We start from the raw sequence: 56054 nt of genomic DNA, 5'->3' as shown, positions 1-56054 counted from the left end.
CGGTAAGGGCGACCGTGCGCGGATCGGGTAGGCCGCCTGCGAGCAGCAGCCGCAAATTCTTCCTTGCGCCGATGATCGCGATGGCCTCCTCAGTGGCGTCGGGCGCGATGATCACTTCGGTGAAGATGCCGATGATGGCGCGCGCAGCTTCTGCATCGAGCGTGCGATTGACCGCGATGATGCCGCCATAGGCCGAGGTCGAGTCGCAGGCCAGCGCGCGACGATAGGCGGTGACGAGATCAGGTCCCTCCGCAACGCCACAGGGGTTGGCATGCTTGACGATGACGCAGGCGGCGGTGCGCTTCGGATCGAACTCGCCGACACATTCATAGGCCGCATCGGTGTCGTTGATGTTGTTGTAGGAGAGCTCCTTGCCCTGCAACTGCCGCGCGGTGGAAACGCCGGGCCGCTTGTCGGGCGTGGCGTAGAACGCTGCGGTCTGATGCGGGTTCTCGCCATAGCGCAGGGACTGGATCAGCCGGCCGCCAAAGGCGCGGAAATCCGGCACATTGTCCTTGAGCTGCACGGCGAACCAGTTCGAGATCGCCGCGTCATAGGCGGCGGTGCGGGCATAGGCTTTTGCAGCGAGACGGCGGCGCAGCGCCAGCGTCGTTGCGCACTTGTTAGCGGCAAGTTCGTCGAGCACGGCCTGATAATCCTGCGCCTCGACAACGACCGCGACATCGTCATGGTTCTTCGCGGCGGCGCGGATCATCGCGGGTCCGCCGATATCGATATTCTCGATGCAGTCCTCATAGCTCGCGCCTTTGTCGACGGTCGCTTCGAACGGATAGAGGTTGACGACCAGCAGATCGATCGGTGCGATGCCGTGCGCCGTCATCGCCTCGGCATGCTCCTTGTTGTCGCGGATCGCGAGCAGGCCGCCATGCACCTTCGGATGCAGCGTCTTGACCCGGCCGTCCATCATCTCGGGGAAGCCGGTCAGCTCGGAGACATCCCTGACCTTCAGCCCGGCTGCGGCGATCGCCTTCGCGGTGCCGCCGGTCGAGATCAGCTCGACGCCATGCCCGGCAAGTGCCTTGGCAAATTCAATCAGGCCGGTCTTGTCGGAGACGGACAATAAAGCGCGGGTTACGCGACGGGTCGTGTCAGTCATGGGCAACGTCCTTTGTCAGGGGATGCTTATGCCCAGGCGCGCGGCTTTGTTCCTCGCGCTTCCCGATGGTGCTCCATCCAAAGTCGCCAGTCGCGCGAGCGCGGGCTGGTTAGCAGCTTTTGGCGCGGTTCACAATGGGGGCTTAGAGCGGCAATTCAGGCTCGCGTCGCGCAGTACGGCGGGCGACCGTCGCGCCCGCCGATGTGCTCGAGCGGATAAAGCTCCAGCGGATCGACGAGGCGTGCCGGGAGTCCTGCCGGATCACGATCTGGGCGGTGCGGCGCGGGCCGTCATTGCCGGCCAGAAACACACTGTCCTCGAGGTCGACCTTGTCGTCGAGCGCCTCGAAGGTCCAGACGTCGCGGTTGGGCAATACCAGCATGACGCCGCGCGCATCGCTGAGGCGACTCGCCTTCACCGCAGGATGCAGATGAAACCGCAGCGCAAAATCGTTATCGCTGCCCTTGATGCGGCCGCCCGGCGCCGGCGTTACGGTGTCCTCCCCGTCGAGCCTGCCGCCGTCTTGCGAGATCATCAGCACCCGGCGATGCAGGACGCCGAAGCGTGCGAGATAGCCGTCATGCGACGTCGTCAGCAGATCGCCGTCGGCCGCCGCCTCGCGGTAGCTTTCGACATTGCCCGGTCCGCTGATGATCGGTGAACCCTGCAAGAGGCGCTTCATCGCCGACAGTTCGACGAACTGGCACGAGGACGTGTCGTGATAGGTCAGCGTCGAATGCGCCATGGTGCTGCGCGCAAAAGTGCGCCAGTTGTCGCGGCCGGTCGAAGGCATGCCGCAATTGACGACGATCCGGCTCGGCCCCGACGACAGTTCGAACGAGAGGCAGCCGGCGTGCGCTTCCTGGCTGACATTCGGCGGCGGCGGTGGGCCGGTATCCATGATGACCGTCGTGGTGCCGGCATCGAGGCGCTGGAAGCCGGTATGCGGCATGTTGGCCATCGGCACGCCATGGGTATCGTCATAGGCGAGCAGCGTCGCGACCAGATCCGAAGGTGCGTTGCTCATGCCGTTGAACAGCGCAAAGCTGCCGTCGCCGTGACGGAAGAAGCGCAGCATCGGCATCATGCGGTCGATCGCGTTCAACAGCGCCGGCGGCGGCGCGATGTTGCGAGCGGCAAAGGTCTGACGCAGCGGCAGCAAATCGCTGAGCAGCTCGACCAGCGCGCCGGGATTGCGCGAGATGTGCCCGCCGTCGGGCAGGATCTGGCGCTGCAACTCGTCTGACAGCCGCCGCGTGGCGGCGCGGATGTGCCGCGCCTGATTGGCAAGGCATAGCGAGGCGTAACACAGCGCGATCAGCACCTGCAGCCGCGACACGCCGTCAGCGATATCGAGCATCGCGTAGCGCAGATAGCGAATCTCGCGGGTCAGCCCGCGCAGATATTTGCGATAGAATTTGCCGTCGGTATCGCCGAGCACCAGCGGCGCCTGCGACAACAGCGAGATCACGCGCCGCGCCAGCACGTCGGGCCGGCGCTCGAGCGGCCGCTTGCGCGCCGGATTGGAGATCCAGTCGTCGACCAGCGAGCGCGCATTGGCGCGGGTCAGCGCGGTGTCGGCGGCGCGCAGGTGCCGCAGCCAGCCGAAGCCGAGCAGCGCCACTTCCCAGTCTTCCGACGGCGGTTCGAGATCGAAGATCGAGCGGCCGTGGCAGGTCACGATCTTTCCGGCGAACACGAAGCGGCCGGCATAGATTTCGGCGGCGCGGGTGGCGTCGGCGGTGCGCAGGTCGTGCGGGGCGATGATCAACCGGTCGGCGCGGCCGGGCCACAGCCGCGATACCGCCACGGTGGCGCCGGTCGCGCGCGCGATCACGGTCCGCGCCGAGCGGCTCATGATAAGCGTCGAGATGCGTCTGCGTTGAGCGACCGACACGCTGTGCCTTGGCGTAGGAAGGGAGGGGTAGTCTGACGAATCCTTTTAATCCGGAAACGCCGCCGTGACACCATCTTGAAAGGGCGCGAATCACCCGAAGGTTGCCCAAATTCCGGTTTAAAATCAGGATTTAATCAGCCGCGCAGCGTAAAATCCATCCAGCCCGCCGAGCCGGGGGTCAGAATGGGGCAAATGGCAGGGCAGGGTCCGCAAATCGCCGTTCGCAGTCAGGATTTCGCTGAGGCCCGCGACCTCGCTTACCTGGATCGGAGCCCGTCGCATGCCGGATTCGGTGGCCAGCAGGGCTGCGACTGCCTGCTCACCTTCCTCCGGCTCCAGCGAACAGGTGCAATAGACCAGCATTCCGCCAGGCTTGAGCAGGGCGACCGCATTTTGCAGCAATCGTTTTTGCAGCGCCGACAGCGCCGCAATGTCAGCTTCCTGACGCAGCCAGGCGACATCAGGGTGACGGCGGATGGTGCCGGTGGAGGTGCAGGGCGCATCCATCAGCACGCCGTCATAACCCCCATCGCCGCCGGGCCACTCGGCGGCGTCGGCCACCACGTCATCTGCCTGCAGCGAAAGCCTGGCTAAATTGTCGCGCAGCCGCGCCATGCGCGCCGGCGAGCGATCAACCGCGGTCACGCGCGCCCCGGCGTGCGCCAGTTGTGCGGTCTTGCCGCCGGGGGCGGCGCAGAGATCGACAATGGTCTTGCCTGCGACGTCGCCGAACAATCGCGCCGGCAGCGCGGCGGCGGCGTCCTGCACCCACCATTGGCCCTCGGTGAAGCCGGGCAGCATGGTCACCGAGCCCTGCAGCAGCGTGCGCACCGTCCCGGTCGGCAGCGTCTCGCCGTGAAGGCGGCTCGCCCATTGCGGCGCGTCCGACTTCACGGTGATGTCGAGCGACGGCTCATGGCCGATGGCGCGCGCCATCTCGCGCGCGGTGGTCTCGCCATAGGCGCCGATCCAGCGCGCTAGCAGCCAGGGCGGAATGTCCAGCGTCTGCGATTTGACTTCCTCGATCAGCGGCTGTCCCTCGCGAGCACAACGGCGCAGCACGGCGTTGACGAGGCCGGCATATTTCGCCGCGCGCCGGTCCGATTGCACCAGACGCACCGAAAGATCAACGGCGGCATGATCCGGCACGTCCATCCAGAGAATCTGTGCGGCGCCGATCAGCAGCGCGCTCTGCGCGCGCGGCGCATCCGTCGGGATGCCACGATCGAGCAGGCGCGATAGTAAATGGCCGAGCGTGCCGAGCCGCCGCAGGATGGTCGCCACCAGCCGCCGCATCAACGCGCGGTCGCGGTCGGCGAGCGTCTTCAGTCCGGGATGGGCGCCCGCGCCGTCGAGCTGATCGTCAAGGGTGCGATGCTTGTGCAGCACGCCGTCGAGAATATCGGCCGCGATACGCCGCGCGGCGAGGCCAGGCACTTCTGAAGGTACTGCGAATCTCGAAGGGGGCATGAAGCAGCAATGTCTCGGAAGGCGGAAAGGTTTCGGCTCATGCCATTGAAATGAGAAGCCCGTTTGGCATGCGAATATGCCAAATGTAAGAATCGCCACAGACAATTTCACGAATGTGATGTCATCTGCGGGCCTATTCCCGTGTTATGGGAGAGTTGCGATGACCGACTATTCTTCATCTCCCGCGCTCGTCGCGGAACGCAAGAAGCTGACGCCGGCGGCCGAGCGCGCGCTCGCCGAAGCCGAGGCGCGCCGCAAGGCCGCGGCGGCCAACGTCACCACGCTGCAGAGGGAATTTCAGGGTCCAAAGGGACCGGAACCGACCCGCTACGGCGATTGGGAGCGCAACGGGATCGCTTCGGATTTTTGAGGCCCAAGGATTTTTTGAGGTCAAAGGAACGGCAACGGGCTCTTGCCGGATGACCCGACTCAGCCCTTAGTCGGGCACATGCCTTCCTATGAGCGAATAAACACATATCGGCGCCGGAGTTCAGGGCGCCGGTGGTTTTCTGCGGCGCTGCCGTGGATGTTCGTGGTTTGCGTGGCGGCGGGAACGATGCTGCCGGTGCGGGACTGGGTACGCCGGTCGTTGCCGGGTTTCGCCGACAGCCAGGCGGCGCGCGATGCCGAGATGGTGTGGAAGCGTGCCGGAAGCCCGGACACCCGTCACGCCGTCGACGTGATCCGCACGATCGACGGCGACACGTTCGAGGCGCGGGTTCACATGGAGCCCGGCCTCGATCTCAACACAAGGGTTCGGCTTCGCGGCATCGACGCGCCTGAATTGAAAGCGGCGTGCGCACAGGAATTGCAGATGGCGGAGGCGGCGACGGGCGCGTTGCGCGCCTTGCTAGGCGAAGGCGACGTGCGAATCTTCAACATAGGGCCGGACAAGTATGCCGGCCGCGTCGTTGCTGACGTCGCAACGCGGCGCACTGGAAATGTGTCAACGGCGATGATTACCGCAGGTTATGCCCGCAGTTATGGCGGCGGGCATCATAACGGTTGGTGCGCGAACGCAGGTCAAGCACTGCCGAAATGAAAAGAGCCGCACGATCGCGCGGCTCTTTTGTTCAATCTGATTCGAAGATCAGTGCGTGACTGTCACGGTCGTTCCCACCGAGACGCGTTGATAGAGGTCAGAAATATCGTCGTTGAGCATGCGGATACAACCGTAGGATACAAAGCCGCCAACCGAGTTCGGCACGTTGGTGCCGTGAATGGCGTATTCGCCGCCGGCCAGTGTCATCGCAGCGACGCCCATCGGGTTGCGGGGCGAGCCGCCGGGAATGACGTCGGGCATGTCGGGCTTGTCGCGCTTGACCTCGCTCGGCGGCGACCAGGCCGGATTGAGATACTTGCCGTCGATCTTGGTGGTGCCCGACCATTGCTTGCCGGCCTTGCCGACGCCGACCGGATAGCGCATGGCGCGGCCCGCTTCGAGAACGAGATAGAGACGTCGCTCATGGGTCTTCACCACGATGGTGCCCGGCGCGTAATCGCCGCTGATGCCCACCAGTTCCGGCCGCGCCTCTGCCGCCGACGGCATCATAATGCCCACGCCCAAGGTGGCGGCTAACGCCACCGCAATCCTCATCGACATTCCCAGCTCCCGCTCTGCCCAGCCCGTTCAGGGCCCTCAAATGTCCTTTCAAGCCGTGGCGGTCGAAGCCTTGGCGGCCCGCCGTCTCGCCGGCGCTATTGTTAGTCGCACGAATTCACGGGCCGGTTTCGCCACCGGCTCTCGAAACTGGTTTCGCTGAGCGGAACAAAGAAAATGTTTGAAATAAAGTAAATGACCGGAAAACAACACATGGCCGCGAAATCGCCACAGAGGCGGGCCGGCCACTGACAACTGCGTGACCGATGGGATTTCGCGTCAGATTCTGCGGGTTTGGTACCGGATCGGCCGCAGGCTCGTCATGCCCGGGACAAGCCCGGCCATGACGATGCGGAAAACGGGGCGCTCGCGAGCGTAGTGCGCGCAATATGGCGCCCTTTTGCCCCGAGGGCAAAGCGAGAATAGCCCCTCTGGCCGCGGCCGCTACGCTGGCGCGCTCTTCTTGTTCTGCCGGTTCTTCACGAGATCATCGACCACGGCGGGATCGGCAAGCGTCGAGGTATCACCAAGGCTGGAGGGCTCGTCCTCGGCGATCTTGCGCAGGATGCGGCGCATGATCTTGCCGGAGCGGGTTTTGGGCAGGCCCGGCGCGAACTGGATCTGGTCCGGGGAAGCGATCGGGCCGATGTCCTTGCGCACCCAGGCGACCAGCTCTTTTCGCAACTCTTCCGTCGGCTCGGTGCCGGCCATCAGCGTCACATAGGCGTAGATGCCCTGGCCCTTGATGTCGTGGGGATAGCCGACCACGGCGGCTTCCGACACCTTGGCATGCGCGACCAGCGAACTCTCGACCTCTGCGGTGCCCATGCGATGGCCCGAGACGTTGATGACGTCGTCGACGCGGCCGGTGATCCAGTAATAGCCGTCGGCATCGCGGCGGCAGCCATCGCCGGTGAAATACTTGCCCTTGTAGGTCGAGAAATAGGTCTGCTCGAAACGCGGATGGTCGCCATAAACGGTGCGCATCTGGCCAGGCCAGGACTTGGCGAGGCAGAGATTGCCGGTGCATTCGCCCTGCAACACGTTGCCGTCGGCGTCGACGATCTCGGGTACGACGCCAAAGAACGGCCGCGTCGCCGAGCCGGGCTTGAGCTTGGTTGCGCCCGGCAGCGGCGTGATCAGGATGCCGCCGGTCTCGGTCTGCCACCAGGTATCGACGATCGGGCAGCGTCCGTCGCCGACCACGCGATGATACCATTCCCAGGCTTCCGGATTAATCGGCTCTCCGACGGAGCCGAGCAGGCGCAAACTCTTGCGCGAGGTTTTCTTGACCGGCTCGTCGCCCGCCTGCATCAGCGCGCGGATCGCGGTCGGCGCCGTGTAGAAGATATTGACACTGTGCTTGTCAATGACGTTCCAGAAGCGCGAATTATCCGGATAGTTGGGCACGCCCTCGAACATCAGCGTGGTGGCGCCGTTCGCCAGCGGCCCATAGATAATATAGCTGTGGCCGGTGACCCAGCCGACGTCGGCGGTGCACCAGTAGACGTCGCCGTCGTGATAGTCGAAGACATATTGATGCGTCATCGACGCGAACACGAGATAGCCACCGGTGGTGTGCAGCACGCCCTTGGGCTGGCCAGTGGAGCCCGACGTATAGAGGATGAACAGCGGATCTTCCGCATGCATGTGCTCGACCGGGCATTCCGTGGTCACCATCGCGGCCGCTTCGTGGTACCAGAAATCGCGCGACGGATTCATGTCGACGGCAGCACCCGTGCGCTTGACGACGACGACCCAATCGACGCCGCCGGTTTTTGCGATCGCGGCATCGACATTGGCCTTCAGCGGCACCTTCTTGCCGCCGCGCAGGCCCTCGTCGGCGGTGATGATGACCTTGGACTGGCAGTCGGTGATGCGCTGGGCGAGGCTGTCGGGCGAGAAGCCGGCGAACACCACGGAATGAATCGCGCCGATCCGCGCGCAGGCCAGGATCGCATAGGCCGCTTCCGGGATCATCGGCAGATAGATGGTGACGCGGTCGCCTTTCTTGACGTTCCTCGTGCGCAGGATGTTGGCCATCTTGCAGACTTCGTCATGCAGTTGGCGGTAGGTGATGTGCTTGGACTGCGAGGGGTCGTCACCCTCCCAGATGATCGCGGTCTGGTGGCCGCGCTTGTCGAGATGGCGGTCGATGCAGTTCCACGCCGCGTTCAGGACGCCGTCCTCGAACCATTTGATCGAGATGTTGCCGGGTGCAAAGGAGACGTTTTCGATTCGATGGGGCGGCTTGATCCAGTCGATGCGCTTGGCCTGTTCGGCCCAGAAGCCGTTGGGGTCCGAGACCGAGCGAGCGTACATTTCACGGTACTTGGCGTCGTTGACGTAGGCGCGTTTTGCCCAATCGGCGGATACGTCATAAATCTTCTCGGACATATTTATCCTCCCACTCACGCGGCTGGATGCTGAGCAGCCGCAAGTAGTTCCTGATTGTTGCAGCGATTATGCGTCGCGGGATGATGCCCGGACAAGGCGGAACGTCTGCGACCTTGGTCGGTCAGCCGTTTCCCGGCCTTGTCGCGGATCAAAGTCATGTCATTTTCGCAGGTCGCCTCAGGGCGAAATCAACGTTATCGGCGGAATGGCTCCCATGAAAGGTACCCAGTAACCGACAATGACGGAATCGGGACTCGCAAAGTGGTTCATTACCCCCTAAATGGCCACCCCGGGCAGCGGCCCTCCGGAACGAACCCACAATAAGCGGCATTACCGGCGAAACAGGCGGAGCAAGGCGACAACGGTTATGATGGATCAGCAGAATTTCGAGGCTACGCGGCCCGTTTCCGCCGATCCCGCTGTTGCATTGGCACAAGCGCTCGGGCAACTGCCGAAGGAACCGGTCAGGGCGCCGTTCAGGTCTCCCGCGACAAAGCCGCACATCTCCGCTAGGACCTCCATCGCAGAGCTGGCCCAGGAACTTGGCCTCAAGCTCGGCGACCAGAACGGACTAACTATCCGCCGCGTCAAGCGCGGCAAAGGCTATTCATTCCACCGCGCCAACGGCACGCAGATCCGTCACGCCGGCACCATCCGCCGCCTGCACTCGATGGCGGTGCCGCCGGCCTATCGCGAGGTCCGTTATTCGGCCGACCCGAACTCCCATCTCCAGGCGGTCGGCATCGATGCGGCAGGAAGGCTGCAATACCGCTACCACGCCGATTGGGAAAAGGTTCGCGAGCACCGCAAGGCGCATCGCCTGGCCAAGCTGGTGGCGGCGCTGCCGAAGATCCGGCGCAAGGTCTCGGCGTTTCTGTCCGGTGACGAGCCGACGCGCGAGTTCGCGCTCTCGGCCGTGATCGAATTGATCGCGCGCACCGCGATCCGCCCGGGCAACGAATCCTATGCCCGGCTCAACGGCACCCGCGGCGCCACCACGCTGTTGAAATCGAACGTCATGTTGGAAGACGATTGCCTCGTCCTGACCTTCAAGGCCAAGGGCGGCAAGGCCGTGCGCAAGGAATGCGACGCCGCCAAGCTGGTGCGCGCCATTGGCATTCTGCGCACCGTGCCGGGCAAGCGCATGTTCCAGTACCGCGACAGGTCCGGCGTCGTGCGCGCAGCCTCGACCACGGCCGTGAACGCGTTCCTGCGCGAGATCGCCGGCATCAAGATTTCGCTGAAGGATTTCCGCACGCTGATGGCTTCCGCCGTGGTGCTGGAATCGCTGTCGCGGATTTCGCCGGCGGCGAGCGCCCGCGGCCGCAAGAAGCAGGTGCTGGACGCGGTGCGCGCCGCAGCCGACGAACTGTCGAACACGCCCGCGATCTGCCGCAAGAGCTACGTCCACGACACCATCGTCACAGCGTTCGAGGACGGCATCCTCGAGCGCTTCGCCGCGACGATGAAGGGCTACCGCACGCAAGCCAAGCGCGAGGCGCTATTGGCGCAGGTGGTGACGGCGGCGGCGGCGTAAGCCCCGGCACTCAACTCCTCGTCGTCCCGGCCAAGCGAAGCGCGAGCCGGGACCCATAACCACCGATGTTGAATTACGAGCGAGCTGGAGTCGCAGCGTGCCTCTACAATGCGCGCCTGTGGTTATGGGTCCCGGCGTCTGCCGGGACGACGACGTCAAAGCCCGCCCATCTTGCAGACCAGCTTCCACTCTTCCGCCGTCACGGGTTGCACTGATAGCCGCGAATATTTCACCAGCGCCATGTCGGCGAGCTTCTTGTCGGCCTTGATCGCGGCCATTGTCACCGGCGTCTTCAACGGCTTGTCGGCCTTGATGTCGACGCAGACGAATTTGCCGGTCTTGTCGGTCGGATCGGGATAGGCTTCCTTGATCACCTCGGCGATGCCGACGATCTCCTTGCCCTCGTTGGAGTGATAGAAGAACGCCTTGTCGCCCTTCTTCATGTTCACGAGATTTTGCCGCGCGGTGAAATTGCGCACACCGGTCCAGGCTTCGCCCTTGGCTCCCTTTGCGACTTGCTGGTCCCAGGACCAGGTTGAAGGTTCGGATTTCACCAGCCAGTACGCCATCGTCATTCCTCCGCCTTGAACGGCCGCGTGAGCAGACCTTCGATCGCGGCGTCGATCGTGATTTTTCCGCTCAGGATCGCTGCGACCGCATTTGATACCGGCATATCGACATTTTGCGAAGCGGCCAGTTCGATCAGGACCGGCGCGGTGAATTCGCCTTCGGCGAGCTTGTCGCGGTTCGGCGGTTCGCCGCGTCCCAGTGCGATGCCGAATGCGAGATTGCGCGATTGCGGGCTGGAGCAGCTCAGGATCAGATCGCCGAGTCCCGAGAGGCCGGCCAGGGTTTCGCTGCGCGCGCCGCAGGCGCGGCCGAGGCGGGCAAGCTCGCTGAAGCCGCGCGTGGTGAGTGCGGCCAGCGCGGAGGCACCAAGCTCGCGGCCGATGACGATGCCGGCGGCGATCGCCAGCACGTTCTTGGCCGCGCCGCCGATCTCGACGCCGCGAACGTCCGTGGTGTGATAGGGCCGGAAGGTAGCCGAGCCCAGCACCTGGACCAGATCGCTCGCCAGCCTTTCATCCCGTGCCGCGAGCGTCACGGCGGTCGGCAGGCCGCGCGCGACGTCGTCGGCGAAATTTGGTCCGGACAGGATGGCGGGGAATACGTGCGGCATGGCCTCGGCAATCACCTCGGTCATGAAGCGGTGCGTGCCACGCTCGATGCCCTTGGCGCAGGCGACAACGGGCGTAGACGGCTTCAGAAGCGGCGCAAGTGCATTCGCTGCGTTGCGCGCATTTTGCGCGGGCGTTGCCAGCAGAAGGATGTCCGCGCGCGCGGCCTCGGCCAGGTCGGCGGTGATGTCGATGCGTGTGTCGAGGCTGACGCCGGGCAGCTTTGGATTTTGCCGTGTCGCCTTCATCTGTGCGGCGGTCCCGGCGCTCCGCGCATAGAGCATAACGTCGCGCCCGGCGCGTCTGGCGGCGCAGGCGAGCGCGGTGCCATAGGCGCCCGCGCCGATCACCGCGACGGTGTTAAAGAGCGTCATGTCAGAATCCTGCGCGCGTGTTGGCGAAGCCGGCCGGCGCGGTCGCGTTGGCATCCAACCGCCAGCGCGCCCGCGGCGGCGCATCCAACGCATCGGTCAGGCCGAGCGCCATCCGCTCCGCGCCGGCCCAGGCGATCATCGCGCCGTTATCGGTGCAGAGCGCGGGCGGCGGAATGATCAGCGTGGTCTGCGCCTTGGCGGCAACGTCCTGCAACGCGCCGCGGATGGCGTGATTGGCGGCGACGCCGCCGGCGGCGACCAGCGCGCGCGGCGGGCCGAACCGTTCGTGAAACAGCCGCAAGCCGACGCTCAAGCGGTCCGCGGTCGATTCCAGCACCGCGGCCTGAAAACTGGCGCAGAGATCGCTGACATCCTCGGGTTCCAGCGGCATCAGGCGGCTGGCTTCGTTGCGCACCGCCGTCTTCAATCCTGACAGCGAGAAATTCGCATCGGGACGTCCGAGCATCGGCCGCGGAAAGGCGAAACGTCTGGCGTCGCCGCTCACCGCCGCACGCTCGACCTCCGGGCCACCCGGATAGGGCAGCGACAGCATTTTTGCGACCTTGTCGAAGGCTTCGCCCATCGCGTCGTCAACAGTGGTGCCGAGCCGCACATATTGACCGACGCCAACCACGGCGACGATCTGGGTATGACCGCCGGAGGCGAGGAACAGGCAATAGGGAAAAGCGAGCGCGCAGGTGAGCCGCGGCGTCAGCGCGTGGGCTTCGAGATGATTGACCGCAATCAGCGGCGTATCGTGCACCATCGCGATCGCTTTCGCAGTGGTGAGGCCGACGATCACGCCGCCGATCAGGCCGGGGCCGGCGGCGGCCGCCACCGCGGACAATTGCGCGAAGGCGACGTTGGCGTCCTTCATCGCTTGCCCGACGATGCCGTCGAGCAGGTCGACATGCGCGCGTGCCGCGATCTCCGGCACCACGCCGCCGAAACGGGCGTGTTCCGATGTCTGAGAGCGGACGATATTCGACAGGATCTTGCCGCTGCCGTCGCGCTGGCGCTCGACCACAGCGGCTGCGGTTTCATCGCAGGTGGTCTCGATACCCAGCACCAGCATCGGCTTGTCGTTGTCCAATTTCAGCCCTTGCGCTATCGCCAAAAACAACGCTTCCGTAACCGGGTAGCACTACGAGGTCGCAAGGTGCAATCGCCGGGTGTGGCGAAAGCGTTTCGGCGGAGATCTGAAATATGGCCGTTCTCGTGACGCGACCAAGCCCGGACGACGAGGCCACGGCCGAGGCCCTCCGCGCGCGGGGATTCGAGGTCCTGCGCGCGCCGATGCTGCGGTTCGAGGCTGTGCCGTTCCAGGACGATGTAGACGCAACCTACGGCGCCGTCATGGTCACCAGCGCCAACGCGCTGCGTGCGGTCGCGCCCCACCTTGCCGGCAGCCGGCTCCTTAAGCTGCCCTTGCTTGCGGTCGGTGAAAATACCGCGGCCGCAGCCCGCGATGCCGGGTTTGGCGACGTGATCGTGTCCAAGGGTGATGCCGGCGCGTTGCGCGATCTAGTGCTGGCCAGCGCGAAATCAAAGCAACTGAAGAAGACCGCTCCGCTACTGTACCTTGCAGGCGCCGATCTCGCGCGCGATCTTGCCGGCGAAATCGGCGAGAAGGGCTTTGCCGTGGTGACGCAGACCACTTACCGCATGGTGCCTGTGCCCAGCCTGCCACGCGAAATATGTGACGCTTTCGTGGCGCATGAGATCGAGGCTGTGCTGCATTACTCGCGGCGCAGTGCGCGTGCATTTCTGGAGGCGGCGCGGTCCGGTGGCGTCGAAGTCTCGGCGCTGGCGCTGCCACAATGCTGCATTTCGGCCGGCGTCGCCACGGTATTGCGGGACGCCGGCGCGAGTCAGGTCACGGCGGCGGCATCTCCGGAGGAAGAGGCTCTGTTCGAGGCGCTGGAACGGGCGTTGCAACCCCGGCCCGGACTCTAATCTTTAAGTCTGACCATGGTCTGATCGGAAAACCGGTGCCGCCATCGCCGGATCATGCTCTAAGACGTCCAGATTCTGCTAAGTTCCGGCATGTAACAATCAAAGGGAACCGCTGTGATGGTCGAGAACAGGCCCGAAAACACTGGATCGCTGCCCGAAACGGGCCGGCCGACGCGCGAGCCACCGACCATCGACCTCGAAGCGGTATCGAGTGAGACGAAGCGCACGGCCGAGGCGTCATCTGAGCCACTCGTGCAGCCCGCGTCTGAGGTCGCCAACGCTGCGGCTGAGGAAGCGGCCGCCGAGACGCCACGTGTTGAGGAAACGCCAGCCGCGGAGCCGCCGTCGCGGCCGGTCTCACCCTGGATCGTCGCGCCGGTTTCCGGCGCGGTTGCGGCGGCGCTGGTGATTGGCGTCGGCTGGATGCTGGGCTGGCCCGCGATTGAGCCCGCCTCGGTGTCGCAAACGGCGCAGCTCAATGCCGCTGCCATCGATGGCTTGATCGCGCGCGTGGCCAGCCTCGAAGCAAAGGCGGGCAAAGTCGTCGCCGATCCTGCTGCGGCCGCGCGCACTGAGGTGCTGGAAAAATCGGTTGCCACGCTGCGCGGCGAGGTCGCGACTGCCCGCGCGCAAAGCGAGAAGCTGGCATCCGCCATCAACGAGGCGAGGTCGGCGCCGCGCGCGGACGGCGCAGTGTCGCCGGATCTGACCGCCTTTGCCGAGCGCATCGCCAAGGTCGAGAACCAGATGCGGGCGCAGAGTGCCGAGATCGCGCAACAAAGCAGCCAGATCGCCGACACCAGAAGCGCCGATGCCAAGGCGGCTGCCGATATGCCCTGGCGCCGGGTGCTGGCGGCGGCGCTGCTCGATGTGCTGGTCCGGATCGGCGATCCCTATCCGACGGCGCTCGCGACCGCGAAATCGTTGGCGCCGAATCCCGATGCCCTGAAGCCACTCGAACAATTTGCGGACAAGGGCGTGCCGAACGCCATCAAGCTGAGCACCGAATTGCTGACCTTGGTGCCGAAGCTGATGCCGGCCCAGCAGAGCCCTTCCACCGCCGGAACCGGCATCGTGGATCGCCTGCAGGCGGGCGCGGCAAAGCTGGTGAAGATCGAACGCACCGACACCGCCGGCAACGACCGCGGCGCCGTGGTGGCGCGGATCACGGCGGCTGCGCTGCGCAACGATTTCAACGAGGCGCGGCGAGAATTGAAGACGTTGCCGCCGGAAGACCGCGCCGCAGCGCAAGACTGGCTCGACAGGGCCGATGCGCGCGACGCGGCGCTCGCCGCATCCCGTCAATTTGCCGCCGAGGCCATGGCTGTGCTCGCCAAACCGGCGGAATGAGAATTTCGTAAATCAAGGATTTCAATGATCCGGATCATTCTGTTTCTGTTGTTGATTGCGCTCGGCGCCGCGGGCGCGGCCTGGATTGCCGAACAGACCGGCGATGTCGTGCTGTCATGGGGCGGCTATCGCGTGCAGACCGCGCTGCCGGTCTTTGTGCTGGCGCTCGGCATCGTCATCGTCGCGGCGATGATGCTGTGGGCGATCCTGCGCGGCCTGTGGCGAACGCCGGAACGCATCAGGCGCAACCGCCGCGAACGGCGCCAGGCCCGCGGCCGTCACGCCATCACGCAGGGGCTGCTCGCGATCGGCCATGGCGATTCCACCGCCGCCCGGATGCATGCCGAAGCCGCGCGAAAGCATGCGGCGCACGATCCGCTGGCGCTATTGCTGCACGCGCAATCGGCGCAGCTCGACGGTGATCGCGAAGCGGCGCAGCGCGCCTTCCGCGCCATGGCCGAGCGCGAGGATACGCGGCTACTCGGCCTGCGCGGCCTGTTCATCGAGGCGCAGCGCGCCGACGATCCAGTCGCCGCCGTCATGGTCGCCGAGGAAGCACTGCGGCTGTCGCCGTCATCGTCATGGGCCTCGCATGCCGTGCTCGGCTTCTGCTGTGCCAAGGGCGACTGGGCCGGCGCGCTGAAAATCCTCGACAACAATCAATCGGCCGGGTTGATCGACAAGGCGACCTATCGCCGGCAGCGCGGCGTGCTGCTCACCGCGCGCGCGCTTGAACTGGAAAAGGTCGATCGCGACCTGTCGCGCGAGAGCGTGATGGAGGCGGTCAAGCTGGCGCCGACGCTGGTGCCGGCCGCGGTCCTTGCCAGCAAGTTCGAGAGCGAGGCGCACCAGGTGCGGCGAGCGATGCGCCTCGTCGAGACGGCGTGGCTGGCGCAGCCGCATCCTGACCTGGCGGATGCCTACGCCCATGTGAAGCTAGGGGATTCCGCGCGGCAGCGGCTGGTGCGGGTCGAGACGCTCGCGGCGAAGACGCCCGGCCATATCGAGGGCGCGCTGGCGATTGCGCGTGCTGCGATCGACGCTTCCGAATTTGCCAAGGCACGCGACGCGCTGGCACCGTTCATCGCCCAGCCGACGCAGCGCGTCGCGCTTCTGATGGCGGAGCTCGAGCGCACCGAGCATGGCGATTCGGGCCGGGCGCGGGCGTGGACCTTGCGTGCGGTGCGCGCGCTGCACGATCCGGCCTGGACCGCGGATGGCTATGTCTCAGACCGATGGCGGCCGGTCTCGCCGGTCAGCGGGCGGCTCGACGCCTTCCAGTGGCAGACGCCGGTTGCAGCATTGCCGTCCGACAAGGCGCCAGCGATCGAATCCTCGCCGTTCGAGGAGGCCATGCTGGCGACGCCGCGCCGCGCTGTTGTAATCGCGCCACCCGAGCCCGTGGACGAGCAGGCCACCGAGCCCGCCGCCGCGGCCAATCCCGAACCGCCCGCCGCGCAGGACAATACGCCGCCGCCTGCTGCCACCTCCGCGCCGGCCGCCGCCGAACCGGCGTCGCCTGAGCCGTCCCGTTCCGACCCAGCCCCGGCAGTGGCGCCCGCCCCGCCGAAGCCGGCCGAGGCGGCGCCAAGCCAGCCGGCCCCCTTGTTCCGCTCGCGGCGCGACATTCCGAAGGCCGTTCCAGCCCCTATTCCGGCCGTCATCCCGCTGGTCCGGGCGCCGGATGACCCCGGCATCGACGAGGACGGCCCGCCGGACGAATTTGCGGAACAAATCGGCCCGCCCAAGGCGCAGGCCGGCGGCTGGCGGGGATTTTTGTCACGCTGGGGCAGCAGCTAGGGTTCAGGCAAGCGTTTTTCTTGCCAATCGGAGCCGTCCCCGATATCAGGTGCGGGCGTTCGCGGGCTTAACCCCGAACGCCGCTTCGGTCCGCCGCAATAGCTCAGTTGGTAGAGCACGTCATTCGTAATGACGGGGTCACAGGTTCGAGTCCTGTTTGCGGCACCGCGCTTATCCAGCTTCGCATTTCCTCGATCGGCGCCTTCAGCTTGCGCGACCAAGAGAAGCACGCTCGCATGCCTGCAATCTCTTGTTAACTCGCCCCTTCTAGCGTGCCTGAACCCCTCTACCGCAGGATTTTGCATGTCGCTCGATGTCGGGCTGAGTCTTCCCGGGAGCAAGGCCGCCCGCCGGGGCATCTGGACCGTGACTCCCCTGCATGCCGTCGTCGCCGTCTTCCTGGTGGCGATCATGCTGCGAGGGGTTCTGCCCTTCAATGTCGATGTTAGCTGGTGGCTGACCATCTGTGAGCGCATGCTCGACGGCCAGCGTTTGTATGTCGACATCCTCGAGACCAATCCGCCGATGGCGGGATCGGTCTATATGCTCGGCGTCGTCGTTGCACGCGCGATTCAGGTGCGGCCCGAGGTCGTGACCAATGGGCTGATCTTTCTATTGATCGCGGCATCGCTCGCGCTGACATGGCGGGCCTTGCGTCTCTCCTCGTTGCACGAGCGTGCCGGTGGCGCGGCTGCCATATGGGCGGTCGTGCTGCTGACCGTTTTGCCGATGTATGATTTCGGCCAGCGGGAACATCTCGCGCTGGTGGCCATGCTGCCGGCGCTTGCGGTTTACATCCTGCGCGCCAATCGCGAGCGGGTTGCGCCGTGGGCGATCCTGATCGCCGGCCTGTGCGCCGCGACAACCATGAGCTTCAAGCCGTATTTCGTCTTTGCGGCCGGCTTTTGCATTCTGTCCGCCGCCGCGCAAGCGCGAGACTGGCGGGTGCTGTTCGCGCCGGAGAACTGGATCGCCGCAGCCTTGGTCGTGATCCACGCGCTCTGCATCGTCGCGTTCTATCCAGAGTATTTTACGCTCATCTATCCGCTGGCGCGCGACGTCTATCTGCTGGCGAACTTGCCGCTCCTCGTCATTCTGCCGACCTCAGCAACAATGCTATGGCTGCTGGCGATCATGGTTACGCTGGCATTGCAAAGCCGGCGGCAGAAAGCGGACGCCGCGACGCTGGTGATGATGGCCGGATCGCTCGGCTTTGCGGTCTCGTTTTTCATGCAGGCCAAGGGATGGGGGTATCACGCCTATCCGATGGTCGCCCTCGGATTGCTGGCGGCAGGTTGGGCGCTCGCGGCCGGCGGCGATGGGCAAGCGGGATCGCGCCCGCTTCGCGCTGGCGCGATGTTGCTCGTCGCGCTTATTTTCGCAAACGGATGCTTCCGGTTCGCCACGAGCATCGATACGCGGCTCGTCCGGGAGGAGATTACCCTGATAGGCCCGCGGCCGAAGATCCTGATGCTGAGTGCGGCGAACGACATCGGTCATCCGACGGTTCGCGAGCTTGGGGGGACATGGGTCTCGCGTCAGCAGGCGCTTTGGGTTCGGGAAGTCGTTCGTCGGGCGCTCCGGGACGGGACCATCGATCAGGCGACGGCGGACCGCCTCGCGACCTACGTGGCGCGCGAGCGCGCCGGCCTGATCGACGATTTCAGGAAGCAACCGCCCGACGTTCTTGTGATCGACAACCAGAACAGCGACTGGGGGAGTTGGGCCGCTGCCGATCCAGAGCTCTCCGTGCTGCTGAAGCCTTACGTTCTCGTCAAGAATATCAACGGAATAGAGATTCTGCGGCGCGCCGATCAGGCCCGGTCCTAGCTGGCGTTCGCCCGCAGAGCCGCGATCCGGCGCGGTGATCGCATGTGCGTGACCTGGCTCACGTAAGAAACCGCCTGCTCGGCCTAGTCTTCCCCTCAAGCACAAGGGGAGATTTCACATGCGCAAATTCATTCTGATCGCAGGATTTGTTCTGGCTTCCGCCACCGCGCAAGGTGCCGACAGAAGCCTTTCACTGGGCGGAAGCGAGACCCAGCGCGCGCCAGCCGCGAAGACCATGGATGTTCCGAAAACGGCAGAAGCGCCGCAGGCCGTGGAAGCGCCGCGATATGTGGAGCGACCGGCGATCGAGCCCAAGGTCGAAAGCAAGGCGGAAACACCTAAGGCTGAGACACCGAAGGCCGAGACATCCAGGGCGGCGGCGAGGGCTGAGCAGCCCGCCGTTGAACGCTCGAGAGCCGCGCCGGCGAGGCCCGCTTTCCGGAGAACGGCATCGATATCCAGGAGCATGAAGCCGCGCCGCAGGCATCACTGGATCGAAGCGCGCATCATTCATGCGCTGCATCGGCACGGGATTTACTGGTAAGGCGGAAGTATCCATTCCAACAGCGCCGTCATGGCCGGGCGCGCAAGCCCGGCCGTGACGCGTGTGGATCAGGCGACGCCTCAAGCGCGGCCAATTGCTACTGCGAAATGGTCTGCACCACGCTGCTGATCGGGCGGCTGGCGACCGCCGGCATCTTTTGGTCCTTCACCAGCATCGCGTCATATTCGGGCAGAGTTTCGAGCTGCTCCTTGGCCTTCATCTGCACGACCTTGTAGCCGCCGGCTTTCAGGCGGCGCAGCAGCGTCGGCAAGGCTATTGCCGTGTGCTTCTGCAGGTCATGCATCAGGATGACGCCCTTGCCCTGCTTGTCGAGCTTGGTCATGACGTTCTGGATCACCTGATCGGGACCCGACGATTTGAAGTCGTTGGAATCGACATCAACTGAAAACATCGAGATGTTGCGCGAGGCAAGATAGCCGAGGGCGCCCTGCGTGTGCGCGAGCCCCGGGAAACGGAAGAACGGCGCGGGCGCCGTTCCCAGCGCCATCTTCACGGCGCTAAAGCCCTTCTCGATCTCTTCTCTGACCTGCGCTTCGGTCAGCTTCTTGCTGTCGAGATGGGCATGCGACCAGGTGTGCGAGCCGATGGTGTGGCCGGCGGCCGCGACCTGCTTGAGAATTTCCGGATGATAGGTGGTGTGCTTGCCGACCGGGAAGAACACGGCCTTCGTGCATTCGTCCGCGAGCGCCTTCAGCACCGCAGGCGTGGTCGGCCACGGACCGTCGTCGAAGGTCAGCACCACCTCTTTCTCGGTCAGGAAATCAAACTGCTTATATTGCAGGAAGCCGAAGCCGGGGCCTCCCGTGGTGTCGATCACCACCGTGCGGCTGACGCCGAGCGCGTCCGCGTTGGCGCAGGCCGAGCGCATCGGCTGCGGCGCCGGGATCGGCGCAGGGGCGGGGGCCGGCTTCGAGAGCGAAGCGGTGATCTCGACGTCGTCCCTTGGGGCGGGCCTGACGGCAGCGGGCGCCGGCAGCGGCTCGGCCGCGCGGGCGGCGACGGTTTGAGGCGGGGCCGCGTCGGCGCGCGGCGAGGAAGTCCAGAACCAAACGCCGGTGATGAGAACCGCCGTTACCAAACTGGCCAGCATCAGGCCCAACGCATTACGCATCGCTACTCTTTCCACATACTCGGGGGACACACACGCAATGCGCCACTAATGCCAACAATGTCTTAACGTCTGGCGAACAAGCGCCGGTTAGGCGTAGATGATGAGGGGCTTATAGCCGAGTGAGGTCAGTCACAGTCGAAGCGCCCGGTTCCGCGCATGGTGGCCGCTATCAACAGCCGGTCCATGTAGCTGGACCAAAGGGAGCCAAAAATGACCGCACGTCCTACCACCACCGTTCGCAAGATCAATCTGTCGCTGGCGTTTGCTGCCTCGTTCTGCGCCATTTCTTCAACCGCGAGCTTCGCCTTCAGCTCTGAGGCGCAGCAGATGTGCACCGGCGACGCGTTCCGCCTCTGCAGCTCGGAAATCCCGAATATTCCGAAGATCACCGCCTGCATGATCAAGCATCGTGCCGATCTGAGCTCGGGCTGCCGCGCCGTGATGGATCGCGATCTCGCCGCGCAGAAAGGCAAGCTCGCCGCGAAGTAAATCGGCGCTGGCTTTGGCTCTCAGGGAACGCTTGCGTCGATGCGACGCAGGCGTTTTCTGTGTTTCGGAGGCGGCCACAATCACGCCGGCGGGCGCGATTGTGCTTGCCGTGGAGCCGTTGCCGGCCGGATTTGCGTAGCTGGATGACTATTTTGCCAGGTTTTCTTGCCGCGAGCTGGTACCCAGGCCGCTCGAAAGCGTTATAGAGACGTCCTGATTGCGGTTCCAGTACGAAGGCATAGCAAAATGACCAAGATCCTTTTCGTCATTCCCCTGGTTCTGATCACGTCAGCCGCCTCGGCTCAGACGCCGCAGGACCGGCAGAAGGGGCACGATGCCTGCTCGCGTGACGTCTCGCGCTACTGCCGGGCACATATGCAGGATGGCGACCAGATCGTGCTGGCCTGCCTGAAGCAGAACCGCGCGAAGATCAGCAAGGGCTGCCAGCAGATGCTGGCGAGCCATGGGCAGTGACAGAGTCAGTAACTTGGCGTTTTCGAGCGAAGCGGATACCGGTTCGCGTCAAGAAAACGGGTCAAACAGGAAACTGGCCCGGATCTGATTTCAATCAGATCCGGGAAGGCTCTAGCCTCCGTAGAGATAGTTCGGCAGCCACAGCGTCATGCCGGGCCACAGATACATGATCACCATGCACAGGATCACGATCAGCATGTAGGGCATCATGCCCGCGAAGATCTGGTTCAGCGTGACATGCTTCGGCGCGACGCCCTTGAGGTAGAACGCCGACATCGCCACCGGCGGAGACAGGAACGCCGCCTGCAGGTTCACGAACACCAGCGTGCCCCACAGGATCGGGTCGATGCCGAAATGCTTCAGCATCGGCAGGAAGATCGGCACAAAGATGATGATGATCTCGGTCCACTCCAGTGGCCAGCCGAGCACGAAGATGATCGCCTGCGACAGGATCATGAACTGCACCGGCGACATGTTGAGCGAGAGCACCCAGCTTTCCAGAAGTGCCTGGCCGCCGAGGATGGCGAACACCGCCGAGAACAGCGCGCTTCCGACGAACAGCCAGCACACCATCGCGGTCGTCTTGGCGGTCAGGAACACCGCCTCCTTGGTGCGCTTCCAGTCGAGCGTGCGGGCGTGGAAGGCGAGAATGAAGGCGCCGGCGGCGCCAACGCCGGCGGATTCGGTCGCCGTGGTGATACCGAACAGGATCACCGCCAGCACGACGACGGTGAGGATGCCGAGCGGCATAACCGAGGACGTCAGCAGCTTGAGTACCTCGAAGCGCTCGCCGTTCATGCGCAAATAAGAGCGCGCCGTCCATGCTGCGAGCACCACAGCCGATACCGCGAACCAGATATAGAACTGGGTGTCCGGTCCCTTTTCGGCCGGAGACAATTCCTTGGCCTCTTGCGCGCTGCCGAGCTGTTGCAGGCCTTCGATGGCTTCGCCCGCAGCGCCGGCCTGCTGGTGAATAACTACGTACCACCAGACCGTGGCGAGCGTGATCGTGGGCAGCAGGAACGGCACCAGCGATATGGTGAAGTTCTGCACGATCGCGCCATAGCCCATCGGCTTGCCATCGATCTGAAGCGTCTTCGCCTTGGCGGGCGATAACAGCGCCCTGAACAGGCCGACGAACAGATTCGGCGAATAGAGGGTGGAGAATTTCGTGATCCATTCAGGGACGGGAACGCGCGTCTGTTCCTCCGGCAGCGGCGGGGCAACCCTCGGATTGATCATCGCCCAGCCGACGACATAGACGAGATAGAGGAACGCCAGGAAGAAGCCGGGGAACATCGCCGCGGCATAGAGCTTCACCACCGACTGGCCGGCGACTGCGGCATAGACGATGATCATCACCGACGGCGGGATCAGGATGCCGAGCGTGCCGCCCGCGGTGATGACGCCGGAGGCGAGCCTCACGTCATAGCCGGCGCGCAGCATCGGGTTGAAGGCGATCACGCCCATCAGCACCACCACCGCGCCGACGAGGCCGGAGGCGATGCCCCAGAAGGTGCAGACGATCAGGGTCGCGACCGCAAGCGAAGCGGGCAGGCGGCGGAAGGCGAGCTGGATCGAATAGAACATCTTGTCGACCAGCGCGCCGCGCTCCATCACATAGCCCATCAGCACGAATAGCGGGATGGATATCAAGACGTCGTTGGTCATCGCGCCGTAGGTGCGCTGGACCATCAGCTCGAACACCTTGTTGTGCGTCCAGTTCTGCGACGGATCGTAGAAGGCGATGAAGCCGAAGAACATGCCGAGGCCCATCAGCGTGAAGGCCGTGGCGAAGCCCATCATGATGACGACGACGATGAGCGTCAGCATCAACAGGCCGAGTGCTGGATCGCTCATGTGTTCAGGTCCCCGCCCATGCCCCGCTGCCGCGCCATTTCGTCGATGCGCTGCGCGCCCGCGATGGCGAGCTTGCGCGATTCCTCGTCCACGAATTCAGAGTGCGCGAGCTGCTCCTCGATGACGTCGGTCTCGGCGACGTCGGCGAGCCGGCTCGGCCATTCGCCGGTCTTCAGGCAGACGATGCAGCGGATGATCTCGGCGATCCCCTGCAGCATGATCAGCGCGCCGGCGATCGGGATCACCGTCTTGAAATGGTAGACCGGCGGTCCCTCGGCCGTGACGTTGGAATGCTCGTTGATGTGCCAGGAATCCGCGGCGTAGAAGTAGCCGGCATAGATCAGCGCTGCGATGCCCGGGATGAAGAACACGAAATAGAGAACGAGGTCGAGCGCGGCCTGGGTGCGTGGGCGCATCGAGGAATACAGGAAATCGCCCCGGACATGGGCGTTCTGCGCCAGCGTATAGGCGCCGGCCAGCATGAACAGCGACCCATACATCATGTTCTCGGCGTCGAAGATCCAAGCCGTCGGCATGTTCACGGCATAACGCTTGAACACTTCGATGCAGACGACGCTCATCAGCAGGATCATCAGCCAGGCGGTTGCCTTGCCCACCCAGGTCGAGATGCCGTCGATCGTGTGCAGTAAACGCTGGACATTCATGTGATACGCTTCTGCAAAAGAAATGGTCCCAAACATAGCACAAGGCACCGTCCGGGAGGTGGTCCGGGCGGCGCCTTGCGTGTTTATTTCGTTATCAGAGTTTCTTCGCCGCGGCGTTCGGCCCGAAATAGTGGTCGTAGGCCATGCGGCGGTTCACCACGGTATCCTGCTCCCACTGGGTCGCGCGCTTGGCGAACTCGATCTGAGACTGGATGATCTCCTTGAATAGCGGGTTCTCCGACGCCTTTTTCTTGGCTACCTCGTCATAGATCTCGAGTTGCCGCTTCAGGATCGCGTCGGGTGTCTTGTAGAACTTCACGTTGTCCTTGCTCTGCAGCTCGACATAGTCCTTCGAGTAGCGGTCGATCGCCTTCCAGGACATGTCTGCCGAGGCCGCGTCCACCGCGTTGGCGATGATCGCCTTCATCTTGTCGGGCAGCGCGTTGTACTTGTCCTTGTTGAACATGATCTCGAACTGCTCGGCGTTCTGGTGATAGCTCTGCAGCATGCAGACCTTGGAGACGTCGGGGAAGCCGAGCACGCGGTCGGAGGTTGCGTTGTTGAACTCGGCCGCGTCGAGCAGCCCGCGGTCCATGGCAGCTACGATTTCACCGCCGGGCAGCGCGTTCACGGCCGCGCCCATGCCCGAATACACGTCAATGGAGATGCCGACGGTGCGGAACTTGAGGCCCTTGACGTCATCGATCTTCGAGATCGGCTTCTTGAACCAGCCGAACGGCTGGGTCGGCATCGGCCCGTAGGGGAAGGAAACCACGTTGGCGTTGATCGAGGCGTAGAGCTTTTCGAGCAGCTCCTTGCCGCCGCCATAGCGGTGCCAGGCCAGCAGCATGTTGGCGTCCATCGCAAAGCCCGGCCCCGAGCCCCACAGTGCCAGCGCGGTTTGCTTGCCGTAGTGATAGACCAGCACGCCATGGCCACCGTCGAGCACGCCCTTCGACACCGCATCGAGCAAGCCGAACGCCGGCACCACGGCGCCTGCGGGCAGCACCTCGATCTTCAACTCGCCGCCGGTCATATCATTGACCTTCTTGGCGTAGTCGAGGGCGTATTCGTGGAAAATGTCCTTTGACGGCCAGGTGCTCTGCCAGCGCATGCTGATCGGCCCCTGGGCGCTGACGACGCTCGGCGCGGCAACTGCCGTCGCAGCCCCTGCGGCAGCCACTTTCAGGAAGCGGCGGCGCGTCGAAGTTTTGTCCCTGGTTGGTTTGGTCATGAGGGTCCTCCCGGTTAGACCGGTCCTTGGTCGGCCGGTCATCATTGATTGGGGGAACTCTAGAGGCCGCTACCAAGCTTTGGCAAGGAATACGTTATGCCAATGCGATGAGGTTAACGGCGCGGCTGAGCGCACCACGCCATCCGGCGCTTCCGTAAAATTACGTGCTGCTGCCGGCCGCGGTTGCGACCACCGGCAAGACCTCATTGGCAGCGCGGTCGGGGGTATCTTCCTTCCAGCGCACCGAGCCGAACGGCCGCTCCAGCATGCGGCGGACGCGGATCGGCTCCGGTCCGAGGTGAAAGTCGATCGCGCGCTGGTGCAGGGCTCGCTCGGACTGCGTCGCCCGGCTGCGCTGGCGCAGATAATCGAGCCAGGTCGGGCAGTGGTAGCGCTCGGTCCACAATTCGGGATCGGCGATGTCGCGCGCGATCGACCAGCCATAGGCGCCGTTGCGCTGCCGGCTGAGTTGCACCTCCTGCATCACATTGTGGAACGCGCGCGCATTGTCCTGCGCGACACGGTACTCGATCTCCACCACCAGCGGGCCGCTGCGTCCCGTCAGCGACAGTCGTACCTCGGGATCGGCCAGCGCCTCGGCGGGCGGCTCATAGCGCGCGCCGACCGGCGGCATGCGCAGCCAGATGCCGAGTAGCGGGGAGAGCAGCATCAATCCGGCGGAGACCAGGAGCGCCACCTCGACGCCGGCGATGTCGGTGAGGTGGCCCCAGCCCCAGCTTCCGATCGCGATGCCGCCGGCAATCGCGGCCTGGAATGCCGCCAGCGAGCGCCCCGCCACCCAGCGCGGCGCCGAGAGCTGCACGCCGATATTGAACAGCGCAACTGCCAGCATCCACACCGCGCCGGCGAGCACCAGCGCAATTGCGGTCAGAATGGCGCTCTTGCTCAGCGCAACAGCGGCGAGCGCGCCGGCCAACGATATCGTGCAGGCACGCACCGCGGCCTCACCGCTCAATTGCCTGCGCACCGCACCGATGTTCAACGCGCCGAACACGGCGCCCATGCCGAAGGCGCCCAGCATGACGCCATAGGTCTGCGCGCCGCCATGCAGGAGGTCGCGCGCGACCAGCGGCATCAGAGCCGAGATCGAGCCGCCGATGATGCCGGTGACGAGCGTGCGGGTCAGCACGATCTTGATCGACGGCGAATTGGTGATGTAGCGCACGCCGGAGACCATCGCGCGGTTGAGCCGCTCGCGCGGCAGCCGCGACGGCTCATGGACCCGCTGCCAGAGAAACAGCACGATCAGCAGCGGCAGATACAGCACTGCGTTGATGGCGAAGGCGGCAACCGCGCCCGCGGTTGCGACGATGATGCCGCCGACCGCGGGGCCAAAACTGCGCGCGATGTTGTAGCTGATGCCGTTGAGCGCGACCGCCGCCGGCAAGGTCTCGGGCGGTACCTGCTCGCTGACCGAAGACTGCCAGGCCGGTCCCATCAACGCCATGCCGGTGCCGACGATGAAACAGAACAGCAAGAGCACATTGGGCGTGACGAGGCTGAACCACGACAGCACGGTCAGGGCGGTCGCGCCGGTCAGTGCGATCAGCAGCGACACCATCGCGACGACGCGGCGGTCGTGCATGTCGGCGATGGCGCCGGCCGGCATCGAGATCAGCATGATCGGCAGCATCAGCGCGGTCTGCACCAGCGCGACCTTGTCGGCGGATGACGTCATCTGCGTCATCGCCCAGGCTGCACCCACGCCCTGGATCAGGATGCCCAGGTTCGACAGCAGGCTCGCCAGCCAGATGCGCCGGAACACCGAATGCCGCAGCGGTGCGGTGATACTATCGGAGCGCTTCGGCGGTTCGGTCATGTCCGGTTCCGGTTGGGCTGCTAAATGGCCCGACGATGATTCCTGCAGCCCTCAAGAGATGCCTGCGAAAACCTTGTTCTGTCCAGTAGTTAGGTCGTTATACTGGCCGTTGTTTGACCCGGCGCCTTTGCGCCGCCCGGATCGGAGACTTAGATACGATTGTAGCCCGCATGAGCGCAGCGATATGCGGGGCTTGGCAAGATCCCGGATATCGCCTCGCTCATCCGGGTCACGGGGTAGGCACCCATGAGTATCGCCGAAGCCTACGACATACCGGTGGCGCGCTCGCCGCTGGTGCCGCCGAGTCCGCCGCGGGCGCCCGAGGACATGACGCTGTTCGGGCGAATGAAGGCGATCCGCGAAAGCCCGATCGAAATGTGGGGCCAGCGGGCCTACGAGGAAGATATCGTCCAGGGCCGCTTCTTCGGGCGCAGCAGCTTCATCCTCAACGCACCTGATGCGATCAAGCATGTGCTGGTCGACAATTATGAAAACTATACGCGCACGCCGGTCAGCTTCCGGGTGTTGCGACCGATATTGGGCCAAGGTCTTCTGATCGCCGAAGGGCGCGCGTGGAAGTACCAGCGCCGGACGCTCGCGCCGGCGTTCACGCCGCGCGCGGTGATGACGCTCGTGCCGCACATGGTGACCGCGACAGACGAGACCGTCGCCAAGCTCAGAGCCGCCAGCAACGCGCCCGTCGATCTGCGGCAGGCGATGCAGCGGATGACGCTCGAAATCGCCGGACGCACGATGTTCTCGTTCGGGATGGACCGCCACGGCGCCGCCTTGCGCGATTTTGTGATGGAGTATGGCGCGCGGCTGGCACGACCGAATTTTCTCGATCTGTTGCTGCCGCTGAATTGGCCGAGCCCGCAGGATTTGTCCCGCGCGCGCTTCCGCAAGCGCTGGACGGCTTTCGTCGGCATGCTGATGGCCGAACGCCGCGCCGCCGGCAAGAACGAGGGCGCGCCGGCGCGCGATCTGTTCGACCTGATCGGCGAGGCGCGCGATCCGGAAACCGGTGAGGCCTTTACCGACGACCAGCTCGGCGATCAGGTCGCGACCATGATTCTGGCCGGCCACGAGACCACCGCGACCGCGCTGTTCTGGGCGCTCTATCTGCTGGCGCTCGATCCCGCCACGCAGGAGGAGGTGGCGAAGGAAGTGCAGGGCGTGACCGCCAGCGGCGCGCTCGATGTCGAGCGGCTGAAATTCACTCGCGCCGTGCTGGACGAAACGATGCGGCTCTATCCGCCGGCGTTTCTGATCGCACGTGCGGCGTCCGGACCCGATACGGTCGCTGGCCTGCCCGTCAAGAAAAAGGACGTGATCCTGATCGCGCCGTGGCTGTTGCACCGGCACGAAAAGCTCTGGCGCGATCCGAACGCCTTTACCCCGGCTCGCTTCATGACCGGCACGCCGCCCGACCGCTTCGCCTATCTGCCGTTCGGCGTCGGCCCGCGCGTCTGCATCGGGGCGCATTTCGCACTGGTCGAAGCGACGCTGGCGCTGGCCAGGATGATCGGCGCGTTTCGCGTCACGCTGGTCGACAAGGAGCCGGTGAAGCCGATTGGCGTGGTAACCACCCAGCCCGACCGTTCGCCGATGTTTGCCATCACCCCGCGGTAGCATTTTGTTGATTGAGCGGATTGCCGGGTCGCGCGAGGAAAATGCGTCAAACAACCAAGCTCACCTTGCGCAGCCGCCTCAGCAGCGTCATCTAGGTTGTCACCATGAGCGATACCCGGGCCCAGTTCTCCGTTCTGCGGCAGACCGCCGATCCCGCGGTCGTCGACGCCATCTCGCGGCTGATCGCCAATGGCGAGGATCGCGATCTCAACCGGATCAACCTTCTCGATTTTGCCGCGCGCTACGGGCTGGACGAGGAAAAAGTCATTTCGGCCTTTCTGCATTCGGCGCGGCTCGGGCTGTTCGACCTCACATGGAATGTGCTGTGCCCCGGCTGTGGCGGCGTGCTCGGCGCGCACAACACGCTGAAATCGCTGCGTCACGACGATTACAATTGCGCGCTATGCGCCCAAGGCTATGAGGCATCGGTCGACGACCGCGTCGAGGTCGCGTTTACGGTCAGCCCGCGCGTCCGGCGCATCGCAGCGCATGATCCCAATACGCTGCCGATCTGGGAATATAACCGCCAGATGTTCTGGAGCTCGGGGATGGACCTCAGCGAGGAGTCGATCCAGCGGCTGATCGATGAGGTCTCGCTCGAGGCCATCGAGTTGCCGCCGGGTGAGAAGGCGGTACTGTCGCTGCAACTGCCCAATCAGTTCGTGATCGTGTTCGAGCCGGTGACGCATTCTGCTCATTTCTTCGATATTCAGGGCGAGCCGAGCCGCGAGCGGCAGCAGTTTTCGATCGTCTTCAACAAGCTGCACGCGCCGACCGGCTCGACGGTAATGCGCCCGGGACCGCTGCGCCTGTCACTGGAGAACCAGACCGATACCCGGGTACTTCCTGCAGTCTGGGTCGCCAACGACACGCTCCATGAGCTGCTCGGCAAGCGCAAGCCGATCCTGACCGCCAAGCGAATGCTGTCGAACCAGACCTTCCGCGACGTGTTCAAGGCGGACAATCTCAACGTCGATCAGCGCCTGAAAATCACCTCGCTGACCTTCCTGTTCACGGATCTGAAGGGCTCCACCGCGCTCTATGAACGGGTCGGCGATCTCGCCGCCTTCGATCTGGTGCGGGCGCATTTCCATGCGCTGCTCGAAATCATCGCCTCCGAGAAGGGGGCGGTGGTGAAGACAATCGGCGATGCCGTGATGGCGACGTTCATCCGGCCGGAGCACGCGATCGTCGCAGGCCTGCGCATGCGCGCGGCGATGGCGACGCTCAATGCCGAGCGCGGCCGGGAGGATTTGATCGTCAAGATCGGCATTCACGAAGGCCCGTGCCTGGCGGTGATGCTGAACGAGCGGCAGGATTATTTCGGCCAGACCGTCAACATCGCATCGCGGGTGCAGAGCCTGTCGACCTCGCAGGAAATCCACATCACCGGACCTGTGATCGAGTCGCCCGGGGTCGCCACGATCCTGGCGAAGGAGGCGATCAGGCCGATCCAGAAGGAAGCCGCGCTGCGCGGCATCGCCGACAAGATGGTGGTGTACGAGATACCTTAACTCTGCTGCGTCACAGCCGTTCAAGACCTCATCCTGAGGAGCCCGCGAGAAGCGGGCGTCTCGAAGGATGTAGGCCACAGACGGGGCCTCATGGTTCGAGACGCGCTTCGCGCTCCTCACCATGAGGTGTTATGACGAGTAGAACCAAACCGCGCTATTCGATCACGATCTCGCCGACCATGCCGAGCTCGGCGTGGGTCTTGCCGTCGCTGGCCTTGATGTCGCAGCGGAGATCGCTGGCGCGGCCGGCTGCGATCGGCACCAGCCACCATTCGGCAGATTGTCCTGGATAGACCTCGATCTCGCGGATCGCGCCCTTGAATTCGGCAAGCGTGACCGTCTTGCCGTTCTGCTGCTGCGTCACCTGCGCCTTGCGCGTGAACACCATCTGCGAGAACGCGTGCGAGGTGAAGTAATGCGGATCGTTGCTGGCATTGCGCAGGATCAGTTTGTAGAGCTTGCCGGTTTCCAATTTCAGTTGCTTCGGCGCGAATTCGTGTTTGCCCGGCGATCCCAGATCGATCGTCACCTCGATCGGCGTCTGTTTCGACAGATCGCCCGCCGCCAGCGCGGCGCCTGTGGCGAATCCCAACAGAACGGCAGCACCAAGGGCGAAGCGGAAGGAGACCATGATCGTTTCCTCTGAAAAATCGTTTTTGGACAATGGCTTCATCCCTAATGCAAATGCGAATGACTTGCAATTGGAGATCCGCCCGTAGCCTGCGGCGAATCGCGCGGGTCGGCCCCATCGGTCGACAGGCCATATCTTCCGACCGCGGCGGGCTTGCGCCTCGAACTGACGGCTGCGGGCTGCCAACCGGCAGAACGCGCGGTGCTTGCTGCGACGATAGGGCGCTGCTTCAAGTTTCGCGCAGACGTTCCGCCACGCGCAACGTGACGCCGATTTAATCCGCCTGCGGCACTCGGTGCTCATCGTGTGGATTGCGCGCGCCAAATCTTCGACCCATATTCGACGAACAGGCTTTCCAGAATTTTGCAGGTGGATGGATGCTCGACGGACTGCGCCAATTTATTGCCGACATCGTTGCGCCCAGCGCGGATCCGGACCTGTCGTTCGACGATACCGGCTATCTTCTCGCCGCGACCGCGCTATTGGTTCATGTCGTCTCGCTCGATGGCGAGCCGAGCGCGGCCGAGAAGCGCAAATTGCACAGTCTGATCGAGAGCCGATTCAAGCTCGATTCAGGAAAGGCCGATCATTTGATCGCACAGGCGACGCGCGCCGAGGGCGAGGCGGTCGATCTCTATCATTTCACCAGCGTCATCATGCGTTCGGTCAACGAGGAGGGCCGGCTTCGCATCATCGAAATGATGTGGGAGCTGGTATACGCCGATGGCGATGTCAGCGAATTCGAAGACAACGTCGTCTGGCGCGCGGCCGATCTGCTCGGCATTTCCTCGCGCGATCGGCTCGAGCTCAAGCACAAGGTGGCGGAGCAGCGGCCATCAACTTCGTCCGCAAGCGTGCCGAAGGCCGAAGACGCGGCGCTGTGACGATGTGTGATGAAGCCGTGCGGCATTGCAGATGACGAAACTTTAATGTGCGCCGTCATCGGCCGCCATCGCGCGAGATAAGCCTGAAAATATAGAGACTTCAACGCATGGCGCGCGCGAGTCTGCATGGCGCCATGTTTGGGGGATGGCTTGCGTCGCACCACGCGCCTATGCTCTCGTTGCGGCGCCGGCGTAATCCTGAACTGATCCTTAAGAGCATTCGATCGTGACTGAGCGTGTGACGCTGATTACCGGTGCATCGGCGGGCATAGGCACCGAGTTGGCGCGCGTTTTCGCATCTCATGGCCATCGTCTGGCGCTGGTGGCACGGCGCGCCGAACGCCTGACGGCGCTGGCCGCCGAAATCACCGCCGCGGGCGGCGCGGCTCCGATCGTCATTCCCTGCGACCTCGCGCAGCCCGATTGCGGCGACAGGATTGCCGACACGTTGTCAGCTTCCGGTGTGGAGGTCGAATACGTCGTCAACAATGCGGGCTTCGGACTGTTCGGCAAGGCGATCCAGCGTGACCGCGCCGATCAGCTCGATATCATCGCGGTCAACATCCGCGCGCTGACCGACCTGTCGCTACGCTTCTCGGATCAATTGATCCGTAATCGCGGCGGGCTTCTGAATGTCGGTTCGATCGCGGGCTTTCTGCCGGGCCCGGGAATGGCGGTCTATTACGCCACCAAGGCCTATGTGCTGTCGTTCACGGAGGCGATGCGCGCCGAACTTGCGCCGCACGGCGTGCGCGTGACGGTATTGTGTCCCGGTCCGGTGCCATCGGAATTTCAGGCGCGCGCCGGGTTCAGGCCCGGCTATGATTCGGCGATCCTCAACGTGTCGCCGGCCGCGGTCGCGCAACAGGCCTACAGCGGATTGATGGCCAACAAACGGGCAGTGTTGCCTGGTCTCGGCATCAAGATCGTGCCGTTCCTGCTTCGGCTGTTCCCGCGCTCATTTATCCTCGGGGCGGTCGGCCGTTTCCAGCTTCGCCAACGCTGAAAAAAATCCCGGGTTTTTCCGGTGTCCTTGCCCGTTCGTGCCGCAATTGGAGGCGCTGACCGCATCTGGCCCGCAGTTTGCTTACATTTTTCGCTGCGTGCGTGAACTCACGCGAAATTAAGACTCACTTAGCTATGGTTTCGATTCGAGATACCTGAGCAACGGCGATGTCGTTCCGGTCGAAAAAGGATCACGAGAACGTGCTGCCCTTTCCGGGCCGGAGCGTGTTGGCCGTGTCCGACCTGGCGCCGCTGCCGCCGGTACTGATCGTTCTCCATCAGGAGACCTCGACGCCGGGCCGGGTCGGCAACGCGCTGCGGGCGCTCGGCTATCCCCTCGACATCAGGCGTCCGCGGTTCGGCGATGCCTTGCCGGAAACGCTGGACCGGCATGCCGGCGCGGTAATCTTCGGCGGCCCGATGAGCGCCAACGATCCCGACGACTATGTCCGCCGCGAGATCGATTGGATCGAAGTACCCCTGCGCGAGCAACGGCCGTTTCTCGGCATCTGCCTGGGCGCGCAGATGCTTGCCGGACAATTGGGCGCGCAGGTCGCGCCGCATCATGAAGGCCGGGTGGAGGTCGGTTACTATCCGATCCGCCCGACCGCGGCCGGCCACGCGCTCTGCCCGGACTGGCCGGAGCGCGTCTACCACTGGCATGGCGAAGGATTTCAACTGCCCCATGGCGCCGAACTGCTCGCCGAAGGCGACGACTTTCCGGTGCAGGCGTTCCGGTCCGGCCATGCCTTCGGCTTCCAGTTTCATCCCGACGTGACCTACGCGATGATGCATCGCTGGACCACGCGGGGCTGCGTACGCATGGATTCACCGGGCGCGCAACCACGTCACCTCCACTTCGAGGGACGCGCAGTGCACGACGTGATCGAACGGGCCTGGTTGAAGAATTTCATCGCGGGCTGGATCAGGCGCTCGCCGCGCGCGGCTCTGCTGGAAGCGGCCGAGTAGCCGCCACGCGGAAATAGCCCGCGCGGCCGGCTTTCAAGAATCGCGGATGTGATAGGTCTCGTCGAAGCGTGGTGGAGCCAGGCGGGATCGAACCGCCGACCTCGTCATTGCGAACGACGCGCTCTCCCAGCTGAGCTATGGCCCCGTCGCGACCGTCCCGGATACCCGAAGCAGCCGACAATCGGCGCCATTTACAGTCCGGCCCAAGGCCAAGTCAAGAACGGTGAAAGCACCGATTTTGGCGTCATTTTGCCCGGAACTTCCCTTGTTTGAGGGGAGATGAACCGATATCTAGCACTTCATCCCACCCCGCGAGCACCCCCGCCACATGCGTGCCATCCTCGATATCGTCATCATCGTCCTTGACCTCTATGTCTGGCTTCTGATCGCGTCCGCCATCCTGTCCTGGCTGATCGCCTTCAATGTCGTGAACACGCGCAACCAGTTCGTCGCGGCGGTGGCCGAGTTCCTCTATCGGATCACCGAGCCGGCGCTGGCGCCGATCCGCCGGTTCTTGCCCAATCTCGGCGGACTCGACATTTCGCCGATCATCCTGATCCTGGTCATCATGTTCGTCCAGCGGGTGATCCTCTATTACGTCTATCCCAACGTCGTCTGATCGCGGGTGTCGGCCTCGGATAGGGAGGCTTGATGGATCCTTGGCGCTATTCCACCGAGGGCATCAGTATCGCGCTGCGGGTGACACCGCGCGGCGGCCGCGATGACATTGATGGGATCGAGACGCTCGCCAACGGTCGATCGGTCGTAAAGGTTCGCGTTCGCGCGATTGCCGACGGCGGAGAGGCCAATCGTGCGGTCATAGAACTGCTGGCGAAAGTGCTGGGCGTGCCGAAGGCGAGGGTGAAGATTCTTTCCGGTACGACCTCGCGCCTCAAGCAGGTCGCGGTCGACGGCGAGCCCAAAATTCTCGGCGAAACGCTGCGAAAGGCGACCACCGTGAGGTCGGAAAAGACGAAGGATTGAAATGACGGCACGTATTATCGACGGAAAGGTCATTGCGGCGGAGCTTCGCGCCCGCGTTGCGGCGGAGGTCGAACGGGTCAAGTGCGAGCACCAGCTCACACCGGGCCTTGCGGTGGTGCTGGTCGGCAACGATCCCGCCAGCGAGGTCTATGTCCGCAGCAAGCACACGCAGACCCAGGCCGCCGGCATGGCCTCGTTCGAGCACAAGCTGCCCGCCGACGTCGGGCAGGGCGATCTCCTGGCGCTGATCGCAAAACTCAACCGCGATCCGGCGGTGCACGGCATCCTCGTGCAATTGCCGCTGCCGAAATCGATCCACACCGAAACGATCATCAACGCGATCGATCCGGCCAAGGATGTCGATGGCCTCCATCCCAACAATGCCGGCCGGCTGGCCGGTGGCTTTGCCGCGCTGTCACCGTGCACGCCGCTCGGCTGCATCATCCTGACTAGAAGCGTCCATGCCTCGCTGGAAGGCCTGAACGCGATCGTGATCGGCCGTTCCAACCTGGTCGGCCGGCCGCTGGTGCAATTGCTGCTCAACGAGAACGCGACGGTGACGATCGCGCATTCGCGCTCAAAGGACCTGCCGCAGCTCTGCGCCCGCGCCGATCTGGTCTATGCCGCTGTGGGCCGGCCCGAAATGGTGCGCGCCAGCTGGATCAAGCCGGGGGCCACCGTGATCGATGTCGGCATCAACCGCCTGCCGGGTGCCGAGGGCAAGACGCGGCTGGTCGGCGACGTCGCATTCAAGGAAGTATCCGAGGTCGCCGGCGCGATCACGCCGGTGCCCGGCGGCGTCGGGCAGATGACAGTGGCGTGCCTGTTGGTGAACACGCTGCGCGCGGCGTGCGCGATTCGCGGCCTGCCGAAGCCGGGGGTGTGAGGTCTATCGTCGTTCCGGGGCGCTCGCGAAGCGGGCGAACCCGGACCTCGAGATTCTCAGGTGCGCAATTGCCATAGTTCGATGCTGCGCATCGCCCCGGAATGACGATCCGTTCTCACCCCGCGACTTCCGGGACACCAAGCCTACTTCTTCTTCGCCCGTTCGATGCCTTCCAGAATCAGGCGATGGGCGTCCTCGGCGCCGCACCAGCGCAGCACCTTCACCCACTTGCCCTTCTCGAGATCCTTGTAGTGCTCGAAGAAATGCTGGATCTGCTGCAGCGTGATATCCGGCAGATCGCTGTAGGTTCGTACCTTGTCGTAGCGCTGGGTCAGCTTCGAGGACGGGACCGCGATGATCTTCTCGTCGCCGCCGGCCTCGTCTTCCATCAGCAAGACGCCGACCGGCCGCACGCTCATCACGGCGCCCGGCACGATCGCGCGGGTATTGGCAATCAGCACATCACAGGGGTCGCCGTCACCGGACAGCGTGTGCGGGATGAAGCCGTAATTGCCGGGGTAGCGCATCGCCGTATAGAGGAAGCGATCGACCACCAGCGTGCCGGCTTCCTTGTCCATTTCATACTTGATCGGTTCGCCGCCAACGGGCACCTCGATAATGACGTTGACGTCGTGTGGCGGATTTACTCCGATCGGGATGGCGTCAATACGCATTGGGGCTCCGTGGTGCTGAGGCAGTCGTGCCGGCAGGTAAAATCGTCATGCGGGGTGCGGAAGCGCAAAGCGCCTCGTTAGGCGGGATGACCCGCATCCATCGTACGTTCAAAGTGCGCTTTAGGAACGATGGATTGCCGGGTCAAGCCCGGCAGTGACGGCCGGAGCTCAGTTGGTCCAGGCGAATGCGACCTTGTCGAGCGACTTGGCCCCGAACTTCTCCGAGGAGCGTGCCACCATCCGGCCGCCGAGCGCGCGGTAAAATTCCGTCGCTGGATCGTTGTCGGAAAGTGCCCAGATCACCATGCTCTTCAGCCCGCTCTGCATCAGGTCCCGCCGGGCGGCGGTGAAGAGGCGGCGGCCGAAGCCGAGGCCCTGGAATTCCGGCCGCAGATAGAGCTCGTAGATCTCGCCTTCGAAATGCAGGCTGCGGGCGCGGTTACGGCCATAATTGGCGTAACCCGCGACCTTGTCACCGAACACCAGCACGCTGACGCGGCTGCCCTTGCGGATCGCGCTGTCCCACCATTGCGGGCCGCGACGGTTAATAAGTTTTTCAAGCTCGGCGCCCGGAATGATGCCCTGATAGGCGGAGCGCCAGGCTTCATCATGGGTAGACGCCACCGCGGCTGCGTCTGCAGCCTTGGCCGGTCGGACCTCGATCAGGGTTGTGCTCATGAGCTGATCAAAGCAAGTCGGCGGGCCGGCTTCAAGGTCCATCGTTAATTATCGGTTAACCTGTGGATTTTGTGCATCAGTTTTGTGTCTATGTGTATCGAAAGAGGACAAGAGGGCTTTCCTGCGGGTCTTTCGCCGCAGCAGTAACGGCAGAATGGTTGTCAGAATCATCCAACGGATGCGTCCCGCGAATTCCGTTCACGGAAAAATGCACTGGATTTGATTCGCGGGCGGTATTCTGTGGTGACTTCGAAATACGTCCCTCCTTTCGGCTGTATCAGGCCAGTTCATGCGTTCGCCAAACCTGCTTGTTGCGCTGATTCTCGCCGCCTCGCTCGGCGTGAAGGCCGCGGCGGCGCAGCCCGGCCCAGGCGTGCAGGGTGCGGAAGGCGAGCCTCATCGGCTGCAGCAATGGCGGCTGCCATCACCCGATCCTGCGACCACCGCGCGCGCGGTGCTGTTCAGGCCGCCCGGCGAGGGACCGTTTCCATTGGCTGTGATCTCGCACGCCACCACACAGAATGTGTTGCGACGGGCCCAGATGCCGCAACCCGAATACCGTGCGCTCGCCGCATGGTTGGTATCGCACGGTTTCGCCGTCCTGGTCCCCGAGCGGCCGGGACATGGTGCGACGGGCGGAAAATATCTCGAGGATCAGGGCGGCTGCGACGAGGCCGACTATGCACAGGCCGGCCGCGCCACAGCAGATGCGATCACCGCTGCCATCGGCCTCATGCGCAAGCAGCCCTTTATTCGCCCCGAGGGCATGGTCGTGATCGGCCATTCGGCCGGTGCCTGGGGCGCACTGGCGCTGGCTGGCGAGGACCCGAAAAGCATTGCCGCGATCGTCGCGTTCGCGCCGGGGCGCGGCGGGCATGCCAATGATCTTCCCGGCCGGATCTGCGCGCCGCATACGCTGATGGCCGCAGCAAGCGAGTTCGGCAAAGCCGCACGAGTCAAGGTGACCTGGCTCGTGGCCGCCAATGACACTTATTTCACGCCAGCCTTTTCGCGGGAGCTTGCGGACGCCTTCCGCCGCGCGGGCGGCAAGGTGGATTTTCACGTGCTCGCCGCATCCGGCAGCGAGGGGCATTGGTTGCTGGAAAGCGAAAGCGGCGTGAAGCTCGCCGCTCCCGAACTCGAACGCTCGCTGAGGTCACTGCGTCCGGCGCAGAAGAAACGATGACGCGCACTTTTCCACCGTTGGTTTCTATTCGGCATTCCCGGTTTCGGCTCGGTCATGGCTATTCTCTGGCCGATGATCGCCAACCGTCCTAGATGCCCTTGAACGCCGACGTCAGAAAAATCCTCGTACTCGGCGCCTCCGGTCTGATCGGTTGCTTCGTTACCCGCGACCTGCGCCGCAGGGGATTTCCCGTCGTAGGGGTCGCCCGCAAGCTGTCCGCCTCTCAAAAGGGCCGCGCGCTCGATCTTGAACTGCCGCTGATCTCGATGGACGCGGCCGCGCTGACGCGGCTATTGCGCGACCACTGCATTGACGTCGTCGTCAACTGCCTCGGCGTGTTGCAGGACGGCCCGGGCAGCGATACCGGTGCCGTGCATCGCGATTTCGTCGCGCGGCTGTTGCAGGCGATCCGCGAGAGCCGCCAGGCGATCCGCCTGGTGCACATCTCGATCCCCGGGACCGTCGAGACCGACCAGACCGCCTTCAGCACCACCAAGCGCGAGGCCGAGCGGCTGATCGCGGAATCCGGCGTGGCGTACACGATCCTGCGGCCAGGCTTCGTCGTGGCGCTGGCGGCCTATGGCGGCAGTGCCATGGTGCGTTCACTGGCAGCATATCCGCTCGATCTCCCGGCCGCCGAGCAGAACGCGCCGTTTCAGCCGGTCGCCATGGAGGACATTGCCGCGACCATCGCCTGGCTCGCCGCGCGCGATCCCGGCGAGGCGGGCGGGGTGACCTGGGACCTGATGCAGCAGGAGCCGGTCACGCTTGGCGGCGTGATCGATCAATTCCGCCGCGGGTTCGGCGCCGGCGAATGGCCCCGCCTCGCAATGCCGGCGTTCCTGCTCGATATTGGCGCGCGGCTCGGCGATCTCGCCAACCTGTTCGGCTGGATGCCGCCGATGCGGACCACCGCGATCGCCGAGCTGCGCCGCGGCGTCAGCGGCAGCCCCGCGGGCTGGATCGCAGCCACCGGCATCACGCCGAAGACCATCGCAGAGATGGCCGGGCAACGTCCGGCGACGATCCAGGACATATGGTTTGCCCGGCTGTTCCCGATCAAGGCGCTTGTCATCGCAAACCTCGTGCTGTTCTGGCTGGTGTCAGGTTTCATCGCGCTGGTGATTTCCTACGACGCGGCGGCGGACATCCTGCGCAGCCACGGCTTTCCGCCATGGCTTGTCGCTCCTATCACCGTCGGCACCAGCCTGATGGACATGAGCATCGGCGTGCTAATCGCATTCCGCCGCACCTCGGCATATGGCCTGATCGCGGGTATCATTGCATCACTCGGCTATATGGTCGGCGCGGCCATCCTGACGCCGGACCTCTGGATCGAGCCGCTGGGAGCGCTGGTGAAGACGGGACCTGCGATCGTGCTGATGCTGGTGGCGCTGCTGACATTGGATAATAGATAGTCTTTCAGAGCGCCAGTTCGCGCGAAGGAAACGCATCAAAACAAGGGATGTGCATGAGCCGATGGCCCGACGACGACGTGATCCTCTATGACGGCGTCTGCGTCTTCTGCTCGCGCTGGGTCCGCTTCGTCGCCAAGCGCGACGTCGAGCGGAGATTTCGCTTCACCGCGATCCAATCGCCCTACGGCACGCGACTGGCGCAGGCGTTCGGCATCGACCCTGATGATCCCGACACCAATGCGGTGGTGTATGGCGGCGTGGCGTATCTCAAATCGGACGCGGCGCTGACGGTGCTGAGCCTGTTGCCCCGATGGGGCTGGGTGCGCGTGCTGTTCGCGGTGCCGAAGCCGCTGCGCGATGCGATTTACAGCGTCGTCGCGCGTAACCGGTATCGAATTTTCGGGAAGTACGAGGAGTGCTTCGTGCCGGACGTGGATGTGCGGGCGCGGGTGATGGAGTAAACGGGCGTCCCCTCATCGTCATTGCGAGGCGTAGCGACGAAGCAATCCATGTCTTCGCAAGCGGTAAAATGGATTGCTTCGCTGCGCTCGCAATGACGGTGCTGCGGCTCAATGCGTTGTCAACGCCGCCAACACTTCGCCCGCCGCCCGTTCTCCCGAATCCCGCGCCCCGTGCGCAGTCGTGAAGAACTCTGGCGAAGTCGCCTCTCCGGCAAAGAACAATCGCCCATCGACGGGCGCAGCGAGCACCGCGCGGTCACCGGCATGTCCCGGCAGCGCGTGCGAATATGAGCCCCGCGCAAACGGGTCGTGGGCCCAGCGCGATTCGGCAAGCGGCTTCAGCTTGCGGCGGAAATCGTTGCCGAGAAACGACACGATCTCGTCGATGCTGGCGGCGGCGAGCGCGCCATCACCGGCGTCCTCCAGAGATTGCGCGAAGCGTCCGCCGAAAAAGCCCTCGATGCATGGTTGGCCGAACGGACGGATGTGATAGGTGCCCATGCCCGTGCGCATGGTGGCGCCACGCAAATTGCCTTCGACGGGCATTGTCTCGGCCTCGTCCAGCGCCAGCGTCACCTTGTCGGCGAGACCGAGCGGCAGGCCGCGGGCGGCGTCGACCTTGGCGGGCAGCGGTGGATGAAAGCGGATCGTTTCCTCGGCGAGCAGGTTGGTCGGCACGGTGACGATCACCTTGTCCGCTGTCAGTGTGCCGCGCGACGTTTCGATGCGCAGGCGCGCTGCGGAATGATCGATCAGCGTCACCGCGCAATTCAGCGCAACCGGACATGACGCGCCGTAGGCCGCAACGAGCGCGCCATAGCCGCGGCGGACCCGCCAGTTGATGTCGGTATCCTCATAGGCGTCCATGTCGAGAATGGAGACCTGATCGAGCTCGCGACCGTTAACGTAGGTCGAGATCGCATCGATCATCGGATTCCAGCGATTGCCGGGCTCGAGAAAGAGGCTGGCGGCGTGGTCGCGGCCGGTTCGCTCGGCTTCCATCGCAGCCTGCGCGGCGCGATCATAAAATTCGTCCAGGGCGCGGATGAAGTCGTCGCGATCATCCTGCGGAAAGGCCTTGCCATAGGCGCGCTCGCGCCACGGCGGCAGGGCCTTGTTGAGCTCGAAGCCAAGCTGTTCGGCGATTTTGACGAACGAGTTCCGGTCCGCCGAATGCAGCCAGCCGCAGCCGACATCGAAGGTCACGTCCGGCGACGCCATGATGGTATGCGCCCGGCCGCCGAGACGGTCGCGCGCTTCCAGCACGATGATGGAAAGGCCGGAATCTTTCAGCGCATTGGCAGCGCCAAGGCCGGCAGCGCCGGCGCCGATGATGGCGACATCGACGGAGGAAGGGAGGGACGTCATGAGGCGCGAATGGTGAGTGGCGAATGGCGAACAGGGTACAGTAATCCGATGGGCACGGAAACGCCTCTATTCGCTACTCGCTATTCGCCTGGTTACGCCACCGCTTCCTTGGCCTTTTCGGCGCGCTTGCGGTCGTTGGCGTCCAAAAACTTCTTGCGCAGGCGGATCGACTTCGGGGTCACCTCGACCAATTCGTCATCCTCGATATAGGCCAGCGCCTTTTCCAGCGTCATCTTTATCGGCGGGGTCAGGCGCACTGCTTCGTCCTTCGACGTGGTGCGGATGTTGGTGAGCTGCTTGCCCTTGAGCACGTTGATTTCGAGATCGTTGTCGCGGGTGTGCTCGCCGACGATCATGCCCTTGTAGACCTTCCAGCCCGGCTCGATCATCATCGGGCCGCGGTCTTCCAGCTTGAACATCGCGTAAGCCACCGCCTCGCCCTGGTCGTTGGAAATCAAGACGCCGTTACGGCGGCCCTGGATGTCGCCCTTGTAATTGGCGTAGCCGTGGAACAGCCGGTTCATGATCGCGGTGCCGCGAGTATCGGTCAGCAATTCGCCCTGATAGCCGATCAGACCGCGGGTCGGCGCGTAGAACACCAGCCGCAGGCGGTTGCCGCCGGAGGGACGCATCTCGATCATCTCGGCCTTGCGCTCGCTCATCTTCTGCACGACGACGCCGGAATGCTCCTCGTCGACGTCGATCACGACTTCCTCGATCGGCTCCTGCCACTGGCCGGTGGCCTCGTCCTTGTGCAGCACGACGCGCGGACGCGACACCGAAAGCTCAAAACCTTCACGGCGCATGGTCTCGATCAGGATCGCAAGCTGCAATTCGCCGCGGCCGGACACTTCCATGGAATCCTTGTCGGCCGCTTCCACCACGCGCAGCGCGACATTGCCTTCAGCCTCGCGGAGCAGGCGGTCGCGGATCATGCGGCTCGTCACCTTGTCGCCCTCGGTGCCGGCGAGCGGCGAGTTGTTGACGATGAACGACATCGAGACCGTCGGCGGATCAATCGGCTGCGCCTGCAGCGGCGTCTCGACGGAAGGATCGCAGAAGGTGTCGGCGACGGTGCCCTTGGTCAGGCCGGCAATCGCAACGATGTCGCCGGCTTCGGCCTCGTCAAGCGGCGTACGTTCGATGCCGCGGAAGGCGAGGATCTTGGTGATACGCCCCTGCTCAATGGTCTTGCCGTCAGCGCCCAGCACCTTCACCTGCTGGTTCGGCTTGATCGAACCCGAGGTGATGCGTCCGGTGATGATGCGGCCGAGATAGGGGTTGGCTTCCAGAATGGTGCCGATCATCCGGAACGGGCCCTGCTCGACGCTCGGCGGCGCGACGTGGCGCACGATCAGGTCGAACAGCGGCTGCATGCCGGCTTCCTTCGGCCCTTCCGGGCTGTCGGCCATCCAGCCCTGCTTGGCCGACCCGTAGAGAATCGGGAAATCGAGCTGCTCCTCGCTGGCGTCGAGCGCGGCAAACAGGTCGAACACTTCGTTGATGACTTCGGTCGGGCGCGCGTCGGGCCGGTCGACCTTGTTGATAACGACGATCGGCTTCAGCCCGACCTTGAGCGCCTTGGAGACCACGAACTTGGTCTGCGGCAGCGGACCTTCGGCGGCATCCACCAGCACAAGCGCGCCATCCACCATGTTGAGGATGCGCTCGACCTCGCCGCCGAAATCGGCGTGGCCGGGCGTGTCGACGATGTTGATGCGGGTGTCCTTCCACTGCACGGAAGCGGCCTTGGCGAGAATGGTGATGCCGCGCTCGCGCTCCAGATCGTTGGAGTCCATCGCGCGCTCGGTCACCTTCTGGTTCTCGCGATAGGTGCCGGATTGCTGCAGCAGACGGTCGACGAGGGTGGTCTTGCCGTGGTCGACGTGGGCGATGATGGCGACGTTGCGAAGGTTCATGGCTCTTCTTCTGGTCGTGCAATGGGAGCGCGATCTCACCGGAAAACCGGGACCCACTTTTCCGGATCGCGCTCAATACCTGGAATGCGAAGGGGCTCTCGTCGTCAAACCCGGCCCCAAAAAGGAAGCCCGGCCAAAGGGACCGGGCACACCTTACGCGTTGCGGCGCAATATATTCAGAAAACGCCAAAAAACAATGGCGTGTTTGGCATTTGGTTAGCCGATTTTGGTCGTGGCAGCGGGCTCAATTGCCCTTTTCGGGATCGGGGTAGACCCCACGTAAAACCTCGTCAAAATGGGCTTTTACCGCCTCATTGCAGCGGCAGGACCGGTTCCGCAGCGCATCCCGGTTACGGACCAGGATCGAGCCGCGCCGGGTCTCCAGCGTGCCTTCCGCCCTGAAAGTCTGAATAACCCGGCTGGTGTAGGAGCGGCCGACGCCGAGCAGGGTCGCCAGTTGCTCATGCGTCAGCGGCACGACGTCCTCCCCATCGGTGCGCTCCATCGCCGAAATGATCCATTTTGCCGTGCGTTGCTCAATCGAATGGATCGCGTTGCAGGCGGTGGACTGGAAGATCTGCGCCAGCATGCAGTCCGCATAGCGTGCAAAGATGTTGGTCAGCGAACGCGATTTTGATTTGGCAGCATCGAGCCTGCCGATCGGCAGCCGCACGAAGGGGCCTGCGAATTTGACGGTGATGCGGGTGTAGGCCGGGAGAAACCCCTGGCTGACGATGCCGCCGACCGCGCCTTCGCGGCCGATCAGGATGGTCTCGACATCGCGGCCGTCCTCGTTGGGAACCATGTAGGAAACGAGGCTGGGTCCGCAGGGAAAGTGCACGATCTCGACGTCGTCGCCGGGATTATAGAGCAGGTCGTTCGGCTGGGCGTCGGCCGGAATGAGATGCGGTTCGATCAAACCGAAATCGGCATCACTCAAGCGACGCAGAAGGTTATTGAACGGCCGTACGCCGGCCGTCACATCGCGTCGCGTGAGCATCGGGGAGGTCCCTGTTTCTGCTCGAACTATAATCGGTTTGGCTCCATTCATGCGTGCACAAGTGAACAGACGATAGAACGGACATGTGATGGTTTCGGTTCCGACCGGCGGGGCGCCTTGTACGAGGCATCGGCCGCCGAATCTCCCTTGAACTGGCGAGAACATGGACCGCGCCTCCTATGACGGCATGCCCAGCGACGTCCTGGTCGTCGAGGACGACCCGATCATCGCGCTGGATTTCGAAGACACGATTCTCGGCTTTGGCGTAAAAACGGTGCGGATCGCCGCGAACGTCGCCAAGGCACTCGAACTGATCGCACACCGGCCGCCGCAATTCGCGCTGCTCGATGTCGGGCTGATCCGCGAGAAGAGTTTTGCCGTCGCCGAACGGCTGGAGGCACTCAGCATTCCCTTTGCTTTCGTCACCGGCTATGGCGCCGACGCCACGCTGCCGGCGGCATTCGCAACGAAGCCGCGGCTGCCCAAGCCCTGTTCGACCGACGCACTTAAAGCGCTGCTGAAGAACGCCGGCGTCAGGCCCTGAGCGCTCGCGGGCGGCCAGCCAACTAGACCGGCTTTGGATCCAGCGTTGTCGACCACAGCGCAACGTCGGTGCGGTCGCGCAGCGTCACCGTCATCCGGCCGGACGCCCCATCAATCCGGACGTGACCGAAGAACTGCATCCCTGCCGATGGCGGCAGGTTTTGCTTGTCGAGGCCGGGCGCCTTGATGAACTTCACCTCCGGGCCGAAGGTATTGTCGAGTTCGTTGGGGCCAAACGTGCCGGCGTGCAGGGGGCCTGAGACGAATTCCCAGAACGGATCGAACTCCTGAAATTGCGCCTTGTCGGGATTGTAGTAGTGCGCGGCGGCATAATGCACGTCCGCGGTCAGCCACACCGTATTGACCACGCCTGACGTCTTGATGAAGCGCAGGAGGTCGGCGATCTCCAGCTCGCGGCCGCGTGGCGGACCGTCGCCTTGGGCGGCGGCCTCCGATCCCTTCTTGTTGATTGCATCATCATAGACGATGAGGCCGAGCGGCATGTCGGATGCGATGACCTTCCAGGTGGCGCGCGAATTCAATAGCTCCCGTTTCAGCCAGGCGAGTTGCGTAGGTCCGAGAAAGAAGCTCTCCGGCCCGTAGGCCGTGTCCTGGTTCGGACCGTTCGGCCCGCGATAGCTGCGTTCGTCCAGCATGAACACGTCGAGATGCGGGCCGTAGCGGAGCGTGCGGTAGACCCGGCCCGGTTCTGCGATGCTTTCGCGCATCGGGTACATCTCGTGGAAAGCGCGCGCCGCGCGGGCGGCGAGCAGGGAAATGTTGCGTTCCTTGTAGGCGGCAGGCAACTGTTTCGATGACGACCAGTTGTTGACGACCTCGTGGTCGTCCCACTGCACGAAGATCGGCACCTCGGCGTTGAACGCGCGCAGGTGCTCGTCCATGAAATTGTACTTGTGCGCGGCGCGAAATTCGTCGAGCGTTTCGGCGACCTTTGCCTTTTCGGGGATCGTCACGTTCTTCCAGACCTTGCCGTCGGGAAGCGTCACCTCGCTCTTGATCGGGCCATCGGCATAGATGGCGTCGCCCGAGTGCAGCAGGAAATCCGGGCGATGCTTGCGCATGGTGGTGAAGGTGAACATGCCGCCGTCATCCGGGTTGATGCCCCAGCCCTGTCCGGCGACGTCGCCGCCCCAGACGAAACTGACGTCGCGACGGTCGCCAGGCGCGGTGCGGAACCGCCCGACCACCGGCTCGCTTTCGATAGCGCTATGTGCGAGGTCGCGAAACCGGACCCGGTAGAAGATCTCCTGCCCGGCTGGCAGATTTTCCAAAAGCATTTTCGCGGTGAAGTCGCTCTCCGGCAGCGCCGCGATCGGCGGCAGCGCCCGTGCGTTGGCAAAAGAGTCCGACGTGGCGACGTCGACCAGCATTTGCGAAGGACGGTCGGCGCGCGCCCAGACCACGCCGCCGTCGGTACCGACATCGCCGGATTGCACACCTGACGTCACGACCGGCCGGTCGGCGGCACGGCTGAGATAGGGTATCGCAAGGGCGCTCATGGCGCCGGCCCCGGCGGTGGCGAGGAAACGGCGCCGCGAAATTCCGGGACGTCGGCTGCGGGAAATCCTCAATGTCATGCTGGCCTCTTTCTGATCTGGCTCGGGCGATGATAGTGCCGCCAGCCCTAGAAAGAATTGATGACGGTTCGATTACCGGATTGGCAGATCACGCGCTGCCGGCCGCGCGGAATTGCGCGCTCGCCCGCTGCAGGGTTTGCGGCACGCTCATCAAAAGCGTCTTGCGGTCGGCGACTGCGTTGTGGAACTGCTCGATCGCGATGTTGAACGCGGTCAGCGTGCCTTCGGCGATCGCGCCGTGCTCGAAGCATTGCAGCGTGTGGCGCAGAATGGCGTCCGCTTCTGCCTGCATCTGGTCGAGTTCGTCCATCGAATCGCACTGGCGGGCGGCGGTGAGCATGTCGAGCAGACGGTCGCGTTGCGAGACGTTGACGTTGCGCTCGTCCTTCTTGAGATAGCCGGCGAACCATGCGCCGGCGGAACCCATTGCCGACATCGCCATCAATGCCCACCAGATGTAGTCGCTATAACGGTCGAGGAAGGACTTTTCCTCGCCATCGACAAAGGCAGCGGCGCCGGGATGAACCGGAATGGTGGCGTCCTTGTCGGTATCGGGCGTCTCGATCTTGGCGGCCAGCGGAAATTCGTTCTTCAGCGTCTGGCGGATCGCAAATAGCTGTCGCGTAAAGATTGCGATGGTTGCTTCGGAAATGCCTTTGCGTGCCACGATGTGATGCGCGAAGCTGATTGTCTTGACCTCTTCCTCGGGCCGGCTCGGCGCGCTGCCAAACGTCCCGGCCGGGATCTCGGCGGCCTCGTAGGCGGGATGGTTCTGCGCAATCGCCTCGGCTGAATCGATCGCGAGGAATTTCGGCGTGCCGCCGTCGCGCGCCGATGCAGCGATCGCATCGGCCGTGATCTTGCTGTTGACCGGGCCGGCGGCGAGATAGGCGTCCGCCTTCTGGCCACGAATGGCCTCGGCAGCCTCGCTGGCGGGGAACTGGACGATCTCGACCTTTGCCGGATCGACGCCGTATTGCCGCAGGATCACCTTGAGCAGATTGACATTGGCTTGGGTGCGGCCGACGACGCCGATGCGGCGTCCGGCGAGCTGGCCGATCTTCGTAATGGCTGGCGCGGCCTTCCTGCCCTTGGTCTTGCCGGCCGACAGTACCCAGAGCGCCACCACATTCTTGCGCAGCGTCGCCACGGCTAGCGCATTTTTCGGTACCTCGAGGTCGCCCCGGATGATGGCGAGATCGGCCTTGCCTTCGCCGAGCATGTTGGCGCTGGCAACCGCGCCATCGGTCTGCACCGGCCGCAGCCGGACCAGGCTGTTTCGCTGGTTGTTGAAGGCCTGCGCCAGGTTCTGGATCACCTTGAGGTCGTCGCTATTGGCGGGGCCGACGGCGATCCGCAAGCTCACTGGCCGCATGGCAAAGTAATAGCCGGCAGCCAGCGCGCCGACGATTGCCAGCACGCCGGCGAGCGTGACGAATGTCAGCCGTCGTTTCGCTGAACGGGGCGAAGGTGGGGCCGGCTTTTCCGAAAGGAGAGGGCCGTCGCTCATCAATCCCTGGACAGTCGTTTGAGGTGCAAGATTACGCCGGCGGCACGCCTGAAGTGGACACCCTAGCAAAATTTCCGCCTAATCATTGTTACATCTACGTCATGGTTACCGGCGCCCACGTACCGCCGTTGGAGGGGACGTCGCGGCCTGTCTTGGCAGGGATCCGCGGCGCGGTCTTCGGTGTTAAGGTCGAAGCGGTCTGAAACGGGAGGCGATCATGGCAGAACGGCTGTCGGCAGAGGCGCGGAAATCGGCGCTGGCGGAACTTTCCGGCTGGTCGGAGACGCCGGGACGCGAGGCGATCACGCGGACCTTCATATTCAAGGACTTCAACGAAGCCTTCGGATTCATGTCCCGCGCCGCCCTGGTGGCGGAAAAGAACGACCATCACCCGGAATGGAAGAACGTCTACAAGACGGTCGAAGTCGTGCTGGCGACGCACGACGCCGGCGGAGTGACCCGGCGCGACGTTGATCTGGCCAAGGCCATGAATGCGATCGCGGGACAACTTGGCGTCACCTGAGTTGGTGCGTCCCACGATCTTGCGCGGTGGGGCGAGCATCCCCAATTCTCATCAAGAGGGTTTTCGGGCGAAACGGTTCGCGTGAAGAAAGCCTCGACAAGCGCGATCCGGCAGCCGTGGCGACTGCCGCGCCGGATTCTCCAGGGAGCGCCGCCATGGCATCGTCCGATCATACCGTGGGTTTTGAGCCGGCCGACCGGCTGGCGCAGGACCGCGAGAGCGTGCGGCGGCGCTTTTGGATCAAGTTCAAGCGGGTAATGGCGCAGCTCCCCTTCGCCGAGGATCTGCTCGCCGCCTACTATTGTGCATTTGACAAAGAGACGCCGCGTCACGTCCAGGCGTCCCTGCTCGGCGCCGTCGCCTACTTCATCCTGCCGTTCGATTTCATGCCGGACGTGCTGCCCTTGCTCGGCTTTACCGATGATGCCGCTGTGCTGGCCACCGCGATCCGCATGGTCGCAAGTCACATCACGCAGGAGCATCGCGATGCCGCCCGCGCCGCACTGAAGCGCGGGATCGACGCCGCTGAAGCGAACGAATAGCAAACGAATGGCAGATGCCAAAAGCCCCGTTCCGATTGAATCAGAACGGGGCTCTTGATTTCCTGATCTTGATGAGTCGGTCGCCAGCCCGGACCAACTCCGAGGCCGGCCTCCTGCGGAAAACGCCTCAGCGAGACTGCGCCCTTGCGCTTCGCTCCGCTTCCCATGCCTGGAATTGCTTGAAAAGCGCCTCCTTATCCGCGTCGGTCTTGACGCTCGCCGCGGTCGTCGGGCTCTGCTTCAGAAATTCATCGAATCTGGCGCGCGACACCGCCTCGACGTTATGGCTCTTGAGCCATTGCTCGGCCACCGGCAATCGCTGCCAGTCCGGCAGCGGCGCTGACAGCGAGACTTCCTTCCACTTCGGATGGAACGGCGGGTTCTGGAACGTCGGAAACTTGGTGAAGAACGCATCCACGAACTGGGCCAGCTTGCGGTAGCGCTCGGTGTTCGGCGCCCAGTTATAGGCCGCGAGCACCGCCGGCACGGCGATGGTGTCGACCTTCTGCCCTTCCGCAATCAGGTTGGGATAGTCCTTCGAGGTCAGTACCGCGGGCAGATAATCGCCCTGCAGCGGCCGCGAATAGTCGACCGGGACGAGATGGAAGCGGTTGTCGTTGAAATTGCTGACCGACTTGTACGGCTTGCCGCCGACGGCGATCACCGCATCGATCTCGCCGTTCCGCATCTTCTCCATCGCGATGCGCTGCTCGATATAGACGAAGTTCGGCTTGATGCCGAGCCGCTCGAACACGACCGCAGCGGTCACGAAGGTGCCCCCGTTGGGAAGGTCGACGCTGACCTTCTTGCCGTTGAGCTGGCTGATGTTGGTCACCGATTTCGACGCGAGAACATACATCTCTTCATTGTAGAGCTTCGTCACATAGGTGAACTGCTTCTTGATGTCCTTCGCAAAGCCCTTCTTTTCCAGGTAGTCCAGCGTGTCGGCGCGCACGATGCCGAGATCGACACCCTGCAGGAACAGGATGTCGGCCACGCTCTGCACGGAGCCGCGCCCGACGATCGGAAGTACGCGCAACTTGTTTCCGTCGTCGAGCACGGAAGCGAGGTCGGCACCGAACTGCACATAGGTGCCGCCGATTGTTCCGGAGATCAGCGTGACAGTATTGGCGTTCAGCGCCTGCTTGGTAGCGACCGAGCCGAACTGGAAAATGGCCTTCAGACTTTCGCTGACCTTGGCCGGATCGTATTCCGTCTCAGCGGCCTTCGCCGCCGTATTGCTGCATGCCACCGTTATGGCAAACAATGCCATTCCCAGTAAGTGTCGCATGGGTTTCCTCTGCGCTGGTCTTGAGTAATTTTAATTCTTGAGCAATTGCCTAGGGCGAGATGACTTTCTTCGAAACGTCATCTCGCTCTATCTCTTTGATGTGAGCATGATCTTCGGATCATGCTCTAGTTCTGCAACTGGCCGAGCCGCCGCTTTGCATCAGGCGACCCGAGCTGGGCGGCCTTCTGATACCAGAGCTTCGCCGCCGCCGGATCAGGCGTGACGCTGCGCAAGTCCTGGCTGCCCAGCACTTGCGGATCATACGTTCCAGCCAGCATCAATGCCGCCTCGGCTTCCTGCGCGTCCGCCGCGCGCTCAAGCAGCAGCCGGGCAGACGTGATGTCGCCGATCGCAAGCAGGCCCTTCGCCCGCTTCAGCAATGAGGCAAGCTCGTCCGGATCCATGCGCCGTACCGGAGCTGCCTCGCGCGTGACCGGAGCGGGCTCACGCACTGCCGGTGCGACCGCGGCAACCGCGGGCGCCGGATTGATCGCAGCGACGACTTCGCGGGACGCTTCGCGTGCCACCGGTTCGGGCACCGCAACCTTGCCCTTGAGCGCGCTCTGATAGGCGGCGGCAATTTCGTCGCGCGTCGGTGAGGCTGATGCCAGCGCGTTGGGCGGTGTGCGGCGTGCGGCTGCGACCTCGGCTCCGGTCGGTTCGGCGGCTATCGGCGGCGCGGCAACCCGCTGCGGTTGCGGCGCAGGCTCCGGCACCGCCGCGGCGAGCTGGGCGGGCGGCGGCGCGCTGCCGCCGCCACCGCCGAGGGAGGCGTTGAAGATGACGGCGCGGGTTGAATCGATGGAGAACAACGCGAGAACGGCCGCAATCGCCGACACCACTGCGACGCCGGTTATGATGCGGCCCGCGCGCGGCTTCTTCAGCCCGCCGCTGCCGAACTTTCCGGTACCGAACGCATATTCCGAAAGCTGCTGATGAGATTCATCTTCGTAATTCGAGAGGAAAAGCGGCACCGGCTCATGCGGCGGCAGCTCCTCCGGCAACACATCGGTCCGCTCAAACGACAGTGCAAAGGGCTGCTCGTATTGGGGTTGCTCATACCGGGGCGGCTCGTATCGGAGCTGTTCGTATCGAGGTTGATCGGCCTCATACAAGCGAGGATCGCTGATGGCTTCGTCGAATCTGTCGAACGGATCTCTTGCCTGAACCGGCCTGGTATTCTCCGTCATGATGATGCTTCCCCGCTACTGAACGCTACGACGGGCGTCCCCCGCACCTGCTTATTGCTCTTGTTGATGTACAGGAGCCCCTCTACCAGCCCTAAGGTCGCATACGGATTGGGTTCAAAAAACGACGGTCGCCGCTCGGAATTAGGAAATTTTTTGGTATGATTAAGGCGGGCAAGCGGCATAAGGCGCTTTAAGAACACGCATTGTTACCGGTAAATTATCTTGTGAGATCATTTTTCGGAACAAAATGCGTCAGTTGGTACCGGCCTGGCGCAGCACGGGGCCATCTCGCCTTTTGAGGCGGACCATCCTTCAGCAAATATGGCAGATGATCCGGAACCCTGTTCAGGGATGCAGGATCACCTTGCCCATCGCCTTCCGGCCGGCCAGCACCTTCAATGCTTCGGCGGTTTGGGCCAGGGGAAAGGTGCGGTCGACATGCGAGGAGATCTTGCCTTCCGCCGTCCATTTCACGAGTTTTTCCAGGTTGGCGCGGTTCTTTTCGGGATTGACCCTGGTCCATGCGCCCCAGAATACGCCGCGGATATCGCAGCCTTTCAGCAGCGCGAGATTGAGCGGCATCTTCGGAATGTCGCCAGCGGCAAAGCCGATCACCAGGAAGCGGCCTTCCCAGGCGATCGAGCGCAAGGCGGCCTCGGCGTAAGCGCCGCCGACCGGATCGAAGATGATGTCGACGCCCTTGCCTCCCGTGAGCCGGCGCAAGCCCTCCTTCAGGTCTTCCTTGCTGTAGTTCAGCGTCAGCTCGGCGCCGTGCGCCTTGGCGAATTCGAGCTTCTCGTCCGACGACGCGCAGGCAATCACTTTCAGGCCCATCAGCTTGCCGAGCTCACACGCAGCGAGGCCAGTGCCGCCGGCCGCGCCCAGCACGGCAAGCGTTTCGCCGGGCTTCGGGCTGGCGCGATCTTCCAGGGCATGCAGCGCCGTGCCGTAGATGATGATGATGCCGGCGGCGCGATCGAAATCCAGATTGTCGGGGATCTTCACGATCGAGCTTGCGGGCAGCGCGATCTTTTCGCGCGCGCCGTTATGGCCGCAGGAGGCTACCACGCGGTCACCGACCTTCAGATCGGTGACGCCGGGGCCTATGCTTTCGATCACGCCAGCAACCTCGGCAGCCGGCGAAAACGGGAATGGCGGCTTGATCTGGTATTTGCCCTGGATCATCAGGATGTCGAAAAAATTCAGCGCCGCGGCCTTGATTGCGATCACGGCCTGTCCGGCTTCGGCGACCGGATCGGCTACGTCGGCCAGCACGAGATCGTCGGGTTGGCAATATTGCGAGCAGAGAATGGCTTTCATGGCACACCTGATTTTAGACCGGCGAGGGATGCTGGCAGCTTCATGCCGGATTTGAAGCCGGGCTACAATCCGATTCGGGTGCATGGCCTCATGGCGGTCAAGAGGATTCAAACGATGTTTGAAAAGGGCCTGCTGGCGAGAAAGCGGATATTGGTTACCGGCGGCGGCTCGGGGCTCGGCGCTGCGATGGGACGCCGCTTCGTCGAGCTCGGCGCGGAGCTGATCATCTGCGGCCGCCGGCTCGAATTGCTGGAGGCGGCTGCCGCGCGGATGCGCAGTGAGCTCGGCGGCAAGGTTGGCGTGATCAGGTGCGATATCCGCGATGGTGCCGCGGTCGATGCCATGATGGATGCGATATGGCGCGAGGCGCCGATCGACGTGTTGGTCAACAACGCTGCCGCGACCTTCATCGCGCAGACCGAACATCTGTCGTTTCGCGCGGCGGACGCGATCCTGGCGCCGACCCTGCATGGCACGATGTATTGCACGCTGGCCGCCGGCCGGCGCTGGATCGACGGCAAGCACAGCGGCGTGGTCTTGAGCATTCTTTCGACCTCGACGATCACCGGCCGCGCCTTCACGGTGCCGTCGGCGATGGCGAAGTCTGCGGTGCTCGCGATGACTAAGAGCCTTGCGGTGGAGTGGGGACCCAAGGGTGTGCGCACGGTCGCGATCGCGCCCGGCGCGTTTCCGACGCCTGGCGCCTCGGGTCAGCTCCGCCCCGAGGGCCGCGCCGAAAGCTGGCCGGAGCGAAATCCGCTCGGCCGCGCCGGTGAGCATGCCGAGCTTGCCAATCTGGCAAGCTTTCTGATTTCCGACCATGCCGGCTACATCAATGGCGAGATGGTGGTGCAGGATGGCGGCGCCCATTTGCGCAGTTCCGGCGCCGAGGATCTGCTGCAATGGACCGACGCGCAGTGGCAGAAGCTGCGCGAGCAGCGCTCCAAGGGGTGACCAACACGTTGAAACCGAGGCCCGCGTCTTGATTCGCCGAACGACCTGAGACGAAGCGTCGCCACGGCGGTGAGCAACACCCGTAACTGCTTCCCAAAAAAACATTTCCCGGCTATCCATCCCGGCGGCGCGATGCGCCCTCGGGGCCATCTTCCAGTCACAATGATGAGGGAACCAGTTGTCCGTGTTGCGAATACTGGCATTTCTGGTTGCGATTGCGGCGCTGTGCGAGACGACAGGCCTCGCGCAGGCACAGAGCCCTGCTTCGAAGGGCGCCAAGGAAACAGCCAAGGAAGCCGCCAAGCCTGCGCCCGCACCGGCGGCAAAGAAGCCGGAACCGGCAGCCACAACCGCCGCAGGTGGCGCGGAGCCGACCTTGATCGGGCAGTACGGTACCTGGGGCGCCTATACGGCGACGCCGAACGGCAGGAAGGTTTGCTTCGCGCTGGCGAAGCCGTCGTCATCCAAAACCAATCCGCCGAATCGTCCGCGCGATCCCGCCTACGCGTTCGTCTCGACGCGTCCGGCGGAGAAGGTGTTCAACGAAGTGTCGATCATGATCGGCTACGCGCTGAAGCCGGGCTCGGAATCCTCGCTCGAGGTCGGTGGCGCGTCCTACGCGATGTACACCCAGGGCGACGGGCTGTGGATCAAGAACGCGGCGGAGGAAGAGCAGATGGTCAACGCCATGCGCAAATCCGCCGAAGTCGTCGTCAAGGGCGTCTCGGCCAAGGGCACCGAGACCACGGACGTCTTCTCGCTGAAGGGCTTGTCCCAAGCGCTCGACCGCTTGGCACAGGATTGCAGGCGATAGGCGGCTTTAAGCCCAAATTGACGTTGTTTGCGGGCCCTGGAAGCCCTATTTGAAGCTGTCTCCCCTTATGGTGAGGAGGCCCTTGCGCCGTCTCGAACCATGAGGCCCGGCTCTCATCCTTCGAGTCGCGACGATGACGCCGCTACTCAGGATGAGGGAGAAACTTCCCTAGAACAGAAATATGATGACTGCAGTTTCGACCGAGACGAAGTCCACGCCGACAATGTCCGTGGCGCCGCTGGAGAAGGTTCCGCTAGAAACCTACGTGCCGCCGGCCAAGCCTTCGCTGATCGGCCTGTCGCGCGCCGAAATCGCCGACCGGCTCGGCGAGATCGGCGTTGCGCCGGCGCAGCGCAAGATGCGCACGCAGCAGCTCTGGCACTGGATGTATTTTCGTGGTGCCAGGTCTTTTGCCGAGATGACAAGTGTCTCCAAGGAGATGCGCGCGCAGCTCGAACAGCATTTTACCGTCGACCGTCCCGAAGTGGTGGCCGAGCAGATTTCCAGTGACGGCACGCGCAAATGGCTGTTGCGGCTGCCGAGCGGCGACCCGTTCCAGAAGGCGCATGAGGTCGAGTGCGTCTACATTCCGGAAACCGATCGCGGCACGCTTTGCGTTTCCTCGCAGGTCGGCTGCACGCTGAATTGCTCGTTCTGCCACACCGGCACGCAGCGGCTGGTGCGCAACCTCACAGCCGGCGAAATCGTCGGCCAGATCATGGTGGCGCGTGATCGCCTCAACGATTGGGCCGATCGCGCGACGCCGACCGGCGGACGGCTGGTCACCAATATCGTCATGATGGGCATGGGCGAGCCGCTCTACAATTTCGATGCGGTGCGCGATGCGCTGCTGATCACGGCCGACAATGAAGGCATCGGTATTTCCCGCCGCCGCATCACGCTGTCGACCTCGGGCGTGGTGCCGAACATCATCCGCACCGGCGAGGAGATCGGCGTCATGCTCGCGATCTCGCTGCATGCCGTGCGCGATGAGCTGCGCAACGAGCTGGTGCCGCTGAACCGGAAGTATCCGATCGCTGAATTGCTGCAGGCCTGCCGCGACTATCCGGGTTCGTCGAACGCGCGGCGCATCACCTTCGAATATGTGATGCTCAAAGGCGTCAACGATTCCCTTGAAGACGCCAAGCTGCTGGTCAAGCTGCTCAAGGGCATTCCGGCCAAGATCAACCTGATCCCTTTCAATCCGTGGCCGGGTTCGCGCTACGAGTGCTCGGACTGGGAGCAGATCGAAAAGTTTTCCGAATATATCTTCAACGCCGGCTACTCCTCGCCGGTGCGCACGCCGCGCGGCCGCGACATCCTCGCCGCCTGCGGCCAGTTGAAGTCGGAGACCGAAAAATTGTCCGCGCGCGAGCGCCAGGCGCTGCGCGCCATGGCGATGACGGATTGAGGATGACGACAGCGCCAAAGTTCGTCATGGCCGGGCTTGACCCGGCCATCCACGTCTTTGCTTCGTTTCGACAAAGTGAGGCGTGGATGCCCGGGTCAAGCTCGGGCATGACGACGGAGAATCCAAGAACGACTATGTCTGACGATGGATTTGATCCATGGCATTGATCGGCCGCATCTTCGTCATCCTGTTCGCCTTCCTTGCTGCCTGCTTCCTGGCGGGGATGATTATTGTCGCTGCGGTCCTGTATCCTGAGATATCTGATCTCGGCGGTGCGCCGATCGACCAGGACGCGCTCAATGTCGTGCTCGGCTTCGGCTTCATTTTCCTGTCCGGCTTTGCGCTGCTGCCGGCGCTGGTCGTGGTACTAATTACCGAGGCCTTCAATATCCGCAGCGTGCTCGC

The 56054-nt window shown here is 63.8% G+C and carries 51 protein-coding genes, 2 tRNA genes, 1 pseudogene and 1 riboswitch (1 of these 55 running past the window's edge); of the genes and pseudogenes, 29 read left to right on the top strand and 25 right to left on the bottom strand.

Translation table 11 applies throughout. The features are described 5' to 3' along the window. The 3 genes from purH to HCN50_RS25560 form a co-directional block, all read right to left on the bottom strand. Nucleotides 1–1117, bottom strand: partial view of a bifunctional phosphoribosylaminoimidazolecarboxamide formyltransferase/IMP cyclohydrolase gene (gene purH, locus HCN50_RS25570; RefSeq protein WP_171712668.1) — the 5' portion only. The gene continues 476 nt to the left of window position 1, outside the view; 1117 of the gene's 1593 nt are visible here — the first part of the coding sequence; the start codon lies at nucleotides 1115–1117; the stop codon falls past the left edge of the window. Nucleotides 1118–1140: 23 nt separating this feature from the next. Next, nucleotides 1141–1221: riboswitch (ZMP/ZTP riboswitch) on the bottom strand. Between the two features lie 38 nt (nucleotides 1222–1259). After that, on the bottom strand, nucleotides 1260–2975 hold the full coding sequence (locus tag HCN50_RS25565) for a heparinase II/III family protein (RefSeq protein ID WP_171712667.1): 1716 nt from the start codon (nucleotides 2973–2975) through the stop codon (nucleotides 1260–1262). Nucleotides 2976–3137: 162 nt separating this feature from the next. Further along, complete coding sequence (locus tag HCN50_RS25560) at nucleotides 3138–4484, bottom strand: RsmB/NOP family class I SAM-dependent RNA methyltransferase (RefSeq protein ID WP_171712666.1); 1347 nt, start codon at nucleotides 4482–4484, stop codon at nucleotides 3138–3140. A gap of 160 nt (nucleotides 4485–4644) precedes the next feature. On the opposite strand from HCN50_RS25560, the gene HCN50_RS25555 reads away from it, so the two are divergent. Both HCN50_RS25555 and HCN50_RS25550 read left to right on the top strand, forming a co-directional pair. After that, nucleotides 4645–4854 carry a DUF1674 domain-containing protein gene (locus HCN50_RS25555; RefSeq protein ID WP_171712665.1) on the top strand — a complete coding sequence of 70 codons (210 nt, stop codon included), beginning with the start codon at nucleotides 4645–4647 and terminating at the stop codon, nucleotides 4852–4854. A gap of 78 nt (nucleotides 4855–4932) precedes the next feature. Beyond that, nucleotides 4933–5526, top strand: coding sequence for a thermonuclease family protein (locus HCN50_RS25550; protein WP_376700325.1), 594 nt, complete (start codon nucleotides 4933–4935; stop codon nucleotides 5524–5526). Nucleotides 5527–5574: 48 nt separating this feature from the next. Here the strand turns inward: HCN50_RS25550 and HCN50_RS25545 are convergent, their stop codons facing one another. Both HCN50_RS25545 and acs read right to left on the bottom strand, forming a co-directional pair. Further along, nucleotides 5575–6087 (bottom strand): L,D-transpeptidase, encoded by a 513-nt coding sequence (locus HCN50_RS25545; RefSeq protein ID WP_171712664.1) that lies wholly within the window; start codon nucleotides 6085–6087, stop codon nucleotides 5575–5577. 441 nt (nucleotides 6088–6528) lie between these two features. Continuing rightward, on the bottom strand, nucleotides 6529–8481 hold the full coding sequence (gene acs, locus HCN50_RS25540; protein ID WP_171712663.1) for an acetate--CoA ligase: 1953 nt from the start codon (nucleotides 8479–8481) through the stop codon (nucleotides 6529–6531). Nucleotides 8482–8848: 367 nt separating this feature from the next. Between acs and HCN50_RS25535 the strand changes: the two genes are divergently transcribed. Beyond that, a complete protein-coding gene (locus HCN50_RS25535) occupies nucleotides 8849–10018 on the top strand; it encodes a DNA topoisomerase IB (RefSeq protein WP_171712662.1) in 1170 nt (389 codons plus the stop codon). Between the two features lie 155 nt (nucleotides 10019–10173). Here HCN50_RS25535 and HCN50_RS25530 read toward each other — a convergent pair whose 3' ends face one another. From HCN50_RS25530 to tsaD, 3 genes are read right to left on the bottom strand one after another with little or no spacing between them, the layout of a single operon-like run. After that, nucleotides 10174–10587, bottom strand: coding sequence for an EVE domain-containing protein (locus HCN50_RS25530; RefSeq protein WP_171712661.1), 414 nt, complete (start codon nucleotides 10585–10587; stop codon nucleotides 10174–10176). Nucleotides 10588–10589: 2 nt separating this feature from the next. Beyond that, a complete protein-coding gene (locus tag HCN50_RS25525; RefSeq protein WP_171712660.1) occupies nucleotides 10590–11570 on the bottom strand; it encodes an NAD(P)H-dependent glycerol-3-phosphate dehydrogenase in 981 nt (326 codons plus the stop codon). 1 nt (nucleotide 11571) lies between these two features. After that, the gene (gene tsaD, locus HCN50_RS25520) at nucleotides 11572–12645 is read right to left on the bottom strand and encodes a tRNA (adenosine(37)-N6)-threonylcarbamoyltransferase complex transferase subunit TsaD (protein ID WP_171712880.1); all 1074 of its coding nucleotides are present in this window, start codon (nucleotides 12643–12645) and stop codon (nucleotides 11572–11574) included. Between the two features lie 131 nt (nucleotides 12646–12776). On the opposite strand from tsaD, the gene HCN50_RS25515 reads away from it, so the two are divergent. From HCN50_RS25515 to HCN50_RS25490, 6 genes are all read left to right on the top strand, one after another. Further along, entirely contained in the window at nucleotides 12777–13526 is a 750-nt protein-coding gene (locus tag HCN50_RS25515; protein ID WP_171712659.1) for a uroporphyrinogen-III synthase, read from the top strand. A gap of 117 nt (nucleotides 13527–13643) precedes the next feature. Beyond that, entirely contained in the window at nucleotides 13644–14876 is a 1233-nt protein-coding gene (locus HCN50_RS25510; RefSeq protein ID WP_171712658.1) for a COG4223 family protein, read from the top strand. Nucleotides 14877–14900: 24 nt separating this feature from the next. Next, the gene (locus tag HCN50_RS25505; protein ID WP_171712657.1) at nucleotides 14901–16676 is read left to right on the top strand and encodes a heme biosynthesis protein HemY; all 1776 of its coding nucleotides are present in this window, start codon (nucleotides 14901–14903) and stop codon (nucleotides 16674–16676) included. A 92-nt stretch (nucleotides 16677–16768) separates the two neighbouring features. Further along, a tRNA-Thr gene (locus HCN50_RS25500) sits at nucleotides 16769–16841 on the top strand. 138 nt (nucleotides 16842–16979) lie between these two features. Next, nucleotides 16980–18506: an ArnT family glycosyltransferase gene (locus HCN50_RS25495; protein WP_171712656.1), complete on the top strand. Its 1527-nt coding sequence runs from the start codon at nucleotides 16980–16982 to the stop codon at nucleotides 18504–18506. A 118-nt stretch (nucleotides 18507–18624) separates the two neighbouring features. Then, nucleotides 18625–19050, top strand: coding sequence for a hypothetical protein (locus HCN50_RS25490; RefSeq protein WP_171712655.1), 426 nt, complete (start codon nucleotides 18625–18627; stop codon nucleotides 19048–19050). A 97-nt stretch (nucleotides 19051–19147) separates the two neighbouring features. On the opposite strand, the gene HCN50_RS25485 is transcribed toward HCN50_RS25490, so the two are convergent. Then, nucleotides 19148–20182, bottom strand: coding sequence for a polysaccharide deacetylase family protein (locus HCN50_RS25485; RefSeq protein ID WP_171712654.1), 1035 nt, complete (start codon nucleotides 20180–20182; stop codon nucleotides 19148–19150). 210 nt (nucleotides 20183–20392) lie between these two features. Between HCN50_RS25485 and HCN50_RS25480 the strand changes: the two genes are divergently transcribed. Next, complete coding sequence (locus HCN50_RS25480; protein ID WP_171712653.1) at nucleotides 20393–20671, top strand: hypothetical protein; 279 nt, start codon at nucleotides 20393–20395, stop codon at nucleotides 20669–20671. Between the two features lie 246 nt (nucleotides 20672–20917). Then, nucleotides 20918–21145 (top strand): hypothetical protein, encoded by a 228-nt coding sequence (locus tag HCN50_RS25475; RefSeq protein WP_171712652.1) that lies wholly within the window; start codon nucleotides 20918–20920, stop codon nucleotides 21143–21145. A gap of 111 nt (nucleotides 21146–21256) precedes the next feature. Here the strand turns inward: HCN50_RS25475 and HCN50_RS25470 are convergent, their stop codons facing one another. The 4 genes from HCN50_RS25470 to HCN50_RS25455 form a co-directional block, all read right to left on the bottom strand. Next, nucleotides 21257–23005, bottom strand: a complete 1749-nt coding sequence (locus HCN50_RS25470; protein ID WP_171712651.1) for a TRAP transporter large permease — start codon at nucleotides 23003–23005, stop codon at nucleotides 21257–21259. Further along, nucleotides 23002–23670 (bottom strand): TRAP transporter small permease subunit, encoded by a 669-nt coding sequence (locus HCN50_RS25465; RefSeq protein WP_171712650.1) that lies wholly within the window; start codon nucleotides 23668–23670, stop codon nucleotides 23002–23004. Before HCN50_RS25465 ends, HCN50_RS25470 begins: the two co-directional genes overlap by 4 nt. 94 nt (nucleotides 23671–23764) lie before the next feature. Then, nucleotides 23765–24904 carry a TRAP transporter substrate-binding protein gene (locus HCN50_RS25460; protein ID WP_171712649.1) on the bottom strand — a complete coding sequence of 380 codons (1140 nt, stop codon included), beginning with the start codon at nucleotides 24902–24904 and terminating at the stop codon, nucleotides 23765–23767. 160 nt (nucleotides 24905–25064) lie between these two features. Beyond that, nucleotides 25065–26744, bottom strand: a complete 1680-nt coding sequence (locus HCN50_RS25455; RefSeq protein ID WP_171712648.1) for an MFS transporter — start codon at nucleotides 26742–26744, stop codon at nucleotides 25065–25067. A 246-nt stretch (nucleotides 26745–26990) separates the two neighbouring features. Here HCN50_RS25455 and HCN50_RS25450 point away from each other — a divergent pair, with 246 nt between their 5' ends. Further along, nucleotides 26991–28376: a cytochrome P450 gene (locus tag HCN50_RS25450; RefSeq protein WP_171712647.1), complete on the top strand. Its 1386-nt coding sequence runs from the start codon at nucleotides 26991–26993 to the stop codon at nucleotides 28374–28376. A 104-nt stretch (nucleotides 28377–28480) separates the two neighbouring features. Beyond that, nucleotides 28481–29890, top strand: coding sequence for an adenylate/guanylate cyclase domain-containing protein (locus tag HCN50_RS25445; protein ID WP_171712646.1), 1410 nt, complete (start codon nucleotides 28481–28483; stop codon nucleotides 29888–29890). 154 nt (nucleotides 29891–30044) lie between these two features. Here HCN50_RS25445 and HCN50_RS25440 read toward each other — a convergent pair whose 3' ends face one another. Next, nucleotides 30045–30521, bottom strand: coding sequence for a cupredoxin domain-containing protein (locus HCN50_RS25440; RefSeq protein WP_171712645.1), 477 nt, complete (start codon nucleotides 30519–30521; stop codon nucleotides 30045–30047). 377 nt (nucleotides 30522–30898) lie between these two features. On the opposite strand from HCN50_RS25440, the gene HCN50_RS25435 reads away from it, so the two are divergent. The 3 genes from HCN50_RS25435 (at nucleotide 30899) to HCN50_RS25425 (ending at nucleotide 33379) form a co-directional block, all read left to right on the top strand. Continuing rightward, a complete protein-coding gene (locus HCN50_RS25435; RefSeq protein ID WP_171712644.1) occupies nucleotides 30899–31405 on the top strand; it encodes a tellurite resistance TerB family protein in 507 nt (168 codons plus the stop codon). A gap of 226 nt (nucleotides 31406–31631) precedes the next feature. After that, on the top strand, nucleotides 31632–32411 hold the full coding sequence (locus tag HCN50_RS25430; protein ID WP_171712643.1) for an SDR family NAD(P)-dependent oxidoreductase: 780 nt from the start codon (nucleotides 31632–31634) through the stop codon (nucleotides 32409–32411). A gap of 167 nt (nucleotides 32412–32578) precedes the next feature. After that, a complete protein-coding gene (locus HCN50_RS25425; RefSeq protein WP_171712642.1) occupies nucleotides 32579–33379 on the top strand; it encodes a glutamine amidotransferase in 801 nt (266 codons plus the stop codon). Nucleotides 33380–33448: 69 nt separating this feature from the next. Here HCN50_RS25425 and HCN50_RS25420 read toward each other — a convergent pair. Next, nucleotides 33449–33524 (bottom strand) — tRNA-Ala (locus HCN50_RS25420). 183 nt (nucleotides 33525–33707) lie between these two features. On the opposite strand from HCN50_RS25420, the gene HCN50_RS25415 reads away from it, so the two are divergent. Genes HCN50_RS25415 through folD form a run of 3 tightly spaced genes read left to right on the top strand, consistent with a single transcriptional unit; the run spans nucleotide 33708 to nucleotide 35249 of the window. Beyond that, nucleotides 33708–33998: a YggT family protein gene (locus HCN50_RS25415; RefSeq protein WP_171712641.1), complete on the top strand. Its 291-nt coding sequence runs from the start codon at nucleotides 33708–33710 to the stop codon at nucleotides 33996–33998. A 32-nt stretch (nucleotides 33999–34030) separates the two neighbouring features. Beyond that, nucleotides 34031–34363, top strand: coding sequence for a DUF167 domain-containing protein (locus HCN50_RS25410; RefSeq protein ID WP_171712640.1), 333 nt, complete (start codon nucleotides 34031–34033; stop codon nucleotides 34361–34363). Nucleotide 34364: 1 nt separating this feature from the next. Continuing rightward, nucleotides 34365–35249: a bifunctional methylenetetrahydrofolate dehydrogenase/methenyltetrahydrofolate cyclohydrolase FolD gene (gene folD / locus HCN50_RS25405; protein ID WP_171712639.1), complete on the top strand. Its 885-nt coding sequence runs from the start codon at nucleotides 34365–34367 to the stop codon at nucleotides 35247–35249. A gap of 143 nt (nucleotides 35250–35392) precedes the next feature. Here folD and ppa read toward each other — a convergent pair whose 3' ends face one another. After that, complete coding sequence (gene ppa, locus HCN50_RS25400) at nucleotides 35393–35923, bottom strand: inorganic diphosphatase (protein ID WP_171712638.1); 531 nt, start codon at nucleotides 35921–35923, stop codon at nucleotides 35393–35395. Between the two features lie 168 nt (nucleotides 35924–36091). Further along, nucleotides 36092–36601 (bottom strand): GNAT family N-acetyltransferase, encoded by a 510-nt coding sequence (locus tag HCN50_RS25395; RefSeq protein ID WP_057842744.1) that lies wholly within the window; start codon nucleotides 36599–36601, stop codon nucleotides 36092–36094. Between the two features lie 289 nt (nucleotides 36602–36890). Between HCN50_RS25395 and HCN50_RS25390 the strand changes: the two genes are divergently transcribed. The 3 genes from HCN50_RS25390 (at nucleotide 36891) to HCN50_RS25380 (ending at nucleotide 39666) form a co-directional block, all read left to right on the top strand. Beyond that, complete coding sequence (locus HCN50_RS25390) at nucleotides 36891–37787, top strand: alpha/beta hydrolase family protein (protein ID WP_171712637.1); 897 nt, start codon at nucleotides 36891–36893, stop codon at nucleotides 37785–37787. Between the two features lie 92 nt (nucleotides 37788–37879). After that, entirely contained in the window at nucleotides 37880–39205 is a 1326-nt protein-coding gene (locus tag HCN50_RS25385; RefSeq protein ID WP_171712636.1) for an SDR family oxidoreductase, read from the top strand. Nucleotides 39206–39258: 53 nt separating this feature from the next. Next, complete coding sequence (locus HCN50_RS25380; protein WP_171712635.1) at nucleotides 39259–39666, top strand: thiol-disulfide oxidoreductase DCC family protein; 408 nt, start codon at nucleotides 39259–39261, stop codon at nucleotides 39664–39666. Nucleotides 39667–39774: 108 nt separating this feature from the next. On the opposite strand, the gene HCN50_RS25375 is transcribed toward HCN50_RS25380, so the two are convergent. From HCN50_RS25375 to HCN50_RS25365, 3 genes are all read right to left on the bottom strand, one after another. Further along, nucleotides 39775–41034 carry a flavin monoamine oxidase family protein gene (locus tag HCN50_RS25375; protein WP_171712634.1) on the bottom strand — a complete coding sequence of 420 codons (1260 nt, stop codon included), beginning with the start codon at nucleotides 41032–41034 and terminating at the stop codon, nucleotides 39775–39777. A 92-nt stretch (nucleotides 41035–41126) separates the two neighbouring features. Then, complete coding sequence (typA, locus tag HCN50_RS25370) at nucleotides 41127–42953, bottom strand: translational GTPase TypA (RefSeq protein ID WP_171712633.1); 1827 nt, start codon at nucleotides 42951–42953, stop codon at nucleotides 41127–41129. A gap of 244 nt (nucleotides 42954–43197) precedes the next feature. Next, nucleotides 43198–43953, bottom strand: a complete 756-nt coding sequence (locus HCN50_RS25365; protein ID WP_171712632.1) for a Crp/Fnr family transcriptional regulator — start codon at nucleotides 43951–43953, stop codon at nucleotides 43198–43200. A 163-nt stretch (nucleotides 43954–44116) separates the two neighbouring features. Between HCN50_RS25365 and HCN50_RS25360 the strand changes: the two genes are divergently transcribed. Continuing rightward, entirely contained in the window at nucleotides 44117–44497 is a 381-nt protein-coding gene (locus tag HCN50_RS25360; protein ID WP_171712631.1) for a response regulator, read from the top strand. 22 nt (nucleotides 44498–44519) lie between these two features. Here HCN50_RS25360 and HCN50_RS25355 read toward each other — a convergent pair whose 3' ends face one another. Both HCN50_RS25355 and HCN50_RS25350 read right to left on the bottom strand, forming a co-directional pair. Next, nucleotides 44520–46094: an alkaline phosphatase D family protein gene (locus HCN50_RS25355; RefSeq protein ID WP_171712630.1), complete on the bottom strand. Its 1575-nt coding sequence runs from the start codon at nucleotides 46092–46094 to the stop codon at nucleotides 44520–44522. An 88-nt stretch (nucleotides 46095–46182) separates the two neighbouring features. Beyond that, on the bottom strand, nucleotides 46183–47604 hold the full coding sequence (locus HCN50_RS25350; RefSeq protein ID WP_171712629.1) for a TAXI family TRAP transporter solute-binding subunit: 1422 nt from the start codon (nucleotides 47602–47604) through the stop codon (nucleotides 46183–46185). A 217-nt stretch (nucleotides 47605–47821) separates the two neighbouring features. Here HCN50_RS25350 and HCN50_RS25345 point away from each other — a divergent pair, with 217 nt between their 5' ends. Continuing rightward, nucleotides 47822–48127 (top strand): 4a-hydroxytetrahydrobiopterin dehydratase, encoded by a 306-nt coding sequence (locus HCN50_RS25345; RefSeq protein ID WP_171712628.1) that lies wholly within the window; start codon nucleotides 47822–47824, stop codon nucleotides 48125–48127. A 155-nt stretch (nucleotides 48128–48282) separates the two neighbouring features. Further along, entirely contained in the window at nucleotides 48283–48669 is a 387-nt protein-coding gene (locus tag HCN50_RS25340; RefSeq protein WP_171712627.1) for a YkvA family protein, read from the top strand. A gap of 127 nt (nucleotides 48670–48796) precedes the next feature. On the opposite strand, the gene HCN50_RS25335 is transcribed toward HCN50_RS25340, so the two are convergent. From HCN50_RS25335 to HCN50_RS25325, 3 genes are all read right to left on the bottom strand, one after another. After that, nucleotides 48797–49960: a TAXI family TRAP transporter solute-binding subunit gene (locus HCN50_RS25335; protein WP_171712626.1), complete on the bottom strand. Its 1164-nt coding sequence runs from the start codon at nucleotides 49958–49960 to the stop codon at nucleotides 48797–48799. Nucleotides 49961–50085: 125 nt separating this feature from the next. Beyond that, the gene (locus tag HCN50_RS25330) at nucleotides 50086–51150 is read right to left on the bottom strand and encodes a hypothetical protein (RefSeq protein WP_171712625.1); all 1065 of its coding nucleotides are present in this window, start codon (nucleotides 51148–51150) and stop codon (nucleotides 50086–50088) included. 345 nt (nucleotides 51151–51495) lie between these two features. Then, nucleotides 51496–52470: an NADPH:quinone oxidoreductase family protein gene (locus tag HCN50_RS25325; RefSeq protein ID WP_171712624.1), complete on the bottom strand. Its 975-nt coding sequence runs from the start codon at nucleotides 52468–52470 to the stop codon at nucleotides 51496–51498. Between the two features lie 114 nt (nucleotides 52471–52584). Between HCN50_RS25325 and HCN50_RS25320 the strand changes: the two genes are divergently transcribed. From HCN50_RS25320 to HCN50_RS25305, 4 genes and pseudogenes are all read left to right on the top strand, one after another. Further along, on the top strand, nucleotides 52585–53424 hold the full coding sequence (locus HCN50_RS25320; RefSeq protein ID WP_171712623.1) for an SDR family oxidoreductase: 840 nt from the start codon (nucleotides 52585–52587) through the stop codon (nucleotides 53422–53424). 184 nt (nucleotides 53425–53608) lie between these two features. Beyond that, complete coding sequence (locus HCN50_RS25315) at nucleotides 53609–54238, top strand: invasion associated locus B family protein (protein ID WP_376700324.1); 630 nt, start codon at nucleotides 53609–53611, stop codon at nucleotides 54236–54238. A 184-nt stretch (nucleotides 54239–54422) separates the two neighbouring features. After that, nucleotides 54423–55649, top strand: a complete 1227-nt coding sequence (gene rlmN / locus HCN50_RS25310) for a dual-specificity RNA methyltransferase RlmN (protein WP_376700320.1) — start codon at nucleotides 54423–54425, stop codon at nucleotides 55647–55649. Nucleotides 55650–55806: 157 nt separating this feature from the next. Beyond that, nucleotides 55807–56054: pseudogene (locus HCN50_RS25305) on the top strand (hypothetical protein); the annotation flags it as partial.

The sequence above is a fragment of the Bradyrhizobium archetypum genome (genome assembly GCF_013114835.1).
Lineage (GTDB): Bacteria > Pseudomonadota > Alphaproteobacteria > Rhizobiales > Xanthobacteraceae > Bradyrhizobium > Bradyrhizobium archetypum.
This window is presented reverse-complemented; position numbering and strand designations above follow the sequence as displayed.

Excerpts from the sequence above, each read along its gene's own strand:
- HCN50_RS25565 (WP_171712667.1), bottom strand. The coding sequence starts at position 2,975 with ATGAGCCGCTCGGCGCGGACCGTGATCGCGCGCGCGACCGGCGCCACC.
- HCN50_RS25560 (WP_171712666.1), bottom strand. The coding sequence starts at position 4,484 with ATGCCCCCTTCGAGATTCGCAGTACCTTCAGAAGTGCCTGGCCTCGCC.
- HCN50_RS25555 (WP_171712665.1), top strand. The coding sequence starts at position 4,645 with ATGACCGACTATTCTTCATCTCCCGCGCTCGTCGCGGAACGCAAGAAG.
- HCN50_RS25550 (WP_376700325.1), top strand. The coding sequence starts at position 4,933 with ATGCCTTCCTATGAGCGAATAAACACATATCGGCGCCGGAGTTCAGGG.
- HCN50_RS25545 (WP_171712664.1), bottom strand. The coding sequence starts at position 6,087 with ATGTCGATGAGGATTGCGGTGGCGTTAGCCGCCACCTTGGGCGTGGGC.
- acs (WP_171712663.1), bottom strand. The coding sequence starts at position 8,481 with ATGTCCGAGAAGATTTATGACGTATCCGCCGATTGGGCAAAACGCGCC.
- HCN50_RS25535 (WP_171712662.1), top strand. The coding sequence starts at position 8,849 with ATGATGGATCAGCAGAATTTCGAGGCTACGCGGCCCGTTTCCGCCGAT.
- HCN50_RS25530 (WP_171712661.1), bottom strand. The coding sequence starts at position 10,587 with ATGGCGTACTGGCTGGTGAAATCCGAACCTTCAACCTGGTCCTGGGAC.
- HCN50_RS25525 (WP_171712660.1), bottom strand. The coding sequence starts at position 11,570 with ATGACGCTCTTTAACACCGTCGCGGTGATCGGCGCGGGCGCCTATGGC.
- tsaD (WP_171712880.1), bottom strand. The coding sequence starts at position 12,645 with ATGCTGGTGCTGGGTATCGAGACCACCTGCGATGAAACCGCAGCCGCT.
- HCN50_RS25515 (WP_171712659.1), top strand. The coding sequence starts at position 12,777 with ATGGCCGTTCTCGTGACGCGACCAAGCCCGGACGACGAGGCCACGGCC.
- HCN50_RS25510 (WP_171712658.1), top strand. The coding sequence starts at position 13,644 with ATGGTCGAGAACAGGCCCGAAAACACTGGATCGCTGCCCGAAACGGGC.
- HCN50_RS25505 (WP_171712657.1), top strand. The coding sequence starts at position 14,901 with ATGATCCGGATCATTCTGTTTCTGTTGTTGATTGCGCTCGGCGCCGCG.
- HCN50_RS25495 (WP_171712656.1), top strand. The coding sequence starts at position 16,980 with ATGTCGCTCGATGTCGGGCTGAGTCTTCCCGGGAGCAAGGCCGCCCGC.
- HCN50_RS25490 (WP_171712655.1), top strand. The coding sequence starts at position 18,625 with ATGCGCAAATTCATTCTGATCGCAGGATTTGTTCTGGCTTCCGCCACC.
- HCN50_RS25485 (WP_171712654.1), bottom strand. The coding sequence starts at position 20,182 with ATGCGTAATGCGTTGGGCCTGATGCTGGCCAGTTTGGTAACGGCGGTT.
- HCN50_RS25480 (WP_171712653.1), top strand. The coding sequence starts at position 20,393 with ATGACCGCACGTCCTACCACCACCGTTCGCAAGATCAATCTGTCGCTG.
- HCN50_RS25475 (WP_171712652.1), top strand. The coding sequence starts at position 20,918 with ATGACCAAGATCCTTTTCGTCATTCCCCTGGTTCTGATCACGTCAGCC.
- HCN50_RS25470 (WP_171712651.1), bottom strand. The coding sequence starts at position 23,005 with ATGAGCGATCCAGCACTCGGCCTGTTGATGCTGACGCTCATCGTCGTC.
- HCN50_RS25465 (WP_171712650.1), bottom strand. The coding sequence starts at position 23,670 with ATGAATGTCCAGCGTTTACTGCACACGATCGACGGCATCTCGACCTGG.
- HCN50_RS25460 (WP_171712649.1), bottom strand. The coding sequence starts at position 24,904 with ATGACCAAACCAACCAGGGACAAAACTTCGACGCGCCGCCGCTTCCTG.
- HCN50_RS25455 (WP_171712648.1), bottom strand. The coding sequence starts at position 26,744 with ATGACCGAACCGCCGAAGCGCTCCGATAGTATCACCGCACCGCTGCGG.
- HCN50_RS25450 (WP_171712647.1), top strand. The coding sequence starts at position 26,991 with ATGAGTATCGCCGAAGCCTACGACATACCGGTGGCGCGCTCGCCGCTG.
- HCN50_RS25445 (WP_171712646.1), top strand. The coding sequence starts at position 28,481 with ATGAGCGATACCCGGGCCCAGTTCTCCGTTCTGCGGCAGACCGCCGAT.
- HCN50_RS25440 (WP_171712645.1), bottom strand. The coding sequence starts at position 30,521 with ATGGTCTCCTTCCGCTTCGCCCTTGGTGCTGCCGTTCTGTTGGGATTC.
- HCN50_RS25435 (WP_171712644.1), top strand. The coding sequence starts at position 30,899 with ATGCTCGACGGACTGCGCCAATTTATTGCCGACATCGTTGCGCCCAGC.
- HCN50_RS25425 (WP_171712642.1), top strand. The coding sequence starts at position 32,579 with ATGTCGTTCCGGTCGAAAAAGGATCACGAGAACGTGCTGCCCTTTCCG.
- HCN50_RS25415 (WP_171712641.1), top strand. The coding sequence starts at position 33,708 with ATGCGTGCCATCCTCGATATCGTCATCATCGTCCTTGACCTCTATGTC.
- HCN50_RS25410 (WP_171712640.1), top strand. The coding sequence starts at position 34,031 with ATGGATCCTTGGCGCTATTCCACCGAGGGCATCAGTATCGCGCTGCGG.
- folD (WP_171712639.1), top strand. The coding sequence starts at position 34,365 with ATGACGGCACGTATTATCGACGGAAAGGTCATTGCGGCGGAGCTTCGC.
- ppa (WP_171712638.1), bottom strand. The coding sequence starts at position 35,923 with ATGCGTATTGACGCCATCCCGATCGGAGTAAATCCGCCACACGACGTC.
- HCN50_RS25395 (WP_057842744.1), bottom strand. The coding sequence starts at position 36,601 with ATGAGCACAACCCTGATCGAGGTCCGACCGGCCAAGGCTGCAGACGCA.
- HCN50_RS25390 (WP_171712637.1), top strand. The coding sequence starts at position 36,891 with ATGCGTTCGCCAAACCTGCTTGTTGCGCTGATTCTCGCCGCCTCGCTC.
- HCN50_RS25385 (WP_171712636.1), top strand. The coding sequence starts at position 37,880 with ATGCCCTTGAACGCCGACGTCAGAAAAATCCTCGTACTCGGCGCCTCC.
- HCN50_RS25380 (WP_171712635.1), top strand. The coding sequence starts at position 39,259 with ATGAGCCGATGGCCCGACGACGACGTGATCCTCTATGACGGCGTCTGC.
- HCN50_RS25375 (WP_171712634.1), bottom strand. The coding sequence starts at position 41,034 with ATGACGTCCCTCCCTTCCTCCGTCGATGTCGCCATCATCGGCGCCGGC.
- typA (WP_171712633.1), bottom strand. The coding sequence starts at position 42,953 with ATGAACCTTCGCAACGTCGCCATCATCGCCCACGTCGACCACGGCAAG.
- HCN50_RS25365 (WP_171712632.1), bottom strand. The coding sequence starts at position 43,953 with ATGCTCACGCGACGCGATGTGACGGCCGGCGTACGGCCGTTCAATAAC.
- HCN50_RS25360 (WP_171712631.1), top strand. The coding sequence starts at position 44,117 with ATGGACCGCGCCTCCTATGACGGCATGCCCAGCGACGTCCTGGTCGTC.
- HCN50_RS25355 (WP_171712630.1), bottom strand. The coding sequence starts at position 46,094 with ATGACATTGAGGATTTCCCGCAGCCGACGTCCCGGAATTTCGCGGCGC.
- HCN50_RS25350 (WP_171712629.1), bottom strand. The coding sequence starts at position 47,604 with ATGAGCGACGGCCCTCTCCTTTCGGAAAAGCCGGCCCCACCTTCGCCC.
- HCN50_RS25345 (WP_171712628.1), top strand. The coding sequence starts at position 47,822 with ATGGCAGAACGGCTGTCGGCAGAGGCGCGGAAATCGGCGCTGGCGGAA.
- HCN50_RS25340 (WP_171712627.1), top strand. The coding sequence starts at position 48,283 with ATGGCATCGTCCGATCATACCGTGGGTTTTGAGCCGGCCGACCGGCTG.
- HCN50_RS25335 (WP_171712626.1), bottom strand. The coding sequence starts at position 49,960 with ATGCGACACTTACTGGGAATGGCATTGTTTGCCATAACGGTGGCATGC.
- HCN50_RS25330 (WP_171712625.1), bottom strand. The coding sequence starts at position 51,150 with ATGACGGAGAATACCAGGCCGGTTCAGGCAAGAGATCCGTTCGACAGA.
- HCN50_RS25325 (WP_171712624.1), bottom strand. The coding sequence starts at position 52,470 with ATGAAAGCCATTCTCTGCTCGCAATATTGCCAACCCGACGATCTCGTG.
- HCN50_RS25320 (WP_171712623.1), top strand. The coding sequence starts at position 52,585 with ATGTTTGAAAAGGGCCTGCTGGCGAGAAAGCGGATATTGGTTACCGGC.
- rlmN (WP_376700320.1), top strand. The coding sequence starts at position 54,423 with ATGACTGCAGTTTCGACCGAGACGAAGTCCACGCCGACAATGTCCGTG.